The following is a 56,955-nucleotide window of genomic DNA, read 5'->3' as shown; positions in this document are numbered from 1 at the left end:
GACCGGTGGACCTGGACCGAGGACGGCAGTGTGCTCGGCGCGCTGCACCTGGCCCGCGACCCCGAACCCTGGGTGCTCGCGGTCGAGGCGATGAATGAGCCACGCTTCGAGTCGCTGATCGACGCCGTGGGCGCCGCCGATCCCGGGGCGAGACTGCGGGAACAGACCCGGACAGCGGCAGCGGAGCTGATGGCTCAGGCGCAGGACAACGGTGTTCGCCCGGTGCAACCCGTCGACCCCGAGGATCCCGAGATCGCGACAGCGCTCGACGAGCACATCCGCGGATACGAGCAACAGTGGCTCGACGAGGCGATCCCCGCCCTCGGCGGTCACACACCGCGCGAGTGCGCCGCCGACCCCACCCGCCGCGACGAGCTGACCCGGCTGCTCGACTCCTTCCCGCAGCAGGAACGGCCGGGAGCGATGAGTGCGCGGCGGCTGCGGGAAGCATTGGGACTCTAGGCTTCCGGCTGCCGCCCACGCACCGCCCGCGGCGACGGCGATCGGGTCGAATCCGATCGGCGCGGGCGGGACAGAGTTAGACCGTCGATGCGTATCCGATGGTGCGTGCGGCGGTGCGGATGATCGGCCGCACGCGCGGGTGGTCGAGTGGTCGAGTGAACTCGGGGTCGGCGGGGAACGAGTCGGCGGCGGGGTTCCACAGGACGACGTTCGGAAGTCCCGTCATGGTTGACGGTACGTACAGACCGTCGAGATGCGGCCATGTCAGGTGGATGGTGCGCGACCAGGTGCGGCAGACAGTGCGCGGTCCATGCAGCAGTGCATACGAGGCGTGGTGGCGTACCAGCCAGGTTTCGGTGAGGTCGAGCAGATTCAGGGGGCGGCTCGGACGCCACCCTGTCAGGGCAGGCGCCCCGATCGTGGTGTCGATCGTTCGTGTCGCCTGGTACACCTCGGCCAGCGCGGTGGCGACATCGCAGGCGGCGTAGAGGACTCCGATGGTGGTCGCTGCCGCGGCGGGCCCCGGGTGCGGGTCGTAGCGCATGGACGCGATCGGCCCGTAGGTGCGCAGAGTCCGCCAGGAGGCCACGTGCGGACCGGTGGTGCGGTGGATCCGCCACAGCACACCGTCGTAGGCCAGGATGTCATCCGGATTCACTGTGAGCGGGCTCCGCGGTGCCCGCGGAGTCTTCGGGTGCCGACCGCTCACCAGGTGTCGAGGGATTCCAGGAGCGCGACCACCGGTGTCGGGTCCGCCGCGGCGGCCAGATGCTCGAGCGGGGTCCGGTCGCCGAGGTCGGGTTGCGGGGTATGCATGAGCGCGGCGACCGACACGGGGCTCGCCGTTGAGGGGATGGCCGCCACGACCGCGCTGAGCCCCGGCAAGACGTCGTCGCCGACGAACTGCCATCGTGGGATGCGGCGGTGCCCATGCAGATCGAACGCCCACAGCGTGCGCGCGGTGAGCCGCCGGGACACCACCGACCTGTCGATGCCGAGCAGCTCCGCTGCCTCCTTGACCTCCAGCGAATCCGCGAGCACCGTCACGGTGTGACGCGCGATCTCCACCGCGCGAGCGCGAATCTCGGCCACCGACGACCACTGGTCGAGAACTTCGCCGGCGCCTTCGCCGGCGTGGGTGCGGAGGAATTCGAGCTCTCCGGCCGACAACGTGTCCGACGCGGCGGGTACCGCGGTGAGTGCAGCGTCGAGTTCGCGAAGCATCTCGCGGGCGGTGAGGTCGACGTGATGCTTGGCCAGCAGCGCGTCGAGCGAATCCACCCCCTCCACCGACCTCATATGCACATGATAGCTCGCATGTGCACCGTTGTGCAGATCCGTCGTCGGACCCGTCCACTAGCGGCCATAGGAGCCCCAGGTCACCGGGTCGGGGCTCGCACTGGCCAATGGGTGTGGCCACCTGAGTAGGCCCCTTCGTCACGAATCCCGAGGTGGCGGGTGGTCACGGACGGGCGGTGCGGCGTGTCGGCATAGCGGTCCGACGCCGTCCGCCCCCTCGCCGACCCCACCGGCATGTTGGGGGCAGGAGCCCTCGACGTCGACTCGATTAACCGCGTCGGATATCGAGTCGGATCATCGGACGTCGCGACCCCGTTCAGGGCGTAGGCCGGCATGTCCGGCACCGGTTCGGGGGCACGATCCATGATGCCAGGTGTACTTACTTAGCAAAAAGAGTTAGCACTCTGCTGGCGTGAGTGCTAGATTGTCGATGAGGTCCAGGTCACAAGCTGGCGACCTCGACCGAGCCGCGACCATCGTCCCTTGCGCCTCGAGCGCGGAGTCGTATTCAGCAGGCCTCGGCAACGCCGGGCGAATTCGTGAACCGAACAGTCCCGACGACGCCCCCGGCTCTGGTGCAGCGGACCGTGCCCGCCGACCCGACTCGTCACCGCCTGAAGGAGGACCATGACCGCCGCCGTCTCCCGCCTGCGTTCCTCCGTCGACCGCAACGAGAAACGGAAGCAGCAACGCTCGCGGTTGCCCGCCGTGTCGATCGCCTTCGGCACGTTGTCCGTTGCGTCGTTCTGGGTGCTCGGACTCGGCTTCCTCCTTGGAGTAGCCGCGGTGGTCTGCGGCGCCATCGCCACCTCGCGGTCCGCGGTGATCGACGACGAGGCGGCATCGTTGCGGGCCCTACTGGGCGTCGTTGCCGGCGCTGCGGGCATCACCGTCTCCGCGATCGCCCTGTTTCCCATGCTGGCGCACCTGTGAATCACGAACGTGACCGGTATATTTTCGGTCGCCATCCGGCCTGACCGACCACACCACCCCGGCACCACCGTCTCCGCCCCGGAGTGACTGCCATCGCGACCACCACATCTCGGGGTGCTGCACCGCCAACAATCACCTCGGATCCCACAGTGATCACTCGACACTGTTTGAGCTCGTCGAGAACGTCGTCGAGCGCCGCAGTCGGGATGCGGACGGAAGTCTTCACCCTCCGACACGCGCAGACAGTCGCGTACGGAGGCGAGCATGGCGAGTTCACGCTCGAGGTCTGCTGCGGCTCCATCGTCCACCGTTCTCCTCCTAGGAATGGGAGTCGCAATCAGCGCTCGATCAGCACGCTGCCGCGGAACATGGCACAGCATTCTTCGTCGGGGAGCTCCCCTCACTGGGGGTGAGGGAGCTGTTGCTGCGCCTCCGTCGGGTGGCGTCGAGCCAGGAAGTCACTGTCCCGGGCTGACGCTCCGTTCGCTGCGCTACGGCCCGTGATCCGAGGTTCGAAACGAGCGCGGTCCCTCATCGCGTGACGCGTGTGCCCTTGGAGCGTCACGCGATGGCCGGCTCGCCCCAAACAAGGTTCACCACTGAACGCTGCGTTGATCCCAGCTCCGGGAACACTCCGTGAGAAGGTCCACCAGCGTGTCGCGCTGCTGAGTGATCACTTCGTGTGACGCGATGACGCCCACGGCAGCAACGGTTTTCCCGTTGTCCCGTACTGCGATGGAGACACCGTCACCTTGCTCGGAGGCATTGGGGGAAGCGCAGATCCCGGTTTGTTCTATCTCGGGCAATGCCGCAAAGAACTTGTCGACGAGGGGTTGCTCATCCTCGCCGACATTTTTCAGGTACGCCCAGAGATCCCGCTTTTCCATGCCCGCGAGCAATACCCAACCGCCGGAGGTGCGAATGAGGGAACGCCGCACGTAGTTCTCGGCGAGGTAGGCGAACCGGGGATCGGACGAGCAGTAGTCGACGTAGAAGATGTCCGGTCCGACTGCAATGGACAGCACGGTCGTCAGGCCGGCCCGTTCGTGCACCTCTTCGAGGTCGGCATGCGTCACCGTCGAGACGGGCTGCCGCCCTGCCAATCGGTTGAGCAGATACGGCGCACTGCCCAGGGAGTAGCGCCGGTCGTGTTCGCCCAGATATCCGGTGGCGACGAGACCGTTGACCAAGCCCTGAACCGAACTGATCGGGGCCGAAAGCTCTTTTGCTATCTCGCTGAGGGTGATTCCGCCACGAGCCCGCGCAACGCATTCGAGGATCGAGGCGATGCGATCCACGGTGCGATGACGAGCGCGGGCCCGCGCCCCTGTTGCGCCCTCCGGTTGCACCACGACAATTCCTCCTCGGTAGTCGCCCGGCGCGACTGCGACCCACCCTATCAGATACGTATATACGTAATCAACTCCAATATTGCGTAGACATGGCTCGAAGTGTCATAGTCGTTGAAGCCACCCCGAACGAACCCATGTCGGCTTGAACGGAAAGACCACCACCATGACCACCCTCAGACTGGTTCCCCCGGTCTCCGCCGATCCCCACGCCGCGGACGTCCTGCGCGCCGAGGTTCGCGAATTCCTCGCCGGCCAACGCGCCGAGGGCAAGATCGGCCGGGACGTCGACTGCTGGCTCACCGGATGGGACGAGGACTTCTCCCGCGCCCTGGCCGCCCGCGGCTGGCTCGGCATGACTGTGCCCGTCGAGTACGGCGGACGCGGCCGCAGCCACCTCGAGCGGTTCGTCGTCACCGAGGAATTGCTGGCTGCCGGGGCACCCGTCGCAGCGCACTGGATTGCCGATCGGCAGATCGTTCCGTCGCTTCTGAAGTACGGCACCGAATATCAGAAGCAGCAATACCTGCCGGCCATTGCGAGCGGTGAGTGCTATTTCGGTATCGGTATGAGCGAACCGGATTCCGGTTCCGATCTGGCGAGCGTTCGCACCAAGGCCACCCGGGTCGACGGCGGCTGGTCGATCACCGGCACCAAGGTATGGACCTCGGGCGCACACCGTGCTCACGCATTCTTTTGCCTTGCCCGCACCACCGCGGTCGATCCCGCGCACCGGCACGACGGACTGAGCCAGTTCATCGTCGATCTTCATTCCCCGGGTGTCGACATCCGGCCCATCGTGTCGATGAACGGCGAGCACCACTTCAACGAGGTCATACTCGACGACGTCTTCGTCGCCGACGACATGGTGTTCGGCACCATCGGCGACGGCTGGCAACAGGTCACCTCCGAACTGAGCTTCGAACGCAGTGGTCCCGAGCGATTCCTGTCCACGTTCACCTTGCTGGCCGAAACCGCCGAGCAGATGCGCAGCAATGCGATCCCCCGGCATACCGACCTCGGCCGTTATGTCGCTCGCATCGCCGGTCTGCATCAGATGTCGACCGCCGTCGCCGGCGCGCTCGAACGCCGGGAACCGGCCGATACAGCTGCCGCCGTCGTCAAGGTCCTGGGCACATCCACCGAGGGCGACATCGCCGATTTCGCCGACCTGCTCACCGGTGACTACTCGCCCGATCGGGCCGAGTACCACGACATGCTCGACGACGCCGTCGTGCAACGCCCCGGATTCACTCTCCGTGGCGGTACCAACGAAGTTCTGCGCGGCGTGATCGCGCGAGGATTGGGGATGCGCTGATGACTGCACCGTTCACGGTCGACAACGACCTCGTCGAGATGATGTCTGCGGTCTTCGCGAGCCACCGCGAGCAGAACGAGCCGGAGAGCGGCACCGCCCCCTGGGATGCGGGCTTGTGGAGCCGGCTGGACGAGCTGGGTTTGGTCCGGCTCACCGGCCGGGATGAAAACGGGGGCAGCGGCGCGGGCTGGTTCGAGGCCGCCGAGCTGATCCGCGCGTCCGCCTCGAACGGCGTCCGAATCCCGTTGGTCGAACACGACTTGCTGGCCGGGTGGCTTCTCGAGGTCACCGGCTCTCCTGTCGATGCAGCGCGCCGCACGGTATGCGTGCTCGACAACGAAGGAATGGCCTCCGGCGTACCCTGGGCAGCCCAGTCCGACAAGGTCGTTCTCGTCTGGCGGAACGGCGACACCTACCACGTCGCCGACGTCGAAACCTCGACGCTCGACATCGCTCCCGGCACCAACGTTGCCGGCGAACCGCGCGACACCGTCACCGCCGACACCACCGTTCTGTCGGGCACCCCGGTCGCGGATGCCGTCGTCGACCAGTTACTGCTGCGCGGCGCCCTGGCACGCGGACTGCAAACGTGCGCCGCACTCGCACGCATCCTGGACCTCTCGATCACCCACACGACCGAACGCACCCAGTTCGGGCGTCCACTCGCCAAGTTCCAGGCCGTCCAGAACCTGGTCGCCGACATCGCCGCCGAAGTCGCCCTTGCCCGCGCCGCTACCGACGCCGCACTCATCGAAGCTGTCCGCACCGACTGGTCCGGACCCAACCTCGAGTTCCTCGTCGCCGCTGCCCGATCCTGCGCAGGCCACGCCACCTCCGTGGTGGTGCGCAACGCCCACCAGGTGCATGGCGCGATCGGCACCACTCGCGAGCACCGGCTGCACGAATTCACCACACCCGCTCTCGCCTGGCGTTCGGAGTTCGGCTCGGTCCACTACTGGGACGAAAAATTGACCGCGGCCGCCCTCGAAGCAGGGCGCGAGGGCCTCTGGGCCCTCGTCACCGCCTGAACACCTAGCTCCGCCTCGCCGACACCCTGCGCGTCGACGCTCGACTCTGACAAGGAATACAACATGGCTGACCTGGAATACACCGTCACCGACGGCGTCGGCACCATCCTGCTCAATCGCCCACACCGTAAGAACGCCTTCACCTTCGACATGTTGGACGCCTGGGCCGAGGCGCTGCGGTCGGCACGCACCGACCCGGACGTGCGCGTCGTGCTCGTCACGGGTGCCGGAGGATCGTTCTGCGCCGGAGTCGATCTCGACGACTTCTCGGAAATCACCTCCACACTCGGCCGTCAGCAAGTACTGCAGGACCGCGTTCACCGCGTAGCCGCGGCTGCCCTCGACCTCGACAAACCACTGATCGCTGCCGTCGACGGTGTCGCGGTCGGCGCAGGCATGGACATGGCCCTGGCCTGCGACATCCGTCTCGCCTCGACTCGGGCGCGCTTCTCCGAGGCGTATGTGCGGGTCGGGCTGATCCCCGGTGACGGCGGCGCCCACCTGCTGCCCCGCATCGTCGGTCAGGCACGCGCCCTCGAACTGCTGTGGACCGGACGCTTCGTCGAAGCCCAAGAAGCCCTCGATTTGGGCATCGTCCTGTCAGTACACTCCCCGGAGGAACTGCCCGAAGCCGCGCACGATCTGTGCCGACGCCTCGCCGACGGTCCCCCGGTCGCGATCCGCGCCATCAAGCGTCTCGTGCGGAACGGGGAGAACGTCGACTTCAGAACCTCGCTGTCGATGGTGGCCGCCGAGCAAGCCGTCGTGCAGTCGACCCAGGACTCCGCAGAGGCCGTCGCGGCCTTCCGTGAGAAGCGGGCACCCGCCTTCGTCGGCGAGTAACAGAAGTCACCGAACGCATCGGCAGTCACTCACGAGCGCCCAGAGCGGCACCGAGAAGACCACCGATCTGCGCCGAAACTTCGCGAACGAGGTGGGCGCTGTTCGCGACCATGTCCGTGAGGCTCGAAGGACCCTTGGCGATGGAGAACGCCGAAACGACTCCGGCCGAGGCGATTTCGGCAGCAGACAGCTGAACCGTTCCCGCGATCACGACGACCGGGCAACTCGGTGGGGTGACGTCGAGGACGCCGCGGACGACCTTCCCTCGCAGCGACTGAGAGTCGAACGAACCCTCGCCCGTCAGAACCACGTCTGCATGAGCGCAGATGTCGCGCAGGCCGACGACGTCGGTGACCAACCGGGCTCCGGGTGTGAGTTCGGCTCCCACGAGTGGCACCAGGCAGGCCGGCATTCCACCAGCAGCGCCCGCTCCTGGATGCTGGGCGATGTCGATACCGGTCTCGGCTCGGATGATCCGCGCAAGGTGCTCCAACCCGGCGTCGAGGTCGATCACGTTCTGTGGTGTCGCCCCCTTCTGCGGACCGAACACCGCTGCCGCGCCGGATGATCCGCACAAGGGGTTGTCGACGTCTGTGGCGACGCGCCACCGGACGTGACGGGCGCGCGGATGAAGCTGGGAATCATCGACAGACGCGATACCCGCAAGGCCCGCTCCACCGGGTTCCACCTCACGACCGTCGGAATCGAGGAACCGCATCCCGAGTGCGCGGAGAAATCCCGTCCCGCCGTCCGTGCTCGCCGATCCGCCTATGCACAGCACGATTTCGCCGACGCCCTGGTCCAGCAGAGTATGCGCGATGACACCGACGCCGTAGCTGTCTGCGCGCATGGGTTGCAGGGGAATATCGGACACCTGCGGAAGACCGTTCGCTTCGGCGGCTTCGATGATGCCGACCACTCCGTCATTCGAAATTCCGTATCGAGCCGTCCGTGCCCGCCCCACCGCGTCGGTCGTACCGAGAAATCTAGGAACGGCGTGCCAGTTGGCGAGTAGTGCATCCAGGGTGCCCTCGCCGCCGTCGGCGAGGGGGCACTCGATGATGACCGCGTCCGGACCGAGCGCACTTCGCACACCTTCGGTCATCGCTGCGGCGACCTCGGCAGCCGTCAGACTTCCTTTGAAGGAGTCGGGCGCGATGACGACCGTGGGCTGACGACGAAGCATGCGACGGAGCCTAGGTCACTATCGGGCCCTTCGCAGGGGCAGAGGAACCAGATTTCATCCGGCCGGACGAGGCATCGAGGCATCGAGGCATCGAGGCATCGAGGCATCGAGGACAGTAGCTGTCCTGAATGGCTCTTAGCCTGATGCCAACCGAATGAAAGGAGATCCGATGACGCTCGCTCCGCGCAGGTCAGAGCGACCGTGCCACTCGAAATCCGAGATCGTCGATGGAGAACGACGGGTGACTGCGACGACGGCACGTCGCCCCACATCCTCGGGCTTCCTCGGCCCAGCTCCCGCCGCGGAAGGTTCGGTACGAGCCGTACACCTCGGCGTCGTACACATCCCAGCACCACTCCCACACGTTCCCCAACATGTCATAAAGGCCCCACGCGTTGGGCGCTTTTCCGCCCACCCCATGGACGTGTCCGCCCGAATTGGCACTGTACCAAGCGATGTCGTCGAGTTCGCCGTATCGGTATCCGGATGTTCCTGCTTTGCAGGCGTACTGCCACTCCGCTTCGGTGGGCAGGCGGTATCCGTCGGACTCGCGAGTGCACGAAACCTGCCGGCCGCCGTCGGTCACCGAGTAGTACTCCGTCAGCCCCGATTCCCGCGACAGCACATTGCAGAAATCGACGGCGTCGTGCCAGGAGACGTCGACCACCGGCGCGGCGCCATTGGAGGAAAACTTCGTGGAGTCGTTCATGATGCGGGAATACAGCGAAGCGGTGACTGGACTACGCGCGAGGAGGAAGCTCTCGAGTTCCACCGTCCACGCCGTCTTCCTTCGGTCGTCTCTCAACGCAACTTCGCCGGCGGGGATTCGGGCCATCGCGACATCGAGGCCGACCCTCGGATTCGACATCGAACGACCCTTCGCGATCAGCTGGATTACCGTGCAGCCTTCTTCAAGGCATTAGACCCAGCGGGCATCACGCGGTCAAGGCTTTTACGCAGCCGACCTGTCCGTCACCGGTACAGGAAGGCCGCCGTTCGCTTGACCTCGAGTGAACTCGAGGTAATAGCGTCCGCTCATGATCATCAGGTGTTCAGCCGTCCGAAATATACAAGCGACATCGTCCGGGCAACCTGTAAGTTGGTCTGCGATCGACGGGGGACGACGTGATTCGTGACAAGCATCGAAGCGTGCGGGCTTCACCGTGCGCCGCTGCGCTGCGGCACACACATTCAGGCGCACAACACTGTGACGGTTCGCCGTCACTTCAGGCAGGGAGATTTTCATGACATCCGAAGCGGCGATCGAGGCAATAGAGCTGGTCAAACGATTCGGCGACAACGTGGCCGTCGATGGGGTGAGCTTCACGGTTCCGCAGGGATCCGTTCTCGGATTGCTCGGCCCCAACGGCGCAGGCAAGACCACGACAGTGAGGATGATGACCACCCTGAGTATCCCCACCAGCGGAACTGCACGGGTGGCCGGTCACGACGTCGTCACCGACCCCGGGGCGGTGCGGCTCAGCATGGGACTGACCGGCCAGGCCGCGACCATCGACGAACTGCTGACCGGACGTGAGAACATCCGGATGATCGGCGAGCTCTACGGGCTGTCGGGCAAGGCAGCACGCCGTGCCAGCGACGAACTCCTCGAACGGTTCTCCCTCACCGCCGCCGGTGACCGGATCGCTCGAACCTATTCGGGTGGAATGCGCAGGCGTCTCGACCTCGCCGTGAGTCTTGTTGCCACACCACCGGTGCTGTTCCTCGACGAACCCACCACCGGACTCGATCCGGCCAGTCGGATCGAATTGTGGGATGTACTCCGGGAACTGGTCGAGGACGGCACGACACTACTGCTGACGACGCAGTACCTCGAGGAAGCCGACCAACTTGCCGACAAGATCGTCGTCATCGACAAGGGCAAGGTCATCGCCTCGGGCACCCCGGTGCAACTGAAGGACCAGTCCGGCAAGGCCAGTCTCGTTCTGACGGTGTCGCACGTGGCCGATCTCGACGAGGCCGAGCGCATGCTCCGCCAGCACGTCTCGGACGTGCGGGTCGACAGGTCGGCCCGGCAACTGTCGGCGCCGACCGACGGCCTACGCGACATGACGCGTATCGCGAATCTTTTCGACGACAGCACCATCCTTCTCGATGACATCGGTCTCAAACGTCCGAGCCTCGACGATGTCTTCCTGAGCCTGACCGGTCACCGCGCCGAGACGGCCGAAACTGCACGTACCTCAGATGACCTGGAGACAGCCAGATGACCACCACATCCACACTGAACCCCACCGCGATCGGTACCCGGCTGACTCGTCCCGACATCAAGCCTGCGGGACTGGCACGTCAATCGTGGATCGTGGTGCGGCGGAATCTCACCCACATCAAGCGGATGCCGGAGATGCTGCTGGATGTCACCATCCAGCCCGTGATGTTCGTTCTGCTGTTCGCCTACGTCTTCGGTGGGTCGATCATGACGTCGGGCGCGAACTACCGCGAATGGTTGCTCCCCGGCATCATGGCTCAGACCATGGTGTTCTCCTGCTTCGTGGTCGCCGTGGGGTTGAACTCGGACCTCGACAAGGGCATCGTCGATCGCTTCCGGTCACTACCGATCTCGCGGTCGTCGATCCTCATCGGCCGGAGCGTGTCCAGCATCATCCACTCCAGCATCGGCGTCGTCGTCATGTCGCTGACCGGCCTCCTCATCGGCTGGCGCATCCACAACGGCTTCGGTGAGGCAGTACTCGCGTTCGCGCTGCTGTTGCTGTTCGGCTTCGCGATGATTTGGTTCGGCATCCTCGTCGGATCGTTGATGCGCTCGGTCGAGGCGGTCCAGGGGTTCATGTTCACCTCGATGTTCCCCATCACGTTCCTGGCCAACACCTTCGCACCCACCGAACAGATGCCGACCTGGCTGCGGACCATCGCGGAATGGAATCCGATCTCCGCGCTCGTGCAGGCCATGCGCCAGCTGTGGGGCAACGCTCCCGCAGCACCCGCCGGCGCGGCGTGGCCGCTGCATCACGCGGTTCCCGTCACGATCGGCTGGTCACTGCTGCTGATCGCGATCTTCGCGCCCCTCGCGGTGCGAGCCTTCCTGAACCGGACCCGCGACTGACCGATACGGACGGCAGCTAGCTGGACACCTCGTCCACCAGCCCCCACACCCTCGCAGTCTGCGCGTCGAGGGCAACGCCGGTCACGCACAGCCAGAAGGCACGCCAGCGTCCGATCCGCCGCGGCACGCTGACGGTGCCGCCGGCACCGGGGATCAGCCCCATCGCCACCTCGGGAAGCCGGAAAAGGGAGTCCGGGCGGGCGACGATTCGGTCTGCGAACGCGGGAACCTCGATTCCTGCCCCCACGCAGCTACCGTGCACGCGGACCTCGATCCGGTCGGCGAGCTGCGCGACAAGCCGGCCGGCGCCCGCCCGGGTGCGGATCAGATGGGCGGTGGCCAGGTCGGGTGTCGTGCCGAATTCGTCGAGGTCACCCCCCGCGGAGAAGGAGGGTCCGGAGCCGTCGAGCACGATTTTCGTGATGGTGGTGTCCACGAGTGCGAGCCGCAGCGCCTCGACCAGACCGTCACGGACCTCGGCGCCGTAGGCGTTGCGGCGTTCGGGCCGATTCAACGTGACCAGAAGTTCGTCGTCCTCCCGCCGGACCAGCACCGGTTCCTGCGGCGAGGGCGGCGGCAACGGGCGCGGCCCGCGCTGCTCGAGCCATCGACGAAACTCCGGGCCCCCGAGCAAGGTGGAATAGGCGAGCGATTCGACATCGATCGCGGCAGGCACCGTCAGGTGCTCGGAGAGCTTCAGCACCTGGGCCAGTACCAACGTCGAGTGCGGGTTTTCGGCGACCTTGCGGTGCAATTCTCCGACTGCCACATCCGGATCCGGCACGGACACCGCGAGGCGGTTGCCCGGCGCCGACTCCGCGACGATCGTCGTATCGAGGGCGGACGCCACCTTCTGCACATCCGGTGACAACTCATGGCCGCCGTGGTGCAGTCCCACAAGTATCCGGTCACTGACGCGTGCCCTGTCCGCGGCGCGCACGCAGGTGACCGACTCGGCGGCGCCGTCGAGGTTCACCGTGAGCATCGGGCTGTCGATTTCGGCGCCCTCGGACAGCAGCGGGCGGTCCGCAGCACCGTCGGCCAACTGCTCGAGCGTGATCGTTCGGACGTCGTTACCCATGAACACACCCTGCCAGCTCCATATCGGTTGCGTGCAGCCGGGTTTCGTTCACCGCGTAGCATCGACGCCGTGCCTTCCCCCTCGACGACGGATCCCTCGGACCCGGTGCGAGACTGGGCCGACAGTGGCGTCGTCGCACTCACCGGCCGCCACGGCGGTCCCCCGATCGTGCCGCCGGGGCGAGCCGCGACTGTGGCGCAGGAAAGGGCCTCGTGGATCGCCGAGGTCACGGAACTCAGCTCGCATCCCGTGCTTGTCGACGGTCCGCGACTCCTGTCCGAACGGGCCGCCTTCACCGGGCACAGCCGGCGTGGGGACATCTCGGTCGGCGGCAGTTGTCGCCTCCTGCCCACGTCCGACGGGTGGGCGGCGGTGTCCTGTGCGCGACCCGATGATCCCAGCCTGCTGGGGGCGCTGATCAGCAGCGCCGTCGACGAGTCCAATCCGTGGCCCGCTGTCGCCGAGTGGCTGAAGACGCACACCGGAGCGGAGTTGGACGAGCGGGCGGAACTGCTGGGCATCGCGGCGGGATCGCTCCGGTCCACGGACACGATCCCTGTTCCCCTCATGCCTCTGGCACCGCGCCCGGTGCAGGGGTTGCTGGTCGTGGATTTCAGCGCCCTGTGGGCGGGACCGCTGTGTGCTCATCTCCTCGGGTTGGCCGGCGCCCGCGTCGTCAAGGTCGAGACACCGACCCGCGCGGACGGCGCCCGCCGTGGCAACGCCGACTTCTACGCCCTCCTGCATGGCGGCCACGAGGCGGTGGTTCTCGACCCGGATACCGCCGAGGGCAGGCGGTCGTTGGCCCTGTTGGTCGAGGCGGCCGACATCGTCATCGAGGCATCCCGGCCGCGCGCGCTCCGGCGCTTCGGCCTCGACGCCGACGAAGCGGTGGCGCGGGGAACCACGTGGGTGTCGATCACCGCCGCCGGGCGCGGGTCGGATCGGATCGGCTTCGGTGACGACCTCGCCGCGTCCGCCGGCCTGGTCGCGCACGATACGGACGGTTCTCCGTTGTTCGTCGGTGACGCGATCGCCGACCCCCTCACCGGCCTCACCGCCGCCGCACTGGCGATGTCGGCTCCCGCCGACGGATCGGGGTACCTGTGGGACATCTCGATGTCCGCGGTCGTGGCGGCCACCTTGACCGGCGAGCCCGAGGTGCAGTCCGAACAGCGAAGCGGTCATTGGGTCCTCGTGACGGAGTCGGGCGTGGCCGAGGTCGCGCATCCGCACCGCCGGATACCGCGAGGGCGAGTCGCGGATGTCGGAGAGAACACGGTCGACACTCTCCGCAGCCTCGGAATTCCGGTGCCATGAGCGACCTCGTCATCCGCAACGCGGAACTGGGCGGCGTGCCCGGTGTCGACGTGCGCATGTCGGGGGGAACGGTCACCGAGATCGGCCACGGGATCACCCCGGCAGGAGCCGAGGTGATCGACGCCGACGGCGGGGCTGTGCTGCCCGGACTCACCGACCATCACCTGCACCTGCACGCCATGGCCGCCGACGCCGTCTCGGTTCGGTGCGGGCCTCCCCACGTTCGCGATCGCGGGGATCTCACTCGCGCACTCGAACGTGCCCAGGCCGACGACAACGGGTGGGTGCGCGGCGTCGGATACATTGAAACCGTTGCGGGCGAACTGGATTCATCTGCGCTCGACACCCTGCACGGGCAACGGCCGGTGCGGATTCAACATCGGAGCGGGGCGATGTGGGTGCTCAACGGCGCCGCTACGGCGGCCGCGCGCCTCGCACAGGCCGACCACCCAGGAGTCGAGCGCGACCACACCGGGACCCCGACCGGGCGGGTCTGGCGCGCCGACACCTGGCTGCGCGAACGCCTGCCACGCTCACAACCACCCCGGTTGGCAAACATCGGTGCGGCGCTGGCCCGTTTCGGGATCACGACCGTCACCGACGCCACCCCCGACCTTTCCGCCGAGTCGCAGCAGGCCATCGGATCGGCCGTCCGCTCTCGCGAACTTCCCCAGCGGGTGCATCTGCTCGGCGCGCCGCTTCGAGGCGACCCGGACACCGTGGCGGGACGCGTCAGCGTGGGCCCGTACAAGATCGTGCTGGCCGATTCGGGTTTTCCGGACCTCACGGAGTTGGCCCACCTCATCCGCGACGTTCACGCGCTCGGCCGCGCCGTCGCCGTCCACTGCGTGAGCCGGGAAGCGCTGCTCATTCTTCTCAGCGTGTTCGACGAGGTCGGCAGCGTTCCGGGTGACCGTATCGAACACGGCGCACTCATCCCCCGCGAGAGCCTCGACGACGTTCGCCGACGGGGATTGCGGGTGGTGACCCAGCCGGGCTTCCTCGCCCACCGCGGCGACGACTACCTGCGCGACGTCGACCCGCGGGACCTCCCGGATCTCTACCGCTGTCGCTCGCTGATCGACGCCGGCGTCCCCCTCGCGCTGTCGAGTGACGCCCCCTACGGTCCCCTCGACCCATGGCAGGTGATCGCAGCAGCCGTCGACCGCCGCGCACCCACCGGCGACATCGTGGGTCTCGACGAGCGCATCACCGCTGCCGAAGCCCTGGACCGCTACCTCGCACCCGCCGGGGACCCGGGTGGCCGGCCCCGCGGAATCACCGTGGGAGAACCCGCCGACGTGGTGCTGTTGCACGTTCCGCTCGACGAGGCGTTGCGGGTACTCAGCTCTGAGGTCGTTCGGAGCACCGTGCTGGACGGAATCGTCACTTGTGCTGCGTCCGTGGACAATTCCGACTGAGCCCAGGAGTCGATCCGGATTCGCCGCCGATCGAGCATTTCGGCGCTATCGTGTTTTCGATGACGTACACACCCGATCCGCGTGTCGACGCCTACATCGATGCCTTGCCGGAGTGGCAGCAGGCGATCTGCAGGGAAGTCCGGGAGCTCGTACACGAGGCGGATCCGGAGGTCACCGAAACCATCAAGCGCACCGTCCAGCCGTACTTCGTGCTGCAGGGCAACGTGTGCGCACTTCTGGCGGCGAAAGATCATGTCAACGTGTTCCTGTACGACGGCGGTATCGTCGCCGATCCGGACGGAATCATCACCGCCGGCCACGACAACAAGACCGCGCGCACGGTGGCCTTCCGGGAAGGCGAGAAGATCGATGCACCGCCGCTGCTGGCGATGTTTCAGCAGATCATCGCCAATAACCGTGCGGGCGGGTGGCGGAAGTTGAAGCGGGAGATGTAGCTCGGAAAGTGCGCGAGTGGTGCCTTCTGCGGGTTAGGTTGGCTGCATGGCGACCGGCAAGAGCAAGTCTCCCGCTGTCGAGCTGGCGGTCGGTGATCGCACCGTGCGGATTTCTCATCCGGAACGCGTGTATTTTCCGGCCACGGGGGCGACGAAACTCGATCTCGCGAACTATTACCTGAGCGTCGGCGACGGCATCGTGCGTGCGCTCCGGGAGCGGCCCTGTATGACCCATCGCTTTCCGGACGGACTGAGTGGGGAGAAAGTTCATCAGAAACGGTTGCCGCGCGGCGCACCGGATTGGGTCCAGACGGTGCGGGTGACGTTCCCCCGCTATGGGCGTCACGCCGACGAGTTGTGCGTGACGCATCTGGCCGACGTGATCTGGTCGGTGCAGATGTCCGCAGTGGAGTTCCACCCGTGGAACTCCCGCCGAGCGGACGTGGAGAAACCCGACGAGTGGCGGATCGATCTCGATCCCATGCCCGACTGCGGTTTCGACAAGGTGCAGCGCGTCGCCGGTGTCGTGCACGAGGTGCTCGACGAACTGGGGGCGACGGGCTGGCCGAAAACCTCCGGCGGATCCGGCGTGCATGTCTACGTGCGCATTCAGCCCGACTACGGATTCGACGACGTGCGCCGGGCGGCGCTGGCCTTCGCCCGTGAAGTCGAGCGGAGGGCGCCGAAAGATGTGACCACGACGTGGTGGCGTAAGGACCGCGACCCCGAGAAGGTCTTCGTGGACTACAACCAGAACGCCCGCGACCACACCATCGCCAGTGCGTATTCGGTGCGGGGTGTGGCCGAGGCAACGGTTTCGACGCCGGTGTCCTGGGACGAGATCGACGACGTCGACCCGCGCGAATTCACCATCGCCACGGTTCCCGCCCGCTTCGAGAAACTCGGTGACCTGCACGCCGGAATCGACGATGCGGTGTTTTCCCTGGCGCCCCTGCTGGAATGGGCGGAGCGGGACGAAGCCGCCGGCCAACCCGATCCCGGTGGCGCCGAGGACTGATCACCGACGCCACCACCCATCCGGCGCGATGGTCGCGAGCCGCGCTCATATGCCTTGACGCGTATATACCCGAAGGCGCATACTCGGACCATGGTGCTCGATGTGTTTACCGTGGTAGCCGAGCCGCAGCGCCGTCGGATTCTGGAACAGTTGCGCCGCGGCCAGGCGAGCGTCGGAGAGCTGGTCGACGTCCTCGACCTCTCGCAGCCCACGGTGTCGAAGCATCTACGGGTACTGCGCCAGGCGGGGTTCGTCGCGTGCCGCACGGCGGCGCAGCACCGTATCTACAGCTTGCACCGTGACCCGTTCGACGAACTCGAGGCGTGGCTCCGGCCGTACCGCCAACTCTGGGATCGCCACCTCGATGCACTCGGACATCACCTCGATTCGAAGGAGAACAGGACATGACAGAGTCCAATCGCCGCAGCGCGTACCGCCCCGGGCCACTCGGTCGAGTCGAGGCCACATCGGAGGGCGACCGGTGGACACTGACGTTCGTTCGCGAGTTCCCGCACTCCCCGTCAGCGCTGTGGACAGCACTGACCGATCCGGCGGAACTGCCACAATGGGCGCCGTACACGGCGAGCCGCAACCTCGGAACACTTGGCCCCGCCACGCTCGTCATGGTCGACGGGGAAGAGCGAACCGAACTCGACGGCAACGTCACACGCGCGGACGCCCCGCACGTCCTCGAACACGCATGGGGCGACGACGTCCTGCATTGGCAGATCGACGAAACCGAGTCCGGAACGCGACTGACACTGCGCCACACGCTCGACGACAAACGCACCACTGCGATGACGGCAGCCGGCTGGCACATGTGCTTCGACGTGGCCGAAGCACTCTTGGGCGGCAGCCCGATCGGGCCCATTGTCGGCGGTGACGCAATGAACTACGGCTGGCGCGAACTCAACGAGCAGTACTCCGCACTGCTCGGAGTCGAGCCGATCGACCCGACACTCGAGTGAACCGCTGACAGTGTCCGACTGCGCCAGTACGGTCGAAACCATGAGACTGCAATGGGAATCTGTTGTCGTCAACGCGGTGAATCCGGCCGCTCTCGGACAGTGGTGGGCGGCCGCCCTGGGCTGGGGGTTGGTCACCGACATCGAAGGGGATGTGCACATCCGGCCGACCCCGGAGAGCCATCCGGAAATCCTGTTCGTCGCCGTTCCGGAACCCAAGCAGATACAGAACAGGCTGCATCTCGACTTTCGCCCCGACGATCAACAGGCCGAGGTCGAGCGACTCCTCGCCCTGGGCGCCAGACACGCCGACGTCGGTCAGGGACAGGAGAGTTGGGTCGTGCTCGCCGATCCGGAGGGCAACGAATTCTGTGTTCTCCGAAGTCGGTAACGCTCACTCACACAGTCGCCCCGCGCAGATCCCGGAGAGCCTCGTGTTGAACGACGAGTACCCGGCCCACCGGGACGCCGACGACCCCCGCCGTGTCGTGAACGGAAAGTCCGTCGATCACTCTCAGCAGCATGATCTCCCGAGCAACGGGGTGTAGGCGCTGCAGGAGCTGCGATACCTCCCGAGGTGCGTCGACAATGCCGAATTCGGCGTCGGCGCGGGCACGGTTCACCGTCCGGGCCAGCCGTCGATACACCTCGCGCACCGGAAACTCGTGAGAAGCAAGCGAAGATACGTCGCGGGCGACGACGAGCAACGCCTCCTGTGCCACCTCACCGACCCGACGCGATGCCTCACGACCGTTCCCCAACCTGGCACGGCAATACCGCACCACGTACGGCCACAGCAACGTGGTCAACCGTTCGACGCCGGCACGATCCCCTGATGTAGCGGCAGTTGCCGCGGAACGCACGTCGTCACCGAACATACGTCCATCCTCCGACACCTCCGACGAGGACACATCAGGGATTATCCCCATCTCGAGATGCGTAGAAGTCCCTATAATTCGGGCTTGCGTCGCAGGTTCTTCACGTGTCCGCGTTGCTTCTTCGCCTCGAGCCTGCGCCGATGGGAGCCCTTGGTCGCGGTTGTCGGACGCCGCCGACGGGGTTCGGCCAAGAGTGCCGCCCGCAACAGGGCCGACATCCGAGCCCGTGCCGCTCGGCGGTTCCGCAACTGAGACCGGGTGTCGGAGGCAGTCACCGTCACCACCCCGTCGACGAGTCGGTGCCCCAGACCGACCTGCAACCGCTCGTACTGTCCCGCCGTGAGAATCGACAACGCGCGCACGTCGATCGACAGCTCCACCCGCGAATCCGTCGTATTGACGCCCTGCCCACCGGGACCGCCCGAGCGAGAGAACCGCCACTGCAACTCTGCGGCAGGAACGATCAGCGATCGAGTGATCTCGAGGTCGTCGGTGACGTCACTCCCTGGAAGTGCCCGGGGCCCGTCGCTCATGATCACAGTGTGCCCGAGGGGACGACAACGCACACATCCCAGAACCCGCGCACGAGTGCCGGAAGCGGCACGCCGACGTAACAGAGAAGCCCCGAGCCACGATATCCCCCGGACTTCCAATATTTCCGAAGGACCGCATGACTCACGTTCCGCCACCCTTATCCGCCACCCGGCGGAAGTGGCCTTGGATCACCGGCGCGATCGTCGCGGTGATCGCCGCAATCACGTTCCTCAGCCCCACCGAGGACGACCACTCGGCCGGCGCCGCGGCGGTATCCGCCTCCGAAACTTCGGTAGCGTCGCCGACCACGACTGCACCGGCACCGGCCTCCCCGCAGGCGGCGCTGCCATCGGATCCTGGTCTGTCCGCCGTCGAACCCCGAATGGTCGACGGGACACGAGCGAGCGATGCACTTCGCCTGCTCGACACCCTGGCGATCAAGGGCCGCGCCCCGAAAACGGGTTACGACCGTGAACTCTTCGGCCAGTCGTGGACGGACGACGTGACGGTGGAGGGCGGCCACAACGGTTGCGACACACGCAACGACATCCTCCGGCGCGACCTTCGGAACATCGTGTTCAAGCCCGGATCCCGTGACTGTGCGGTGCAGAGCGGGACCTTGCACGACCCGTACACCGGGAACACCCTCTTCTTCGTGCGCGGCGAGACCACCTCGAGCGCCGTGCAGATCGACCACGTCGTCGCGCTGTCCGACGCGTGGCAGAAGGGCGCCCAGCAGCTCGACACCGCCACGCGTCGCAACTTCGCGAACGACCCCCGGAACCTCAGGGCGGTCGACGGCCCCACCAACCAGCAGAAGTCCGATGGTGACGCCGCGACGTGGCTGCCGCCGAACCGAGGTTTCCGCTGCACGTACGTGGCCGACCAGGTGGAAGTCAAAGCGGCCTACGGGCTGTGGGTCACCCAGGCGGAGCGCGACGCGATAGCGCGGGTCCTCCAGGATTGCGGCGGCACCTCACCCGTGGTTGCGCCGACTCCAGCGCCTGTGCCAGCCCCCGCACCCGCCCCTGCCCCTGTGCCGGCTCCAGCGCCTGTCCCCTTCGCCGAACCCGCACCGCCCAGCGCGGTGTATTACAAGAACTGCTCGGCGGCCCGGGCCGCGGGTGCTGCGCCGGTGCGCGCGGGTGACCCCGGCTATGCGTCACACCTCGATCGTGACGGGGACGGCGTCGGTTGCGAGAACTGACCCGAAATACGCCTGCGAGCCGAGCCTGACGAGGCACGCGTCCACGGCACCCGTTATCGTGAAGTGGCCTGCAGGGACGTCGGGTACCTGTAGATCTGTTGTACATGTCAGAAAGATGAGATCGGCATGACCGCTGCCCCCGACGAAGTCGGCACCCCCTCTCCCCCGACGGCCTCCGCCGCGCTCACCAGGCCTGCTCTGTCAGCACGTGAGGTGGAAGTCCTGCGCCACTGGCTGCGCAGCGATTCCAAGCTCGCCGTAGCCGGTGACCTGCACATCGCTCTCGGCACCGTCAACACCCACCTGAGCCGCATCCGCGAGAAGTACGCACTGGTGGGGCGTGACGCGACCACCAAGACGGCGTTGCTGGTCCGGGCGCTTCAGGACGACATCATCACCATCGCCGAACTCTGAGGCCTACGCCCTCCGTAGGGCGTCCCGATTGATCTCACCGATCGAGGTCAGCCCGCTCAGCCCCATCGTGAGGTCGAATTCGGCGATCACGTTCGCGGTGGCGTCGCGGACGCCTTCCCGGCCTGCGAGGGCCAGACCGTAGAGGTGTGGCCGGCCCAGAGTGACCGCGTCCGCCCCCAGCGCCAACGACTTGAAGACGTCGGCCCCCGTACGGATACCGCTGTCGAGGAGCACCGTCATCCTGCCGTCCACGACAGGCGCGATGTCTGCGAGAGCGTCGAGTGCCGAGACGCTGCCGTCCACCTGCCGCCCACCGTGATTGGACACCACGATGCCGTCGACACCCGTGTCGAGAGCGCGCCGGGCGTCGTCCGGATGAAGCACACCCTTGAGGAGGACGGGAAGACTGGTCCGCTCGCGCAGCGTCTCGATGTCGCTCCAGCTCAACGACGGCCGAGAGTAGATGTCGAGGAAGGTCTCGACAGCCGCGCGGGGCTCCGGTGACCGGAGATTGTCGAGGAACCGGCCAGGGAATCGCCGTGTCATCGACACGAGGGATCGGATCGCGCCGAGTGTCACCTCGACGTCGGGCTTGGCCACTGCCGCCGCGATTCGATCGCGCACGATGCGGCGGAATACGGGGTCCGAGGTGTACTGCGCGATGCCCTGCCCCTGCGCGAAGGGAAGCGAACCGAGATTGAGGTCCTCCGGCCGCCAGCCGAGCATCGTCGTGTCCAGGGTGACCACCACAGCATCCGCCCCGATCTTCTCGGCACGGCGCAGAAGACTGTCGACCAGCTCGTCGTCGGTGCTCCAGTACAACTGGAACCAGCGGGGCGCGTCACCCATCACCGCGGCGCTGTCTTCCATGGGCGCGCAGCCCTGATTCGAGAAGATGTACGGGACACCCAGTTCGGCGGCCGCCGCCGCGATCGCGACGTCACCCTCGGGGTGCGCCAGTTCCGCGGCGCCCACCGGTGCCAGCAGGACCGGTGCGGGTAGCCGTCGTCCGAACAGTTCGACGCCGATGTCGCGGCGGGAGACGTCACGCAGCACGCGCGGAACGATCTGCCATGAGTCGAACGCCTCACGGTTGGCCTGCATGGTCCGGCCCAGCCCGGCGCCGCCGTGAACGTACGCCCATGCCTTGGGACTCATCTTCCTGCGGGCACGGCGTTCGAGCGTCGCGAAGTCCGTCGGGACAGTGGGTGTGCGTCCCAGAACACCGTCACGGTAGATCACGTTCTGGCGGGCCCGGCCCGGGTTGTCCTGGTTCTCGCTCACAGCCATGCGCCGAGTCTTGCACAGAGCACAAAGGCGCAGAGTCGATCGGACGCGTATGTTCAGTACCGGCACCACTTCCTGCAGACCTGTCTCACCACAGCACTGCCGCGTCCACCACCACCGACGTTCCAGGAGTCCGAGATGCCCGATCGCCAGTCCCTCACCGGCGCACCCTGTTGGATCGACCTCACCAGTTCCGACCCCGCACAGGTCATTCCGTTCTACACCGACCTGTTCGGGTGGGCCGCCGACACCGATGAAGATCCCGAATATGGTGGTTACACGATCTTCGGTAAGAACGGCTCACCGATAGCCGGCCTGGGTCCGCAGCAGCCCGGCAATCCCTACGGCAACATCTGGACCAACTACATCGCGTCCGAGGACGCCCAGGCCACGGCCGCGAAAGCGGCAGACGCGGGCGGCCGGGTGATGATGCCGCCCATGGTCGTCGGCGACCAGGGCTCCATGGCCATCCTCGCCGATCCCGCCGGCGCGGTCATCGGGGTCTGGCAGGCAGATCAGCACAGCGGCTTCGGACTCGTCGACGAACCGGGAGCCCCCGTCTGGCACGAAACGCTCTCCCGCAACTATGCGGCCGTGCTTCCGTTCTATGCGGACGTGTTCGGCTGGTCCTACGAATCCATGGGCGACTCAGCCGAATTCCGCTATTCCCAGGCGAAGATCGGCGACCGGATGGTGGCGGGCATCATGGATGCCGACGCATTCCTTCCCGAGGGCGTGCCGTCGTTCTGGCAGTTCTACCTCGGTGTCGACGACGCGGACGCCGCGGTGGCCCGGGTGACCGAGCTGGGCGGAAGCGTTCAGCGCGAACCGGAGGACAGCCCGTTCGGCAGGCTGGCGTCGGTGGCCGATCCGCTGGGCGCTTCCTTCCAGATCATGGGAATGCCGTCGTAACCGCTACGGCGCGGACGAGTTCGCGTCGCGCGCGTCCCAGATGTCGAGCAGCGACGTGAGGATCTCCTCGGCCATGCCCAGCCCACCGAGGTGACTCTCGCCGCGCATCGTGTGAAACTCGGCATCCGGCAACATCGACACCATGTGCTCCCCGTGCCGGTGCGGGATGATGTGGTCGCAGTCGCCGTGCCACCAGCGGACCGGAGTCTTCACCTCGTTCACCCGGAACCCCCAGTCCCGCGCGAACAGCACCAGGTCGGCGAAGGGTGCGCTGAGCTGCTTGCGGCCACCGTTGAGCAGGTCGTCGAGGAACATCGCCTTGAACTCCGGGCGGGCCAGGAGGCGCCGGTCCCCCTCGGGCGACAGCCGCCCGTACAGGTCGATGATCGGGGAGGCGAACGGCCTGGCCAAGCGAATGACGGAACTGGCCACCAGCCCGATGGGGATGCCGCCGGCCGCCAATGCCGGCGCTGCCAGCACCGCGAGGTCCATGAGCCCGCTGCGGATGGCGTCGGGCCCCTGCGTGGGCGCGACTCCACCGAGAATGCCGACAGCGACCACGCGGTCGGGCATCGCGTATGCCGCGCCCAGCGTGTAAGGGCCACCGCCCGACAGCCCCACGATGGCCATCTGGTCGATCCCCAGGGTGTCGGCGACGATACCCAGGTCCTCGGAGAAGTCGAGCACCGATTCGTACCGGAAGGACGTCGACGAACCGACACCCGGCCGGTCGATGCCGATCAGCCGCAGATGGTGCTTCTCGGCGAATGCCCGAGCCTCGGTCGGGACCTGACGGCGCGCGCCCGGGGTGCCGTGCAGCCAGATGACCGCACGACCCTGGGCGGCTCCGAACTCGGCGAAACCGATCCGTCGTCCCTCGCGTACGGCTACGGTGCCCTCCAACTGCGGGCGTGCGATATCGACCATGCGCACAGCTTCGCACGTGACCCCGGTCACGATTTCGACCAGGTCCCGGTCAGCGGTGGGCGGTGGACGTGAACTGGTAGGTCGCCGCGTCGACGATCTGTTCCGGCGACACCTCGATCTCGCCGTTCAACCACGCGGTGATCAACTCCGACAGCCCACCGACGAACAGGAGGGCGGTGATCTCGTCCTGCGGCGACGACCACGCGCGGTCCCCGTAGAGCGCCTTGGACTCTTCTGCAACCATCGACGCGAACGCGCGCAGCAATTGACGGCGTCGTGTGCGCAGCGGTTCGGCACCCGCCGATTCGATGATCGACACCCTCCCCTTCCGCGGATCCTCCGTGAGAATCTCCACGAACGTCGCGATCGCCGCTCGCGCGCGCACTTCGGGATCTCCGGTGACGGTCTGCAGGGTGGCGTGCGCCGCCTCCCGCACCTCCTCGGCAATCCCTTCAATGACCTGTACCAGCAGGTCGTCGCGACTGCGGAAGCTCTCGTAGAAATATCGTTCGGTCAGTTTTGCCTCTGCACAGATCGCGGTCATGGTCGCCTTGTCACCGACCGTCCCGAAGACCTGCAACCCCGCTTCCAGCAGTCGTGCCCGGCGATCTAAGGCCCGCTCCTGCGAACTTCTGCCGCGGTACTGCCGCGCCGGCTGAGTCATTCCTCGATGTTGACAGACCGTCCGGTGTGACGCACACTACAGACAACTGACAGAGCGTCCTGTCACATCCTCGACGAGGAGAGCCGATGCCCAAGCTTCTTGCTCCCCCACCTCCCGACAGCACCCTGAGTCCCATCGCCGGTAACGCCGGACTTCCCATCATCGGACTGGGACTCGACTACATCCGCGACCCCATGGGACTGCTCGAAAGCCGCTGGGAGCGGTACGGGCCCGTGTCGTGGCTGAGCATGGCAGGCAAGCGGTGGGTCACCGTCATGGGACCGGACGGCTGCCAGACGGTGTTGCAGAACAAGGACCGCGCGTTCGCCAACGGTGACGGCTGGAGCGTGCTCATCGGCCCGTTCTTCCACCGCGGCCTCATGCTTCTCGACGGCGACGAACACCTCGCTCATCGTCGAATACTGCAGCAGGCGTTCACTCGCGAACGGCTGTCCCGCTACACCGAGGCACTGCACCCCGCCGTCGAGGGTGCGCTGGACGGTTGGCACCCGCGTGCAGGCTTCGCCGCGTACCCGGCGTTGAAGGAACTGACGCTGGATCTGGCCACGAGCATCTTCATGGGCGGCGCCGAGGGGTCGTCGCACCAGGAGATGGTCGAGGTCAACAAGGCCTTCATCGATTGCGTCCAGGCTGCCACCTCCGTGGTTCGCTTCCCGTTGCCGGGCACTCGCTGGAAGCGTGGAATCGACGGGCGAGCCCGCCTCGAGAAGTTCTTCCGCCGATATCTGCCCGCCCGCCGGGCCGGCACGGGCGACGACCTGTTCACCACGCTGTGCCACATCGAATCCGAAGACGGAGAACGGTTCAGCGACGACGACGTCATCAACCACATGATCTTCCTACTGATGGCTGCGCACGACACGTCCACCATCACGCTGTCGACGATGATGCAGTACCTGGGTCAGCATCCCGAATGGCGGGAGCGATGCCGTCGGCAGTCGGCCGCGCTCGGAACCTCGACACCGAGTTACGACCAGCTCGACGAGCTCACCGACCTCGACCTCGTCATGAAGGAGTGCATGCGGCTGGTGCCGCCGGTCCCGGTGGTGTCCCGGCGGGCGGTCAAGGACACCGAGGTGCTGGGTTGCTACATTCCGCGTGGCTCGTACGTGTCGGTGGTCGTGCACTTCACCCACCACATGGCCGAATACTGGCCCGATCCGGAAAAGTTCGATCCCGAACGTTTCGCACCCGAGCGACGGGAAGACAAGATTCACCGATACGCCTGGGAGCCGTTCGGCGGGGGTGTACACAAATGCCTCGGCATGCATTTCGCCGGCGCCGAGATCAAGACGGTCATGCATCACCTGCTCCGGCGCTTCGACTGGCACGTCGATCCCGGATATTGCGCGCCCCTCAACTACACCTCCCTGCCGTACCCCTCCGACGGGCAACCGGTCGACCTTCGTCACCGGTTGTGATCACGACGGGCACCGTCCTTCCCGCATAGTGGACCCATGACCACTACGGCGCCTGCGCTCGACGTGTACTCGCAGCCCACCCTGTCCACCCTGATGCCGTCCGTTCTGGCCTCGCTCGGGGTGGCGGGTGAAGCAAACCCCCTCGAGCTGCCGGACAGCCGGCACACCGTCGTGCTGCTTCTCGACGGGTTGGGCTGGAACGCACTGAATCAGCATCGAGACCACGCGCCGTTTCTGTGCAGCCTCGCGGGCCGGCCGATTCGAGCCGGGTTTCCCACCACGACGGCAACCAGCATCGCTTCCCTCGGCACCGGATTACCGTCGGGCAGTCACGGCATCACCGGGTACCAGTCATACGTCCGTGAGGTTTCCGGCACTCTGAATTGGTTGTCGTGGCGGGCGGGACGCCGAGGCGACGAACTCGCACGCCTCGTCCCCGAGGTCGCCCTGCCGACACCCACTGTGTTCGAACGCGCTGCGGCAGACGGAATTCGGTGCGCCAACGTGCTACCGGCAAAATTCGACGGGTCCGGTCTCACCCGTGCGGTGCTGCGCGGTGGGACCTTCACCGGCATACATGCGTACGGTGATCTGATCGCGCAGGTGATCACCGCCTCCCGTACCGGCGACCGCACCCTCACCTACTGCTATCTCAGCGAAATCGACACCCTCGGACACGTGTACGGTCCGGGATCGGAGTCGTGGACACAGCAAGTGGCCATCGTCGACGCACTCGTCGAAAATCTCGCCCGCGCCCTCGCGACCGTACCCGGAAATCCCACTCTGTACATCACCGCCGATCACGGCATGGTCACCGTGGACGACGTCGACAAGCTGGACTTCGATGCGGATTCGAGGTTGTCGGACGACGTCATCGCACTCGCCGGCGAGCCCCGGTGCCGGCACGTGCACACCCGGACCGGCGCCGCCGGCGACGTGGCCGCCCGGTGGCGGCAAGCACTCGGCCCCCGTATGTGGATCGGCACGAGAGACGAGGCGATCACTGCCGGGCTGTTCGGCCCCGCCGTTCGATCCGACATCGCCGGGCGTATCGGTGACGTCGTGGCGATCGCACTGGACGGTGTCGCGGTGGTGCGGCGGAAGAAGGAGTCGCGGTTGTCCGCCCTTCCCGGTCAACACGGCGCTCTCACGGACGACGAGTTGCTGATTCCCCTGCTGCACACCGCTAATTAGTCCCGGGTCGGCCACCGGCACTGCGGGCCACTCCTGATAGAAATAGCGAACGCTGTTGAATCCAGGAGACATTCATGCCCCGCACTGCGGTACCGAATCATCGCACCATCATCTCGACCGTCAGAAGCAGGTGGCCCTGGATCCTCGCCGCCATCGCCGTCATCGTGCTTGCAGCGATGCTGGCCCCGCAGTCCGACGACACCCTCGCCGCAGGCACCGGCCCGCCCATCCTGCCCGAAGCCACTGACGCGCAGCAGATACAAGCGGCGTTCGCACAGTTGGCAACCCTCGAAGTCAAGGGCCGCGCCCCCAAGACCGGATACGACCGGGAACTCTTCGGCAGCAGCTGGACCGACAACGTCTCCGTCGAACTCGGCCGCAACGGCTGCGACACCCGCAACGACATCCTGCGACGCGACCTCGTCGACATCACCTCCCGGGATCGCACCCGAAACTGCGTGGTGCAGTCCGGGACGCTGCGAGACCTGTACACCGGCAGTGTCATTGCCTTCACCCGTGGCCCGAAGACGTCGGACGCAGTACAGATCGACCACGTGGTCGCGCTGTCCGACGCGTGGCAGAAGGGCGCCCAGCTCCTCGACGCCCAGACACGGGCCGACCTCGCGAACGATCCGCGCAACCTCCAGGCGGTGGACGGTCCCACGAACCAACGCAAGAGCGATGCGGACGCCTCCACCTGGCTGCCGCCATTGAAGAACTACCGATGCACCTATGTGGCCCGGCAGGTGGAAGTGAAAGCGGCATACCGACTCTGGGTCACCCTCGCCGAGCGCGACGCCATGGCCGGTGTGCTCACAGAGTGCGGCGCGCGGTGACTACTGCCCCGGTGCGGTGAGCCGGTTCTCCGAGCCCGAGTCGGACACCGGAGCGGCGGCACCGGTCTCCCAGTCCACCGAGTTGTTCGACCCGGTCAGCTCCAGACTGTCCATCTCCTGTGCGCGCACGAAGTTGTCGTTGCCACTCACCGTTGTCACACCCGAGTCGTCCACGGTGATCGAGTTACCACTGCCGGCGACCGAGATCCGCCCCGCCTGCTTACCCACCACTGTCACACCGTTGCCTTGCACCTCGATGGCCTCCACCGTCTCGATGTTCGCACTGTTGGTGCGCCCGGCGACGGTGAGAGTGCCGGTGCGGCCACCGATCACGTTGGTGTCCTGGCCACGGATCAGCACGGCGTCCGAGCTGCCGATGTCGGCCGACACGCCGTTGGCCTCGATCGTGACCGTGCCGCATTCCCCGTCGAGCACGATGCTCGCCCCATCCCGGTTCACGACGACATCCCGGCCGGCACAGTCACCACCGGCGTTCAGCTCGACAGCCGAATCTCCGGACGACGACGCGGCGCGGTCGTCCGACGCCACGTTTCCGCAACCGGTGAGGCACGCGGCGCCGACCGTCAGGAAGACGGAAGCGATCAGAACCGGCACGCGGATGCCGCCGCCCTGCCGTGTCACGTTCATCGATCATGCCTCCTCGTCCCGGACCCCTGCCTTCTCTTCGCGACAGAGGGTGTCACGCCCGCAGAACAAGCCGGCAGTGACCACGCCCAAAACCTCGGAGCCACGAGTCCGCCGCGGCCCCGAGGTCGGGTACGGGATCAGCTCTTCGGGAGGGCCGGCATCGTCACGACCTGGGCGGCATACGACAGCCCGGCCCCGAACGCGAGAAGCAGGGCAGTGTCGCCCGGCTTCGTGTCGCCGGACTTCAGCATGGCCTCCATGGCCAGGGGCACCGACGCAGCCGACGTGTTGCCGCTCTCGGCGATGTCGTCGGAGACGGGAACACTCTCCGGCAGCTTCATGCTCCGAGCGATGACCTCGGTGATCCGCGAATTGGCCTGGTGCGGGACGAATGCATCGAGGTCGTCCACGGTCATGCCGGCCTTCTCGACCGCACGCAATGCCACCTTGCCCATCTCGAAGGCGGCCCAGCGGAATACCGCGGTTCCGGCCATCTTGATGTACGGGCGGGTGGCGCCCGGCGTCGTGATGTATTCGTACCAATCCAGGTCCTGCACGATGGCGTCGGCCTGCGAGCCGTCCGACCCCCACTCCACCGGTCCGATACCGGCGACGTCACTCTTGCCGACCACGACGGCGCCCGCACCGTCGCCGAAGATGAATCGGGTCGAGCGGTCGGTGGGGTCGGTGGTGATGCTCATCTTCTCGACGCCCACCACGAGGGCGTAGTCGATGGAACCGCCGCGGACCATGTCCGACGCCACGGCCAGGGCGGTACAGAATCCCGCGCAACCGCCCCCGAGGTCGAAAGCGCCCGGGCCGTTGGTCCCCAGCGCGTCGGCGACCACCGCGGCGGCGGGCGGTGTCAGCAGGAGGTACGTCGACGTGGCGACGATGACACACCCGATCTGCTCGGGAGCGATACCGCTCGCCGCGATCGCCTCGCGGCCCGCGGCGATCGACATCGTGACCACGTTCTCGTCCTCCGCGGCGAAGCGGCGATTGCGGATGCCGGAGCGGGACTGGATCCACTCGTCATTCGAGTCGATCAGCTCACAGATCTCGTCATTGGTGACGACCCGTTCCGGCCGGTACACGCCGAGCCCGAGAAGGGCGGACTGCCGACCTCCGGTCAGGGTGGCAATCTGCTTTCCCATCGATCGATCTCCTCATCAGGTCCCGCGTCGTCTCCGCGCGGTGTGGACTTGCTCGTTCCACACGTTACGTCGGCACCGCCCCAGCGGGTAGCACCGGTTACTGTTACTCGTCGGTAACATCGGTCCGTCGTGTCCGGACAGAAACGAACGCGCTACTCGAAGCGACACTTCGGCGGGACCCGACTTGCTAGACTTCCCTCGATTTCCAGCAGTTGATCACCGGTAGGGGGAAGGGTCTTACGGACCCGGGGAAGCCGCCTGCTGCTAGAGATGGAGTACCACTTCGTGAAGCGCACCACAGCCCTTGCCACAGCGTCCATCGCCAGCGTCGCCGCCTCGTTGATCGCCTTCGCCGTACCGGCCGCGGCAAACCCGAACGTCGTCAACCCCATTCCAGGGCTCAACGGCACCAACGGTATCCCGCATCTCACCGGCCGGACCCAAGCCGTCGCCCAGCAGACCGGCCTGCTCAGCCCGAACCGCACCCAGGACGCCAACGTCCTCGGCACCGACCTCGGCATCATGTGGGACAACGGCCAAGGGCAGGTCCTCACCGCGTTCGGTGACTCCGCCGGGCTCGGACTGCCCAACCTGCTGTCGGGCAGCATCTGGGCGTGGCGTAGCAGCACCCTGTTCCGCAGTTCCGACGGCATCCTGTCCGACGGCATGAATTTCGACAGTTCCCCGCGCGACATCTTCGGGCAGTCCAAGGAACTTGTTCCCAGTCCCAAGATCCCGTTCGTCGAGATCAGCCGCATCCCCACCGCCGGTGTCGCCGTGGGCAACACCCAGGTGATGAGCATGATGTCGGTGAAGAACTGGGGTCCCGCGGGAACGTGGGAAACCAACTATTCCGGTCTCGTCTACTCGCACGACAACGGGGAGAACTGGACGGTCGCACCCGAAACCCAGCGCCCGAACGTCGGCGGCAACGCCAACTTCCAGATGAGCTCGTTCGTCAAGGGTGGTGGCTTCGTCTACCAGTACGGAACGCCGGCCGGCCGCGGCGGACTCGTCCACGTCGCTCGCGTCCCCGAGGCCCAGATCATGGACCTCGGCGCCTACGAGTACTTCGACGGCGGCAAGTGGATCAAGGGCAACCCGGACGTCGCCAAGCCGATCGTCGCCGGAGGCGTCGGTGAGTTGTCCGTTGCCTACAACGAATACCTCGGACAGTTCCTCATGCTGACCACCGACCACAACAACTCCGTCGTGATGCGCCGCTCCCCCTCGATCACCGGACCATGGAGTGGACCCGAGACCCTCGTCGACGCCCGTGAACTCCCCAGCGCGTACGGCGCGTACATCCACCCGTGGTCGTCCGGTCCCGACCTCTACTTCCTCACGACGGTGCACAGCAACTACAACGTGCTGTTGATGCGCACCACCTTGAATCCCTGAGTTCCGAGTCGCTCCACGTTTTCCTCCATGGCCCCGGCGCGCACTAGCGTCGGGGCCATGGACGCATCTGACTGGGACGAGCGGTATTCACACAGCGAACTGGTGTGGGGTGCGCCACCCAACGCCGTGGTGGTCGAGCAGGTCACCGCGCTCAACCGGGGTCGGGCGCTCGACCTGGCCTGCGGGGAGGGCCGCAACGCGCTGTGGCTCGCCACCCGCGGATGGAAAGTGACGGGACTCGACTACTCCGCTGTCGCGATCGACAAGGCCCGGCGAGTGGCGGCCGAAGCCCCTCGCTCGGTGCGCGAACGGCTCGACTACCGCGTTGCCGATGTCACCGAATCCGACTTCGGCACCGAGTACGACCTCGTCCTCGTCATCTACCTCCATCTGCCGCCTGCGGAGCGTCGCAAGGTTGTGAACCGCGCCATATCCGCGCTGAAACCTGACGGAATCCTCATGATTCTGGGGCATGACGCCGTTAACTTGTCGCAAGGAGTCGGGGGGCCGCAGGATCCCGAAATACTGTTCACCCCAGAGGATTTGACGACCGAGCTGAATGGGCGCGTCGCCATCGATCTTGCAGAACGACGCTTCCGCGAGACGGATGCAGGAACCGCGATCGACGCGCTCGTCGTGGCACACCGCCCGAGTCTTGGCAGTCGGGATATTGGGGCGTAATATCGGCGATGTTACCGACGAGTAATAACTTGGGCGGTACTTACTGATAGACCGCACCATCTCACTGGGAGAGACAGAAGACATGGGCCATTACAAGAGCAACGTCCGCGACCTGGAGTTCAACCTCTTCGAGGTCCTCGGTCTCGAGCAGCCGCTGAGCGAAGGCGTGTGGGGCGATCTCGACGCCGACACCGTCCGCAACATGCTCAGCGAAGTTGCCCGCCTCGCCGAGGGACCGCTGGGTGAGGCGTTCGCCGACGCCGACCGCAACCCTCCGGTCTTCGATCCCGAAACCCACACCGTCACGCTGCCGGAGTCCTTCAAGAAGTCCTTCCGCGCACTGTGGGACGCCGAGTGGTTCCGCATGGGCATCTCCGAAGAGATCGGCGGCGTTCCCGTCCCCCGCTCCGTGGTCTGGGCCATCGGAGAGCTGATCCTCGGCTCGCAGCCGGCCGCGCACATGTACCAGGCCGGACCCGCGTTCGCGGACGTGCTGTTCCACAACGGCACCGAAGAGCAGAAGAAGTGGGCCGCCACCATCGTCGAGCGCGGCTGGGGCGCCACCATGGTCCTCACCGAGCCCGACGCCGGATCCGACGTGGGCGCGGGCCGCACCAAGGCGATCAAGCAGGACGACGGCTCCTGGCACATCGAAGGCGTCAAGCGGTTCATCACCTCCGCAGACTCCGACGACCTCTTCGAAAACATCTTCCACCTCGTTCTCGCCCGCCCCGAGGGCGCGGGACCGGGCACCAAGGGCCTGTCCCTGTTCTTCGTCCCGAAGACGCATTTCAACTTCGAGACCAACGAGTTCGGTGAGCGCAACGGCGTCTTCGTCACCAACGTCGAACACAAGATGGGCCTCAAGGTGTCCGCCACGTGTGAGGTCACCTTCGGCGGCCACGGCGTCCCGGCCCAGGGCTGGCTCGTCGGCGAGGTCCACAACGGCATCGCGCAGATGTTCGACGTCATCGAGCACGCCCGCATGATGGTGGGCACCAAGGCAATTGCCACCCTTTCGACCGGTTACCTCAACGCGCTCGACTACGCCAAGGAACGCGTCCAGGGCGCCGACCTCACGCAGATGACGGACAAGACCGCCCCCCGCGTCACCATCACGCATCACCCCGACGTCCGGCGCGCCCTCGCCATGCAGAAGGCGTACTCCGAGGGCCTGCGCGCCGTGTACCTCTACACCGCCGCACACCAGGACGAGGCCACCGCCAAGCTCGTATCCGGTGCCGACAAGGACCTCGCGTTCCGCGTCAACGACCTGCTGCTGCCCATCGTCAAGGGTGTCGGCTCCGAGCGGGCGTACCAGTACCTGACCGAAAGCCTGCAGACCTTCGGTGGCTCCGGCTTCCTGCAGGACTACCCCATCGAGCAGTACATACGCGACGCCAAGATCGACTCGCTGTACGAGGGCACCACCGCCATCCAGGCCCAGGACTTCTTCTTCCGGAAGATCGCTCGCGACCGCGGCGTGGCACTCGCCCACGTCTCCGGCGAGATCAAGAAGTTCATCGACAGCGAGGCAGGCAACGGTCGCCTCAAGGCGGAGCGCGCCCTGCTCGCCACCGCGCTCGACGACGTCCAGACCATGGCCGCCACCCTCACCGGCTACCTCATGGGCGCCCAGGAGCAGCCGTCCGAGCTGTACAAGGTCGGACTCGGTTCCGTGCGTTTCCTCCTCGCCGTCGGTGACCTGATGATCGGCTGGCAGCTGCTGCGTCACTCGGAGATCGCGATCAAGGCGCTCGACGAAGGTGCGTCCGACAAGGACAAGGCGTTCTACGAGGGCAAGGTCGCCATCGCGTCCTTCTTTGCCAAGAACGTCCTCCCCGAGCTCACCGCCATCCGCGGCATCATCGCAAACATCGACAACGACATCATGGAGCTCGACGAAGCCGCGTTCTGATCGGCTCGGGCAGGGCCCGGTGGCTGGGAATTCCCCGGCCGCCGGGCCTTTTTCCTGCCTCGCTGCCGGTTCCCGCACTACTTCTCCGTCGACGCACTACTTCTGGGGCCCGACAGGTAGTGCGCGGACCGAGAAGTGGTGCGGGAGTTGTCCACAAGCCTCCGTCCATCCACAGCCGGGCCCTTCGGACCGGATTCTTCAGGCGGCTCCGGCGAGAATCGTTCCCATGGAACACGACCCGGGGGCGATGCTCCGGCGCCGAGAGGCACTTGGCCGCGGCTACAGCGACGACGAGATCCGACGCCTGTACACACGCGGTGAGTGGCAACGCATCGGCCGCGGCGCGTACGTCTCGGCGTCGAAGTATGCGGAACTCGAGGACCGAGAACGTCATCGCCTTCTGATCGATTCGACCGTTTACGCACTGTCGGACGACGCGGTACTGAGCCATCAATCCGCGGCTGTTGTCTACGGACTACCACTGTGGAGAACCGCCCTCGATCGCGTCCACGTCACCAGAAGCCGACGTGGAGGAGGCCGGATCAAACGGCGGGCCACGGTGCACTGCGCCCCCGTCGGAGGGCAGGTCGCGGTGGTGGATGGGCACTCGCTGACGCTCCCGGCCCGGACCGTGGTGGACCTCGCGCGGACTCTGCCCTTCGAGCAGGCCGTCATCGTGGGCGACGCGGCCGTCCGCACATTCGGTATCAGTAGTGAGGACCTGGAGGCCGAACTCGCCCGCGCTGCGCGCCGTCACGGCGTCCACGCGGCGCGGAGGGTCGTCCGATTCGTGAGCGGACACAGCGAAAGTGTCGGTGAATCGCGAAGCCGGGTGATGTTGTCGAGTGCCGGACTCCCCGTCCCGTCCCAGCAAGGCGAAGTCTTCGAACCCGGCGGACGCCGAATTGGACGCGTGGACTTCCACTTCGACGGGGTTGTGCTGGGGGAATTCGACGGGCGCGTCAAGTACGGACGGTTGTTGAGACCCGGGCAGTCACCCGGCGATGCGGTCTTCGCCGAAAAGCAACGAGAGGACGCGCTGCGTGATCTCGGTTTCCAGGTGGTGCGGTGGACCTGGGACGACCTCGGATCACCGGAGCAGGTCGCGCAGCGAATTCGGCGCGCGCTGTTGCGTGCCGAGCCGCCACGAGGCTGGATTACGCAAGCATCGCTGCCGCCCCCGCAGCTGCTCACTGTGCGAGCGCTGTAGTAGCTACTCGCCGTCGTCCGGGTCGGGCTTGGGGGTCGGGGACGGGGTGGGGGTGGACGGAGAGGTCGGGGCCGCCGCGGGGGTGCGATCGTCGGGCTTGGGGGCGGGGACCGGTTCGGGTGCTTCGCACTTCACGATCGGCACGGGGTCGTAGCGCACGGTCCGGGTGTTGCGGGAGATCTCCCGGCCGGTGGCGCGGTCGGTGATCACGCGGGTGTCGCTGGCGGTGAAGCCGGGCGCGCCGCTCGACGGGATGCAGTGATCCCCGGCGGGCAAGGTGACCGTATCGGGAGTCGTGGGTCTGGTGCGATTGCCGGTGATCGAGTCGACGTCGACGGTCTTGGTTCCCCAGAATCTGATCGTCAGTTCGGAACTGCCGCCGATCGCCTGGATCATGACCCCGGTCTTCGCGGTGTTGCGGAACTGGAGATCGATGGCCCCCTCGAAGACCGTGGCCTCCCGGGCCTCCGGATAGCGCGAAATGTAGTAGGAGTGCTCGGTGTGCGCCACGTCTTCCATGCCGGCGAAGTAGGCCGCGTTGTAGAGCGTCGTCGCCACCTGACTGACACCGCCGCCGACGGCCGTATCCGGGCGGCCGTTGTTGATTATCCCCGACTCCACGTAACCCTGAGCGGCTCCACGCGGACCGGTGTGTCCGTTGAGGGAGAACGTGTCGCCGGGCTTGATCAGCGCACCGTTGATTTCGCTGGCCGCCAGCCTGATGTTGGTACCCGAAGCCGCGGAGAAGCCGCCGGTGGTGAATTCGCTGATCACCTCGTTGACGCCGAGGGCTTGCGCCGCCTCGGTGGTCAAGGCCGGCGGGACCGGGCCGTACACGGCCGGGGTGGTGTGCGAACCGGGAGTCGCGAGGAGCTGCGGCAATGTCTCCAACGTCTTGGGCCACTGGATCAGGTCACCGACGACTGCGGGAACGACGCGGGGCGATCCCCCGTCGAGCGTGATCGTGGCGTCCTTGGGCGCGATCTCCGTCGAGACGAGCTGCGGTGCGAGTATTCCGATCGCAGCGTCGACGTTGTACTCGGGCGTCAAGCCGCCGTTCCCGTCCGGGCGGAATCCGAGCACGGCGCCGATCTGCTGCCGCGGCAGGGTGGCGACCGAGCCGTTGCGGCCTGGGACGACCAGGTCAGCGGAGGCGGCCGGCACCGCGATCTCGTCGAGCGCCCTCTGGACGCCCTCTTTGGTCACGGTCACCGGCACCGCGTCGACAGGCAACTCCACCGGGCCACCGAACGCCCAGTTCTCCACGATTGCCGCCTCGGCGCCCTCGCCGTTCAGGTTCTGGCCCGCGGACGGGTCGACGGGGACAGGTGTGGGCCCCTCGAACACCACCGTGCCCTCGCGGGAGGCACGGTCGGTGCGGGACCGCAGGTTGTCGATGGCAGCCGCCAGCGCGGACTCGTCCCGCGTCGACACGACACCGATCTCGTCGGAGGTGAAGAACGACGCCACTCGGGTGAACGGATTGAGTGGCTGGGCATCGGCCCGGTTGAGCGTGGCCTGCCAGTCGACGTCGAGTCCCGCCTGGGCAGGCACGAGCTCGGCGAATACGTCGCCGGCCTTCACCGACACCGGCTGATTCACGAGCGGCCCGACCTGCGCTTGCAGGATGGCTTCGGCGTCGGCGCGGGACGAACCGCCCACGTCGACCCCGGCCACCGTCACTCCGCGCGGCAGTTTCCCGGACGACATCGCGAGGTCGGCGGCGTAGGCGATGGCGATGATCGCGAAGACACCACCGATGACCGCGGCGATCTTTCCCCACCGGGGCCCCTTCGGACCACCCGCGTCGAGGGGCAGGACGGCCGGGGGCGGCGCGGCGGGGGGTGGGACGTCGCCGGTTGGTTCTCCACCCGCTGGAGGCGCCGTTTGCGGTGGTAGCGGAGATGCGGGCGCGAGAACTGTGGGTTCGTCGTCTGCCGGAACTGCCGTGTACGCCTGTGTCGGTCCGCTCGCGGCGTCCGGTGGGATCACCGGGATCACCTGGGTCTCGTCCTCGTTGGGCGCAGGTTCCACCCACAGCGGTTCGGGGCGTGCTGCCAGATCGCCGAGGTCCAGTCGAGTGGTGGGCGCGTCGTCGTCAGCGCCCGGCGGTGTGGGCTGAGGGTCGGGCGACACCGGGCTCTCGGGAGCAGCATCAGGCGTCGACCGTTGGGGTGCTGCGCTCCCTGCTTCGCGGTCTTCGTCGTTCACCGTGGCCCTCTCACCGAGTATCTTCGTTGCCGGCTTCAGCTTGCCGTCGGCGCTCGGTGCATTTCAAGCGGCGTCCGATTTCAGCGATCTCCGGTCCGGACCCCCCACGACAGACTACCGGCCGCCGAAAATGCAGGAGCCCCGCGCTGCTGCCAGGTCGGGGGTCAGGCAGCAACACGGGGCTGATGGGAGTATCGCCAGCTAATCTCCAGCGTTACACCTGCGGAGAAATTTTTCGGGGATTCGACCACCCCTCGTCGCCGGATCCCTTCGCCGGACGCGCGCGAACTGGCCTTTCCGATCTGACAGCTACCGGAAAGGCCAGTCGAATCACGCCTCTATGATTGCCGTCACACCCTGCCCGCCGGCGGCGCAGATCGAGATCAATCCGCGGGCCGAACCGTTGGTGCCGGCCTTCTCGCGAAGCATCTTGGCCAGCGACGCCACGATGCGCCCGCCCGTCGCCGCGAACGGGTGACCGGCCGCCAGCGACGACCCGTTGACGTTCAGCTTGCTGCGGTCGATCGAGCCGAGGGCGCCGTCGAGCCCCAGACGCTCCTTGCAGTACTCATCCGACTCGAACGCCTGCAGCGTCGCGAGAACGACGGACGCGAAGGCTTCGTGGATCTCGTAGTAGTCGAAGTCCTGCAGGGTGAGGCCGTTGCGGGCCAGCAGCCGCGGGATGGCATAGGTGGGGGCCATGAGCAGGCCGTCCTTGCCGTGGATGTAGTCGACGGACGCGGTTTCGGAGTCGACGAGGTGGGCCAGGACCGGCAACTTGCGCTCGGCCGCCCACTCCTCGCTCGACAGCAGGACCGCGGACGCTCCGTCGGTGAGCGGCGTGGAGTTTCCGGCGGTCATTGTCGCATCGCCCGCCTTCACCCCGAACACCGGCTTCAGCGTGGACAGCTTCTCGACGGTGGACCCCGGACGCAGGTTGTCGTCGCGGGTGAGGCCCAGGAACGGGGTCACCAGATCGTCGAAGAATCCGCGGTCGTAGGCGGCGGCCATGTTTTTGTGGCTCGCGGCGGCCAGCTCGTCCTGGTCCTCGCGTCGAACGCCGAACTCCTTGGCGGTGATCGCCGCATGCTCGCCCATGGACAGGCCGGTGCGGGGTTCACCGTTGCGGGGGATCTCGATACCCAGCATCGACGGCCGCACGTTGGCGAGCAGCTTGATGCGATCGCCCGTGCTCTTTGCCCGGTTCAGCGACAGCAGGAACTCGCGAAGGTCGTCGTTGACGCCGATCGGTGCGTCGGACGTCGTGTCGACGCCGCCACCGATACCGGCGTCGATGCGACCCGCCGCGATTGCGTCACCGACGGCGACGATCGACTGGAGGCCGGTACCGCACGCCTGCTGCAGGTCGAAGGCGGGCGTGTACGGGCTGAGCGCGCTGCCGAGCACACATTCCCGCATCAGGTTGAAGTCGCGGCTGTGCTTGAGAACGGCGCCACCCGCGACGAGTCCGAGCTTCTCGCCCTGCAGATGGAAACGACTTACCAAGCCGTCGAGGGTCGCGGTGAACATGTCCTGGTTGGACGCCTGTGCGTACGCCTTGTCCGAGCGTGCGAACGGGATGCGATTGCCGCCGACGATGGCGACGGGACGCTGCTGCTTCCCGCCTGGCTTCGGCGTCGCGTCGGAGTTCGAATTGGTGCGAGCTTTGCTGGTCACTGACGTCTCCAAGGATCTGGTGCGATTACCTGTTGGCTACTATTCTTACTCAGGAGTAAGTTACTTGTCGACACCGCACTTCTTTCGGTGCTCGGTGACTGACCGCCAAACGACGAGAAGAAGGTAGGACCGTGGCAGCCAGCAAGGGAGCTCCCGACATCTATTCCCAGTTTCTGTCCTCCGCGCCAGGGGCGTTCATCGCCGCGAAGGCGGGCCTGCCCCGGCCCGAGAACCTTCGGCGTTACAAGCACGGCGAGCCGCCCCTCGCCGGCCCGGTGCTGATCGGGGGCAAGGGCCGCCTGGTCGAGCCGCTTCGCGCGCTGCTCTCCGATTACCCGGCCGCCTCCGCCGCCGACGACAACTTCGGCGCCCTGGTGTTCGACGCCACCGGCATCGGCCAGGTCACCGAACTCGAGCAGCTGTTCGAGTTCTTTCAGCCGGTCATCCGTAACCTCGCGCCGTCCGCTCGCGTCGTCGTCCTCGGGACCACTCCGGAAGAGACGACCGACGTCGACGAGCACGTTGCCCAGCGCGCCCTCGAAGGCTTCACCCGCAGCGTCGGCAAAGAGGTGAAGCGTGGCGCCACCGCACAACTCGTCTACGTCTCCCCGAAGGCGTCACCCGGTCTCTCCGGCGTGGAGTCGACGCTCCGATTCCTGCTCTCCGCCAAGTCCGCGTTCGTCAGCGGGCAGGTCATCCGCGTCGGCGCCGAGGATTCCACCGCCCCCGCAGACTGGGACAAGCCGCTCGAGGGCAAGGTCGCCATCGTCACCGGTGCGGCGCGCGGCATCGGTGCCACCATCGCCGAGGTCCTGTCCCGCGACGGCGCGCATGTCGTCTGCGCCGACATCCCGGCAGCCGGCGACGCGCTGTCCGAGACGGCCAACAAGGTCGGTGGCACGTCCCTCGCCCTGGATGTGACTGCCCCCGACGCAGCCGACAAGCTCGCCGAGCACGTCCTCGAACGCCACGGCGGCGCAGACATCATCGTCCACAACGCCGGTATCACCCGGGACAAGACGCTCGCCAACATGGACGAGGGCCGGTGGAACATGGTGATGGGCGTCAATCTCCTTGCACCGCAGAAGATCACCGAGTCGCTGGTCGCCAAGGGTGCACTGAAGGAAGGCGGCCGGGTGATCGACGTGTCCTCCATCGCCGGCATCGCCGGTAACCGTGGCCAGACCAACTACGGGACGTCCAAGGCCGGCGTCATCGGGCTCGTCGAAGCATCGGCACCCGTTCTGGCGGAGAAGAACATCACCATCAACGCCGTCGCACCGGGCTTCATCGAAACCGCCATGACCGCGGCCATCCCCTTCGCCACCCGCGAGGCCGGACGCCGCATGAGCTCGCTGCTGCAGGGCGGTCAGACCGTCGACGTCGCCGAGACGGTCGCGTACTTCGCCAATCCCGCGTCCAACGCCGTCACCGGACAGGTCGTCCGTGTCTGCGGCCAGAGCTTGCTGGGCGCCTGATGGCGGGCAAAGTGGTCGAACTTCCCGCAATGCCGGGCACTCTCGACATCTACGCCCGCGCCGTGCGCAGCGCGCTTCCGGTCGTCGGGGCAAGCGGTGACAGTGCCCCGGACACCACACTGGCGCTCAGCGGCGTCAAGGTGGACCCCGACAACCTCGCGGCGTACGACAGGGTCACCGGCCTGCGCTTCGGCGACACCCTGCCGTTGACCTACCCGTTCACGCTGGTGTTCCCGATCGTGATGAAGCTGATGGTTTCGGACGGATTCCCGTTCCCCGCCATCGGTTCCGTCCACGCCGAGAACGTGATCGAACAGTTTCGTCCCATCTCGGTGAGTGAGCCGCTGGACGTGTCGGTGCACGCCGAGAATCTCCGCGAGCATCGCAAGGGTCTGCTGATCGACGTGGTCAGCGACATCCGGGTGGGACGCGAACTGGTGTGGCGGCAGACGTCGAGTTTCCTGCGGCAGCAGAAGACGTCGCTGTCCGGTCAGCCGGGGCCCGAACCGAAACCCGAAGAAGTGCCGCCGCCGCCCCTTCGCACGTTGCGGGTCGACCAGAAGACGATCAGCAAGTACGCCGGGGTGTCGGGCGATCGCAACCCGATTCACGTGTCGACGTTGGGCGCCAAGGCCTTCGGCTTCCCGAAGACCATCGCGCACGGCATGTGGAGTGCCGCCGCCGTGCTCGGTTCCGTGGAGGGCCGGATTCCCGAGGCCGTCACCTACAGCGTGCGCTTCGGCAAGCCCATCCTGTTGCCGGCCACACTGAATGTCTACGCCCACCATACGGGTGAAGGCTGGGAGTTGTCGCTCAAGCACCCGAAGAAGGGGTATCCACACCTCTCGGCGACGCTGCGCTGACGAGTACGAACGGGACGTCGGTTCGATCTGATCGAACCGGCGTCCCGTTCGTTCAGTCGGACTTCTTCTTGCCGGCGAGACCCCGCCACGCCAGCGACTCCAGCAGGTCGGCCGCCGCGTGCACCTCGACCTCGCCGCCGGCCACCCGGTCGGCGACTGCTTCACCGGCACCGACCAGGGCGATGGCGATGAGTTCGAAGTCCTGGCCCGGATCCGGGTCCTTGGTGCTGGACTGCAGCAGGTGCGCGGTCAATTCGATCAACCGGTCGCGGCTCGACTGCACCGATCCCACGAACGCTTGCTGACCCATCGCCTGCCGGTACAGCACCATCCACGACTTGCGGTGCGCTCCGACGAAGCCGAGAAAGCCCTCGAGCGCCCGGCGCAGCTGCTCACGCGGACTGAGTCCGGGATCGGCGGCCGGCGCGAGCGCCTCGACGAAACGCAGACCCTCACGCTGGATGCATGCGGCGAACAACTCGTCCTTGGAGCCGTAATACAGGTAGAGCATCGGCTTGGAGATTGCCGCCTTGGCCGCGATCGCGTCCATCGAGGTCTCGTGAAAGCCCCTGTCGGAGAAGACGTCGACGGCCGCATCCAGCATCTGCTGCTCGCGCACTGCGCGAGGCAATCGCTTGGTGCCGCCGGCCATTCGTCCTCCAATATTCGTCGAACCCGCTATCTTACTCTACGGTAAGAAAACGGGCCCCACCTGGCGAACGAACTTCTACGCAGCCACGGATCAGGGCACACTGTACTGGCCGCTCACCCGGGGCACTCCGGGAGGGCCCGGTTCGAGCCGACCTTCGCAGGCCGACCCGAAGCCTGTGGGCGCCCACTAGCAGGGCAAGGCACCCTTCGCGCGCGCCACGGTCAGCACCGCGTCGTCGACCCGTTGCTGCGGCAACTTGCCCGAGGCCACAGCGCTTTCGAGGTGGTCGAGCACACGCGGGACGTCGTCGGTGGTGAGCCAGAGCGCGATGTCGACGCCGGACGCCAGTGACGTCTCGACCGCCTCGGTGATGTCGTAGCGGTCGGTGATCGCCTGCATACCGCTGAGGTCGTCGGTGAAAATCGGACCCGTGAACGGAGGGGCGCCGTAGCCGGTTCCCCCGCGCAGCAGGGCCACGGCATCGGGACTGATGCTGGCCGGAATGCCGGGGGCGGTCAGCCCGGGCACCTCGAGGTGGCCCAGCATGACACCGACGCCCGTGGTGACGAGGTCCCGATACGGAACCAGATCGTAGGTCTGCAGCTGCTCGAGCGGCGGAGTGGTGACTGCTCCGGTGTGCGAGTCGCCCGAGGCCGACCCGTGACCGGGGAAGTGCTTGATCACCGGCAGAATTCCGGCGTCGCGCATGCCGCGGGCGTACGCGTCGGCGTACCGGGTGACGACGGCCGGATCGTCGGAATAGGAGCGGTCACCGATCACACTGTCGTCGGGCTGGGAGCTCACATCGACGTCGGGCGCGAAGTTGACGGTCACTCCGAGATCCTTCAGCCCGCGCCCCCGCTCCAGAGCCATCCGATAGGTCTCTTCCTCGGTCATGGAGGCTGCCGTCTGCCGCGCGGAGGGGTCCGGCCCGAGCAGGTCCTCGACGCGCGACACGCGGCCGCCCTCCTCGTCGATGGTCACCATCAGTGGCAGCGCGGAAGCCGACGCCACCTGCGGAACCTCCCGGCCGGCAAGCATCGCCTCATCGGTCCAGCTGCCGATGAAGATGCCACCCACCTGCTCGTTCCGCACCACCTGAGCGGCGTCGGCGGTCCCCGTCACGCCGACGTTCAGCAACTGAGCGAGCTTGCGCCGCAACGGCAGAGACTGCAGGAAGTTCGTTTCGCACGACACCGGCGCGGCAGTGGGCACATCGGTATGCGAGGCCGGCTCCGCCGTGGTCGGGGACGACGGTGTCGAGGACGGTGCCGTGGAGGAGGACGGCGCGGCAGTGTCGCCGCCCGAGGAGCACCCGGCGACCAGGCCGGTACAGGCGACGAGCGCGAGGGCATACTTGATCCGCATGCCCCCGACGGTAGCCCAGTGACCGGAATCGTCGTCCCGGCCAGTCCGAATCTCCTGTCAAGATCGGCACTCTTGGTAATCTGGTGAGCGAAAGGTCCCTTTCCCAGGAGGTCGTCGTGCCTGCAGGTCTGATGTTGATCGCTTACGACGGATCCGACAACGCCAAACGCGCCGTGCAGTGCGCGGGCCGCTTTCTCGCGTCCAATCGCGCTGTGCTGGTGACGGTATGGGAACCGATGGTCCGTCAGGCCGCACGCATGTCGGGACTGTCCGGGGTGATGCAGCCCGAGTGGGTTCCCGACGAGGAGACCGAGGACGTCGCCTTCTCGGACGCCAAGGTCACCAACGCCGAAGGTATCGAACTCGCCGAGGCCGCCGGACTGACCACGCAAGGCCGAACCATCGAATGCACCACCACGATCTGGACGGCAATCGTCGAGACCGCCGACGAACTCGGAGTGGACATCATCGTCACAGGGACCCGGGGTACGACGGGACTGCGGTCCCTGCTGCAGAGCAGCGTCGCCGATCACGTGCTGCGGCACAGTCACCGTCCCGTGCTGATCGTGCCGCCCTGCGGCAAGTGATCGGATGAGGGCTGCGCCGGCCGACTACTGTCGGCAGCACCATGGACGGCTTCCTCCTCTCCCGCGCCGACCGGACGTTACGCACGGTCGGCGCCCGCAGTAGATACGACTCCGCGTCGGCGGCGATCACCGCGCTCGCCGACGGTGACACCGAACTCGTCGTGGGCGCACTGCCCTTCGATCCCGCCCGTCCGGCTGCGCTGACCGCTCCCGCCTCGTCGGAAGTCACGAGTGGCCCGTGGCGGCCTCCTCGCGTGGAGCGCCTCCCGGCCGTCCGCGTGGCTCGGCAGGTACCCGAGCCGGCTGAACACGTAGCCCGGGTCGGTGCTCTCGTCGACCGCCTGCGGAGCGGCGCGCTGGGAAAGGTGGTGGCCGCGCGCAGCGTCGTCCTGGCGTCGGACACACCGGTCGATCCGGAGGCGTTGGCGGCGAGGCTGATTCAGTCGAATCCCCTGGCCAACGGGTTCGCCGTCGACCTCACGTCGGCCGGCGACGGTTTTCGCGGCCACAGCCTGGTCGGTGCGAGCCCCGAAATGTTGATCAGCCGTCGCGGCCGCTCGATCACCTGCCGTCCCCTCGCCGGGACCGCGCCGCGGCGCACCGATCCCGCCGCCGATGAACACGAAGGTCGCGGGCTCCTGGACTCGACGAAGAACCTGGCCGAGCACGCATTCGTCACCGCCTGGATCGAGGACGTCCTCGCCCCGCTGTGCACAGAACTGACCGTCCCCGACGCGCCTGTCCTGACCAGCACTCGTGAGGTGTGGCATCTCGCGACACCGATCCGGGGGCTGTTGCGCGACCCGGCGACCGACGCACTCACCCTGGCGACACTGCTGCATCCCACTCCCGCCGTGTGCGGCACCCCTTCCGACCTGGCGCTGGCCGCCATTCGCGAGGTGGAAGAGGAACGGCGGTTCTACGGCGGCGCCGTCGGATGGTGCGACGCGCAGGGAGACGGCGACTGGGTGGTAGCCATCCGCTGCGCCGAGATCACCGCCGACGGCCTCGAGGTGCTCGCGACCGCGGGCGGCGGGATCGTCGCCGGATCGGACCCTCGATCCGAGCTGGACGAGACGACTGCCAAGCTCCGCACCCTCCTCGGAGCGCTCGGCGTGGTCTCCGAAGACTGACGCCGCCACTCGCACTCGCCGGACCTGCGGGAAAGGCACCAATGACCAGCCAGACGGGCCGCGAGTGATACCTTGGCCCGAGCAATTCGTACGCGGCGGTAAGTCGCGCGCGTCGATGGCACGACGGTGGGAGATGTGAGATGGCGAAGTTCCTGGTGCCCGGTGTGATCAGCGCTGTGGCCGGTGTTGCTCTCGGCGCTGTGGCGACTTTCGGCATCACGGCAGCGGCACAGGACAACACCCGCCCCGAGATCGACCGGAGCGGCAACGCAGACTCCTCACTGCTGAACCAGGTTGAGTACGGCAGCCGCTGAGAGCGCCGGCTTCGCGAGTTCCCGCACTACCTCCGAGCCGGTGGCCATGTCGTCCATGGCCCCCTCGGTGGAGCCTCTGTCCCGACGGTGGTTGTTCGGCGCCTCTGTCGTAGCGTTCTTTCTCTCGTTTCTACAAACTCCCGGCCGGCTCGCGGCCGACACCAAATATGACCTCACCCAGAATCCGATCGGATTCCTCGAACGGGCTGCACATCAGTGGAGCAGCCAGGCGCCGATGGGCCAGGTCCAGAACCAGGCCTACGGGTACTTCTTTCCGCACGGTGCCTTCTTCGCGCTCGGCGACGTCCTCAGCATTCCTCCCTGGATAACCCAACGCGTGTGGTGGGCCCTGCTACTCGTGGCCGGGTTCTGGGGCATCGTCCGTCTCGCGGAGGCCCTCGGCGTCGGGAGTCGGTCATCGCGCGTCATCGCCGGAATCGCCTTCGCACTTTCCCCGCGCGTCCTCACCACCCTCGGCTCGATCTCCTCGGAAACTCTGCCGATGATGCTGGCCCCGTGGGTTCTGCTGCCGCTCGTCGTCGCGTTCGGCAATCCGAGTCCCGCAGTCCGCTCCCCGCTGCTGTCGCGTTCACCTGCGCGGCTGGCGGCACAGTCGGCGCTGGCGGTGGCGCTGATGGGTGCGGTGAATGCCGTCGCGACCGCCGCAGCATGCCTGGTGGCGGGCCTCTGGTGGATATCGCACCGGCCCAACCGACGCTGGTGGACGTTCACCGTGTGGTGGTTTCCGTTTCTCGCACTCGCCACCCTGTGGTGGATCGTTCCGCTCCTGCTCCTCGGGACGGTGAGCCCGCCGTTCCTCGACTACATCGAATCGTCCGGGGTGACCACACAGTGGACCTCGCTCGCCGAGATCCTCCGCGGCACCGACAGCTGGACGCCGTTCGTCTCCCCCGAGCGCATCGCCGGTGCCGTCCTCGTCACCCAGCCCGCCGCGGTTGCCGCCACCGGAGTCATCGCGGCGGCCGGGCTGGCGGGACTGTGCATGCGCGCGATGCCTGCGCGCGGACGCCTCGTGCTCATCCTGTTCGTCGGCGTCACCGGACTGGCCGCCGGCTACATCGGTGAACTCGGATCTCCCGTCGCGGAACAGGTGCGTCTGTTCCTCGACTCCACCGGCGCTCCGCTGCGCAACGTGCACAAGCTCGAGCCGCTGGTGCGGCTACCACTGGTCCTCGGACTCGCTCATCTGCTCGCCCAGGTGCCCTTGCCGGGTTCGGTCCCGGCGGTACGGTGGCGCCGCGCCCTCGCTCATCCCGAACGCGAACCGATGGTCGCGGTCACCAGCCTGGTCCTCGTCGCCCTGACGCTCGCCACCTCCCTGGCCTGGACGGGGAAACTCGCACCGCGCGGGACCTATCCGGAAGTGCCCGACTACTGGCAGCAGGCCGCGACCTGGCTCGAGCACAACGCCGGCGGAACGAGCCCGGACGGGTCCGACGCCGAGCGAGCACTCGTCGTACCGGGTGCGCCTTTCGGTAGTCAGGTGTGGGGGCTGACCCGCGACGAACCGATCCAGGCGCTGGCAACCACACCGTGGGCGTCCCGCGACGCGGTCCCACTCACCCCGCCCGGCACGATCCGCGCGATGGACTCGGTCCAGCGCCTCATCACCGACGGCCGCCCGTCGGACGGTCTGGCACCGACGTTGCTCGGCCAGGGCATCCACTACCTGGTACTCCGCAACGATCTCGATCCCGACACGTCGCGGTCGACGCGACCGATCATGGCCCACCAAGCGGTCACGGGCTCACCCGGTCTGACCCGGGTTGCCGAATTCGGCGAGGACATCGGGCCCGGCGAGGTGGACGGCCTCGTGATCGACAGCGATCTCCGGCCCCGGTATCCGGCCATCGAGATCTTCGCGGTGTCGATGCCCGACGGCTCCCCGGCGACGAGCGGCCCGTACACCGCCGAACTCGACGACGTCCCGCTCGTGCAGGGTGGCCCGGAGTCGCTGCAGCGCTCGAGGGAGAACGGGACCCTTCCCGGGGCGGGGCCGGTGCTCCTCGCGGCCGATGCCCAGCGGGCGGGGTTGCCGGTGCACGACGTCACCGTCACCGACACTCCCCGGAACCGCGAGACCGATTACGGTCAGGTCGACAACCACAGCTCGGCGCTGCGGTCCCCGGAGGACGCGCGCCGCACCCACAACCTCGTACCCGACTATCCGGTCGCCGATACACCGCTGGTCGAGGGCAAGTGGGAAGGTGCCCGGCTCAGCGTGTCCAGTGCCGCGTCCGACGCCACACAGCTGGGCGGAACCTCACCTGCCAGCAGTGCCGCCGCGACCGTGGACGGTGACCCCGCGACGGGCTGGTTCAGCAACGGCATCGAGCGGGCGCTCGGCCAGTGGCTTCAGATCGACTTCGACACTCCTCCGACGAGCTCCCTGCTGCAGATCACGACGAGCCCGGCGGCCATCGGCGCCCCCGTCCGCTGGATGGAGGTGTCCACGCCCAACGGCAGCACCGCCGTCAAGGTGGATGCACCCGGGAAACCGATCACGGTGTCCGTCCCGGGCGGCGACACTCCGTGGGTGCGGATCACCGCTACTCGCACCGAAAACGGTTCCCCCGGAACTCAATTCGGGATCAGCGAGGTGTCGGTGCAGGATTTTTCCCGCCGCGACGCCCCACCCGTGACCGTCCCCATCCGATACCGCACGGTGCTGCCTCCCACCCCCGACGGCGCGTCGGTGTCCGGGTGGAACCTCACCCAGGAGTTGCCCGGCCGCAATGCCTGCGCCGAGGCCCCCGACCGTGTCCGCTGCAGCAACGCCTTCGCGCTGCCACCGGAAGAGGCCGGCACTTTCCAGCGCACCTTGTCGGTGCCCGCCCCCACCGCCGTCACACCGCAACTCACAGTGCGGGCACGCCACGGCGCCGCGCTCGAAGAGCTTCTGACCCGCCCGGACCGACCGACTGCGGACGGCACGAGCAACATCGGCGATCTCCGCGGATCCGCCTTTGCCGCCACCGACGGTGACCCGCGGACCAGCTGGTCTGCCATGCAGGACACCACCAGCGGCAAGGGGGCGAAACCCACACTCACCCTTCGCCTTCCGGAGCCCACACTCGTCACAGGCCTCGAGCTGACCCCCAGCGCAGGAGCCATACCCGCCGCTCCGACGACGGTCGCCGTCGACCTCGGCGACGGTCCTCAGGTCCGAGACGTCGGCGACGATCTCACCGTCACCGTGGAACCCCGCGTGACGGATCGGATCGTGCTCAGCCTGGTGTCGTGGCAGGACGTACTGGATCAGAACGCCCTCGGCTTCGCGCAGCTGCAACCCGCGGGGCTCGCCGAGGTCGGGGTGCTGGGTGCGGACGGCGCCCTGCTGCCGGGGTCGGGCCCCAGCGACGATTCCGGTGACCACCCCGTCTCGGTGCCCTGCGAGGAGGGCCCGGTGATCTCGGTCGCCGGACGCCTCGTGCGCACGAGCATCTCCACCACCGCGGAACTGTTGCTGTCGGGTGACCCCGTGCCGGCCACGCTGTGCGATTCCCCCGCCGCCGTTCCGCTCGCCGCCGGCGCGCAGGACGTCGTCGTGCAACCCGGGTCGGCCTTCTTCGTCGACGATCTCCGCCTCGACGCGGGCGCGGGCACGGACGCGCGTGCGGTGCCCACCGAACAGATGTCGACCACCGCCTGGACGGAGAATCATCGCGAACTTGCCGTTTCCCGGTCGGAGTCCGATCGCCTGGTCGTCGTCCCCGAGAGCACCAATGTCGGCTGGATCGCCACCGCACCGGATGGAAGCGAACTTGCCCCCGTCGTCGTCGACGGGTGGCAGCAGGGATGGATCCTGCCGGCCGGAACAGAGGGCACCGTCACCCTCGACTTCCCCACCGACCGCTGGTACCGCCTGGGCATCTTCGGCGGGCTGCTGCTCCTCGTACCGCTGATCGCAGCGGCATGCCTGCGTCGGCGCGCACGGGAAGCTGTCCGGAACCCCGGCGCCGCGCCGAGGACATGGGGCAGCGCGACAGGCGGATGGCTGGGACTTCTCGTGGCGTCGACGGTGATCGCCGGGCCGGTCGGCGGCGCGACGACCATCCTGCTGACCGCGCTCGCCGCCGGCCTGATCCGGCTACGCGGATCTGCCACCACCGCAAGGGTTCTCGTCGGTGTGGCAGGTGCCTCCACGATGCTCGGGGTGGCGATGCTCTCCACAGGACCGTGGCGTGCGCCCGGTGGATACGTGGGGCACTCGTTCCTCGTTCAGTTCCCGGTGCTGGTGGCGTTGATCGCCGCCGGACTCGCCGTGCTGCCCGTCGGTGGCTCCGCGGCCGCGCGGCGAGTATTCCACCGGATGACCGCGCGCCGTGCAGGTTCCTCCACCAGCGCGTAGCTGGCCGAGGCCACCGCAATACTGAGCACCGCGGTGAGGATCAGTACGTAGACGAAGTGCCCGGCGAACGGCACGAGACCGAACACCGGAAAGACGATCGAGAGCACCGCCAGGTGCCAGATGAAGATTCCGTACGACCAACGGCCGACGGCCAGAGCAACGGGACTGGCCAGGAATCGGTGCCGCGACGTGTCGGACAACACCAGCGGCGCCATCAGCGCGAAGCTCATCACGGCACCGAGAGCCATCTTGATGGCGTATTGCCACGGTTCCGGTCGTACCAGTCCCTCCGGCCCGGCGAGCTCGGTGGTGGTCAGACCGAAGGCCACCGCCGCGACCAGAAACATCGCGACCCGGTGCCGTGCCCAGCGGTGCATCCGCCCGGGTGGGCACACCGACAACTCGGCCAGCACCATCCCCGCGCCGAACCACGGCAGGTATCCGGGCAACCAATTGTCATGATGGATGCCCTCCGGCGCCGGGATCGGCAGGAAGGCCCACGTCAGGCTCACCGCGATGAGGGCCGTGATCGCGGGGATCCGCAGTCGGGCGGCCGAGCCCCGCAGTCGGACCAACGCGAAGGCCAGAAGAGGAAGCACCAGATAGAACGCCACCTCCACCGACAAGCTCCACATCTGGGTGAGCCCGTCCGTGAGGGTCAGCGGCACGAACACCTGCACGAGACCGAGATTCGCCCACCAGGTGCGGAAACTCGCGTGCGCGGTGGGGAGGAAAGTAAGGACGACCGCCACCGCGACCCAATAAGCGGGCAGGATGCGCGTGGCCCGCGACAACCAGTACCGCACCATTCCCTGCGCGGGTCCCAAGCCCCGTGCGGCCCCGGCGTGCCCGCGCCACAACAGAAACCCCGACAGCGCGAAGAACACAGCCACCGCCAGATCGAACCGTCCCCAGATCCGACCCCAAACCGCGGTGTGCGTCGCTCCAGTCTGGAAGGCGACATGCGTCACCAGCACACCGAGAGCGGCGAGCCCACGCATTCCCTCGAGAGCGGGAATGAACCCTCGAGGTGTGTCGCGGGTCTCGGCGGGCACCGGCGCCTCCGAGGTCGGAACTGAACTGGTCATCAACAACAGTGTGCCTGGTCCCGGCCTCGAGACGGAAAACTGCGCCCGTGTCACTTCGCTGGAGAAGCGCCGGTGCGTTTACTATCCGATGGGGCAAATGGGCCTTCGGGACTGTTAGTGTTTTGCCTCACGTGGTGTCGATGTGGGCTCCATGCGATCCGTGCAGCCATGCTGCCGGTGGGGGAATCTCAATCGACAGAATTGGGTTAGGAGAGACAGCATGGCGGAGCGCTCAGGGCCGAGCCGGATACTTGCTTGCATTCTGGTGGGCCTCGGTGCCTTCCTCTTGGCCGTCGCCATACTCATTCCCACCTACACGGTGGGCAAGTTGGAGAAGACGCCGTTGGACCTCGAAGTGACGACGATTGCCGAAGGCTCCGGCAGCGTACTCAATTCGCAGGCTCTCCTCGCAGGCAAGGCCGAAGTAAACACGAACGTTCCACTGGTGTCACAGCGCTACGTCACCACCGAAGACCCCGCGAACGCGGATGTTGTCACTCTCCAGGCGGGGCAGACACTGCGGCGCACCGACAAGCAGGGCGACACCGGCCTGCTGTCCGCGATCGTCGACCGCAACACCGTCGACCGCCAGACGTCGATGCCGACGAACGACCCGGTCGGCACCATTCAGACGCAGCCCAACCAGCCTGCCGAGGAAGTTCCGCGCGACGGACTGCAGTACAAGTTCCCGTTCAACGCGGAGCAGAAGAGCTACCCCTACTTCGACCTCAGCGCTCGCGCCACGCAGGACATCAACTTCGTCGAGGAGACGGAGATCAACGGCCTGAAGGTGTACCACTACAACCAGACCATCGAGCCGGTCGATCTGTCGAAGGTGGTCAACTCGCCCACCAACAAGCTGACCCTGCCCGCCGAAGCCTGGGGGGTCCCCGGCGGCACGCTGCCCGTCACCATGACGCGTTGGTACACCAACGTCCGCGACCTATGGGTCGAGCCCGAAACCGGTGTCGTGGTCAAGGGCCAGGAGCAGCTGCACCAGTACTACGCCCGCAACAAGGCCCGGCCCGAAATCGATGTCCTCAAGGTCGAACTGCCCTTCAACGAGGAGACCATCGAGTACCAGGTCCAGCAGGCCCGTGACGGAATGGACAAGATCAGCACCTTCGGGCGCACCGTCCCGATCATCGCGGGCATCCTCGGCCTCATCGCACTCATCGCGGGCATCATCCTCGGACTCCGCGGCGGCAAGGGCCCGCAGCCGGCCCGGACCACCGGCGGTGGCGTACCCCCCGCGGAAGGTGGACGCCACTATGAAGGTTCGGACGCGCCGACGGAACAGCACGACTGGACCACGGACAAGACCGAAGAAATTCCGGTCGCCGATCCGCGCAGGTACGACCAGCGGTAGAGCAGTCCACCCGGACACCACGTAGACACGACGAAGGGGACCTCGGAAATAACCGGGGTCCCCTTCGTCGTGTCCGCGGCCGGTGGGCTGGGTGCCGCACGAAGCGACCCGAGCGAGTGACCTAGACCGCTACCGCGTGCCGGGCGCTCCGGACCGCGAGAACGCTTGCGACCACCGCGGTGCTCGCCGCAACGGTGACGGCCACACCGATGAACTGACCGACGGTGGAGGCGAGGGTGAGCATGCCGGCCATCTCGACGGCGAATCCGATCCAGGCAATGACTGCCAGGTACGTTCGCTCCCCGGCGATGGCGGACAGCAAGGCACCTTGGAGCACCGCCAGGCAGGCACCTTGGAGGGCGAACAGCCACAGCAGTGACTGCACCGGCTGGTACGCCTCGCCGACGAGGAGTGGGACCAGCGGGGCGCTCACTGCGACGACCGCGACCAAAACGGCGCCGAGGCCGACCAGGACGGCGATCGCCGATCGGACGGCCTGCACGGAGTGTGCTGGGTTGGCCATCCGGGGATACAGCACCACACCGACCGCCTGCGGAAGCCAGAACGCGGCTTTGGTCGCGACCGCGCCGAGGGCGTAGAGACCGGCGTCGTCGTTGCTGAGGACTATGCGGGCGAGGACGAGGTCCATCGACGACAACGCGATCAGCGCCAACTGCACCTGCGACGCCTTCAGGACGGCCGCGACTCCGATGGGTGTGCTCGTCGCCCCGGCCGGGTCCGGGTCGGCGAACACTCGCGCGGCCAGAGCGACGACGCCCGTTCCGACTGCACTGGCGGCGAGCGCGAATCCCGGTCCTCCGCCCACGGCGAGGACCACGACGGCGGGGACGACCTTCGCTATCCCGGCGCCGGCGAGGACGATGCTGAGGGGACCGAAACGCGCGGCGCCCTGCAGGAGTCCCTGTTCGGTGGCAAGCAGGACCAGCACCGGCGCGGTGATCAACGCGGAGACGGTGGCGAGCATGCCCGTCTCCAGTGCCCATGCCACTCCAGGTGCGAGGAGAAGCGCCGCGATTCCGACGATGACGGCGCATCGATAGCCGAGTTGACGCACCGCATGCGCACCCCGGCCCCGGACCACTTCGCGCGCAACGACGGTCTGCAGCGCGAGCGCAGGCACGGCCAGAACCAGCTGGGCGGCCAGCAGGCTCGCGAACTCGCCGTAACCGGCCGGCCCGAGCCAGCGGCTGGCCGGAAGATGCAGCAGGTAGGACGCGACGTTCGCGACCATCGACCCGGCCGTCACCATCGTCACCCCGGCGACTGCCGAGGTGGTGAGGCTCTGGCGGGTCATGCGCCCCATGATGCACTACGCGGCGGACGAGCCGAGCTGATGTACCACGTATCGTGGCCGCTCATGACCGCCCGGAGCCGAACACTGTCCGTTCCGGCGGGCTACAGCCTGGTCTTGGCCGCAGTGATTCTCGGCCCTCTTTTCGGACCCGGATATCTGCTGCTGCGTGATGCGGTGAGCACACCCCGCTCGTACCCGACGGATTCGGCGTTGGGTCTGACGGACGCCGCGGCGCGCGCGGTACCGCAGGACGCGCTGATCGCGGCGCTGAGCACGATCGTCGACGGTGGCCTGGTGGTGAAAGCGGTCCTGTTTCTCTCCCTCTGGGCCGCCGGTTGGGGCGCGGCCCGGATGGTGCGCGCCGTGCTGCCCACGGCGGGGCTCGGCTCCCAGCTGGTGGGTGCGACGGTGATGCTGTGGAACCCGTACGTAGCCGAGCGACTACTCCAAGGTCATTGGAGCCTGCTGGCCGGGTATGCGGCGCTGCCGTGGACGGTGTGTGCCGCGCTCGTCATTCGCCGGGGTCGACGGGAGGGCTGGTTCGCGCTCGCCGCCTGCTTCGCGGCAGCAGGCCTCACCCCGACCGGTGTGATGCTCGCGGCAGTGACGGCGCTGGCGGTCCTGGTGGTTCCGGGTGGGCGGTCGTCTGCACTGTGGAGGTCGGCCGGTGTGTTGGTGCTGTTCGGTCTCGCGAGCGCGCCCTGGCTGGCGGCCACCGCGCTCTCGACGGGAGGTGCCGACAGCTCCGACCCCGCCGGGGTCGCGGCGTTCGCGGCGCGCGCCGAGCCGGGACTCGCGACAGTGGGCAGCCTGCTCGGACTCGGCGGGGTGTGGAACGACGCTGCCGTTCCGAACAGTCGCATGACGCTGTTCGCCCTGGTGGGAACGGTGATGTTGCTCGCCGCGGTCCTCTGTGGTGTACCGGCGTTGTGGCGGCGACGTCGCCATCCCGTGGTGAAGGCCCTCGCGGTCCTCGCCGTGGCAGCGGTAGTGATGCCGACGATCGGCGCCACGCCCTGGGGTCTCGACCTCGGCCGGTGGGCGGTGCAGAACGTGCCCGGCGCCGGCCTGTTCCGGGACGGTCAGAAGTGGGTGGCCGCGGCGGCACCGCTCTACGTTCTGGCCGCGGCCGCGGCGGTGCTGCGACGCCCCGCCCTCTGGTCGGTGTCCGCCGTCCTGATCGTGGTGCTGGCCCTGCCCGACCTCGTGTGGGGTGTGGGCGGCGCGCTCCGGCCGGTTCGGTACCCACAATCGTGGGAGCAGGTGACGTCCCGGCTCGAGGCCGAACCGGACAGCGGCGACGTCGCGGTCCTGCCCACCGGCATGTTCCGTCGATTCCCGTACAGCGGGGAGGCGGCCGTCCTCGACCCGGCGCCCCGAATGCTGCCCGTGGACGTCCTGCAGTCGGGTGAACTGGTGGTGGACGGGCGGGCCGTCGCAGGCGAGGGTTCCCGCGCGCAGAAGGTGGAACTGGTACTCCAGGGCGGGGGTTCGCCCTCGGATCTGGCGTCGCTCGGGGTGCGCTGGGTGCTCGTCGAGCGCGACACGCCCGGGCCGCACGGGCAATCCGCGACCACGCTGGCGGCGCTGCAACCGTTGTTCTCGGACGAGCATCTCGCGTTGTATCGAGTGGACGGCGACGTGACGGCCCGGGAGGCGACCGCGCAGATGCGGGCGACCGTGATCGCAGCACACGCGCTGTGGGCAGCGCTGCTGATCGGCGGACTACTCGGCGCCGGCGTGTTCGAGGCCCTGAAGCGCACTGAGTGTGCGGTCCCGCGCCTCCGGACGCGGCAGCACCGGCGACACCAGTCCTGAGGTCCGCAGACCTGCGGCGGTACCGGCGAGCACCTCGTGTACACCGTTGCCGGTCTGCTCCCAGGAGAATTCTCCCGCACGCACGCGTGCCTTCTCACCGAGAACCATGCGAGTGTCCGCGTCGAGGAGCAACGCGCTGACGGCCGCCGTGAGGTCTCCGACATCGGCGGTGGCGGCATCGATGCCGCCGACGAGGACCCCGGTCACGCCGTCGACGATCGAATCCGTCAGGCCCTTGGAGCTGCGGTAACCGACGGTCGGAACACCGTGCTGCGCAGCCTCGATCACCGCGAGACCCCATCCCTCCTTGCGGGAAGGCATCACGTGCACCCACGACTGTGACAGCAGTTCGTGTTTGCGCGACTCGTCCACGTGGCCGTGGAAGGTGACTGCGTGACCGATGCCGAGTTCGTGGGCACGGTCTCGGAGGTTCTGTTCCCACCAGCCGCCGCCGATGACGTCCAGGTGCAAGTCGGCGATCGTAGGCCGCAGGGCCGCAACAGCTTCCAGGGCGTCCTCGATCTGCTTGTGCGGGACGAGACGCGAGAGGACACACACGCTCGGGTGGCCGGTCCGGGTCTGCGTGGAGCCGACAGCGACGCCGAGGGGAAGGTCGTCGGCACCGTTGCGCACGACGGCGATCCGTTCGCGCTCGACACCGAGTTCGACCAATTCATCGGCCGAGGGCAGCGACACGGTGAGGTACTGGTTGTCGCGGTGAGTACGCGGGGACAGTCGCGATTCCACCCACCAGCCGATCTTGCCGACCAGCCTTCCTGCGACCGGCCACTGCTCGCGGTGGCAGTGATGCACCAGCAGCGTCACCGGTGCACCCGCGACGGTGCGGGAGAAGAAGGGGATGCCGTTCTGGGTATCTATGACAGCGTCCGGCCGGATGCCCTTGAGGGGTCCGAACCCGAGCCGTCCTGCCGCAATGGCCGCCAGCGCGCGCGGGTAGACGCTGAACCGACCGCCCGCGCGACTGATCTCGATACCGTCGACCGTCTCTTTCTTGGGCGCGCCCCGGTAACCGGCGGTCCGCAGAGTCACCTTGATTCCCCGCGCGGCGAGCTGCGCCCCGACCTGCTCGAGATACCGCTCACTGCCGCCCCCCTGCGGGTGCCCGGTGTCTCGCCAGCAGAGCAGCAGAACCTCGTGCACGTTCATGAACTCCTGTGGTCGGTGCGGCTCTTTCTCGGTCCGAGGCGGGGTCGCCGCTCGATAGTCCTCGAACACCCTATCGGTCGTACTGGGTCGAGCGTTGCAGCGTCGCGCAGGATTGCCGTCCGTCGGGCCCCAGTCGCTAAGGTTCTTATCCGTGACGACGCCACCCGTGACCCGACGATTCGGTCGACGGGCAACCTTGAAGCGGTCGTTCGGGCTGCTGAGCGACTTCCGGCACGAGCAGACCGCGCCCGACCTGTTCTACGGGGCACTGGCCCGCGATTCGGTCGAGCTCATCGGCGACCTGTACTGCGGACTCACCGACGACGACCTCACCGGAACCACGGTGCTCGACGTGGGCGGCGGACCGGGCTACTTCGCCGATGTCTTCCTGGAGGCCGGTGCCCGGTACCTCCCGGTCGAACCCGACCCGTCGGAGATGCACGCAGCCGGTCTGACCGTGGGTGGGGCCA

General features: G+C 67.2%; 52 protein-coding genes and 1 pseudogene (2 of these 53 cut by a window edge). 33 read left to right on the top strand and 20 right to left on the bottom strand.

The window, feature by feature from the left end; translation table 11 throughout:
- Positions 1–462: the 3' end of an SEC-C metal-binding domain-containing protein gene (locus L1080_RS32270; RefSeq protein ID WP_459032166.1), read on the top strand. The gene continues 2,016 nt to the left of window position 1, outside the view; 462 of the gene's 2,478 nt are visible here — the last part of the coding sequence; its start codon lies off the left edge, out of view; it ends in the stop codon at positions 460–462.
- 76 nt (positions 463–538) lie between these two features.
- On the opposite strand, the gene L1080_RS32265 is transcribed toward L1080_RS32270, so the two are convergent.
- Both L1080_RS32265 and L1080_RS32260 read right to left on the bottom strand, forming a co-directional pair.
- Complete coding sequence (locus tag L1080_RS32265; RefSeq protein WP_250776601.1) at positions 539–1,120, bottom strand: RES family NAD+ phosphorylase; 582 nt, start codon at positions 1,118–1,120, stop codon at positions 539–541.
- Between the two features lie 47 nt (positions 1,121–1,167).
- Entirely contained in the window at positions 1,168–1,761 is a 594-nt protein-coding gene (locus L1080_RS32260) for a helix-turn-helix domain-containing protein (protein WP_250776600.1), read from the bottom strand.
- A 627-nt stretch (positions 1,762–2,388) separates the two neighbouring features.
- Between L1080_RS32260 and L1080_RS32255 the strand changes: the two genes are divergently transcribed.
- Positions 2,389–2,694 carry a hypothetical protein gene (locus L1080_RS32255; protein ID WP_250776599.1) on the top strand — a complete coding sequence of 102 codons (306 nt, stop codon included), beginning with the start codon at positions 2,389–2,391 and terminating at the stop codon, positions 2,692–2,694.
- Positions 2,695–3,287: 593 nt separating this feature from the next.
- On the opposite strand, the gene L1080_RS32250 is transcribed toward L1080_RS32255, so the two are convergent.
- On the bottom strand, positions 3,288–4,046 hold the full coding sequence (locus L1080_RS32250; protein ID WP_250776598.1) for an IclR family transcriptional regulator: 759 nt from the start codon (positions 4,044–4,046) through the stop codon (positions 3,288–3,290).
- Positions 4,047–4,209: 163 nt separating this feature from the next.
- Between L1080_RS32250 and L1080_RS32245 the strand changes: the two genes are divergently transcribed.
- The 3 genes from L1080_RS32245 to L1080_RS32235 all read left to right on the top strand — a co-directional run bounded on the left by L1080_RS32245 (position 4,210) and on the right by L1080_RS32235 (position 7,232).
- A complete protein-coding gene (locus L1080_RS32245) occupies positions 4,210–5,361 on the top strand; it encodes an acyl-CoA dehydrogenase family protein (protein WP_250776597.1) in 1,152 nt (383 codons plus the stop codon).
- Entirely contained in the window at positions 5,361–6,389 is a 1,029-nt protein-coding gene (locus L1080_RS32240; RefSeq protein WP_250776596.1) for an acyl-CoA dehydrogenase family protein, read from the top strand. The genes L1080_RS32245 and L1080_RS32240 overlap by 1 nt, the downstream gene beginning before the upstream one ends.
- 63 nt (positions 6,390–6,452) lie before the next feature.
- Positions 6,453–7,232, top strand: a complete 780-nt coding sequence (locus L1080_RS32235; protein ID WP_159924193.1) for an enoyl-CoA hydratase/isomerase family protein — start codon at positions 6,453–6,455, stop codon at positions 7,230–7,232.
- Between the two features lie 25 nt (positions 7,233–7,257).
- Here L1080_RS32235 and L1080_RS32230 read toward each other — a convergent pair whose 3' ends face one another.
- Together L1080_RS32230 and L1080_RS32225 are read right to left on the bottom strand one after the other, a co-directional pair.
- On the bottom strand, positions 7,258–8,418 hold the full coding sequence (locus L1080_RS32230; protein ID WP_250776595.1) for a glycerate kinase: 1,161 nt from the start codon (positions 8,416–8,418) through the stop codon (positions 7,258–7,260).
- Between the two features lie 190 nt (positions 8,419–8,608).
- Positions 8,609–9,286, bottom strand: a complete 678-nt coding sequence (locus L1080_RS32225) for a formylglycine-generating enzyme family protein (protein WP_250776594.1) — start codon at positions 9,284–9,286, stop codon at positions 8,609–8,611.
- A 376-nt stretch (positions 9,287–9,662) separates the two neighbouring features.
- On the opposite strand from L1080_RS32225, the gene L1080_RS32220 reads away from it, so the two are divergent.
- Together L1080_RS32220 and L1080_RS32215 are read left to right on the top strand one after the other, a co-directional pair.
- Positions 9,663–10,649: an ATP-binding cassette domain-containing protein gene (locus L1080_RS32220; protein WP_250776593.1), complete on the top strand. Its 987-nt coding sequence runs from the start codon at positions 9,663–9,665 to the stop codon at positions 10,647–10,649.
- Complete coding sequence (locus tag L1080_RS32215) at positions 10,646–11,503, top strand: ABC transporter permease (protein WP_109333217.1); 858 nt, start codon at positions 10,646–10,648, stop codon at positions 11,501–11,503. The genes L1080_RS32220 and L1080_RS32215 overlap by 4 nt, the downstream gene beginning before the upstream one ends.
- Before the next feature lie 16 nt (positions 11,504–11,519).
- Here the strand turns inward: L1080_RS32215 and L1080_RS32210 are convergent, their stop codons facing one another.
- Complete coding sequence (locus tag L1080_RS32210) at positions 11,520–12,584, bottom strand: enoyl-CoA hydratase/isomerase family protein (RefSeq protein WP_250776592.1); 1,065 nt, start codon at positions 12,582–12,584, stop codon at positions 11,520–11,522.
- 69 nt (positions 12,585–12,653) lie between these two features.
- Here L1080_RS32210 and L1080_RS32205 point away from each other — a divergent pair, with 69 nt between their 5' ends.
- From L1080_RS32205 to L1080_RS32175, 7 genes are all read left to right on the top strand, one after another.
- Positions 12,654–13,904 carry a CoA transferase gene (locus L1080_RS32205; protein ID WP_250776591.1) on the top strand — a complete coding sequence of 417 codons (1,251 nt, stop codon included), beginning with the start codon at positions 12,654–12,656 and terminating at the stop codon, positions 13,902–13,904.
- On the top strand, positions 13,901–15,325 hold the full coding sequence (locus L1080_RS32200) for an amidohydrolase family protein (protein ID WP_250776590.1): 1,425 nt from the start codon (positions 13,901–13,903) through the stop codon (positions 15,323–15,325). The genes L1080_RS32205 and L1080_RS32200 overlap by 4 nt, the downstream gene beginning before the upstream one ends.
- A gap of 59 nt (positions 15,326–15,384) precedes the next feature.
- Positions 15,385–15,780, top strand: a complete 396-nt coding sequence (locus tag L1080_RS32195) for a DUF1801 domain-containing protein (protein ID WP_159924181.1) — start codon at positions 15,385–15,387, stop codon at positions 15,778–15,780.
- A 46-nt stretch (positions 15,781–15,826) separates the two neighbouring features.
- On the top strand, positions 15,827–16,798 hold the full coding sequence (ligD, locus tag L1080_RS32190; RefSeq protein WP_250776589.1) for a non-homologous end-joining DNA ligase: 972 nt from the start codon (positions 15,827–15,829) through the stop codon (positions 16,796–16,798).
- A gap of 90 nt (positions 16,799–16,888) precedes the next feature.
- Positions 16,889–17,206, top strand: a complete 318-nt coding sequence (locus L1080_RS32185) for an ArsR/SmtB family transcription factor (protein ID WP_250776588.1) — start codon at positions 16,889–16,891, stop codon at positions 17,204–17,206.
- Positions 17,203–17,766, top strand: coding sequence for an SRPBCC family protein (locus L1080_RS32180; RefSeq protein WP_159924177.1), 564 nt, complete (start codon positions 17,203–17,205; stop codon positions 17,764–17,766). The genes L1080_RS32185 and L1080_RS32180 overlap by 4 nt, the downstream gene beginning before the upstream one ends.
- Positions 17,767–17,806: 40 nt before the next feature.
- Positions 17,807–18,154, top strand: a complete 348-nt coding sequence (locus L1080_RS32175; RefSeq protein ID WP_109335346.1) for a VOC family protein — start codon at positions 17,807–17,809, stop codon at positions 18,152–18,154.
- Positions 18,155–18,161: 7 nt separating this feature from the next.
- Here L1080_RS32175 and L1080_RS32170 read toward each other — a convergent pair whose 3' ends face one another.
- On the bottom strand, positions 18,162–18,641 hold the full coding sequence (locus tag L1080_RS32170; RefSeq protein ID WP_250776587.1) for a sigma factor-like helix-turn-helix DNA-binding protein: 480 nt from the start codon (positions 18,639–18,641) through the stop codon (positions 18,162–18,164).
- A gap of 71 nt (positions 18,642–18,712) precedes the next feature.
- Positions 18,713–19,174: an alternative ribosome rescue aminoacyl-tRNA hydrolase ArfB gene (gene arfB / locus L1080_RS32165; protein WP_159924175.1), complete on the bottom strand. Its 462-nt coding sequence runs from the start codon at positions 19,172–19,174 to the stop codon at positions 18,713–18,715.
- Between the two features lie 137 nt (positions 19,175–19,311).
- On the opposite strand from arfB, the gene L1080_RS32160 reads away from it, so the two are divergent.
- Together L1080_RS32160 and L1080_RS32155 are read left to right on the top strand one after the other, a co-directional pair.
- Positions 19,312–20,382 carry a GmrSD restriction endonuclease domain-containing protein gene (locus L1080_RS32160; RefSeq protein ID WP_250776586.1) on the top strand — a complete coding sequence of 357 codons (1,071 nt, stop codon included), beginning with the start codon at positions 19,312–19,314 and terminating at the stop codon, positions 20,380–20,382.
- A 126-nt stretch (positions 20,383–20,508) separates the two neighbouring features.
- A complete protein-coding gene (locus L1080_RS32155) occupies positions 20,509–20,796 on the top strand; it encodes a LuxR C-terminal-related transcriptional regulator (protein WP_250776585.1) in 288 nt (95 codons plus the stop codon).
- 3 nt (positions 20,797–20,799) lie between these two features.
- Here L1080_RS32155 and L1080_RS32150 read toward each other — a convergent pair whose 3' ends face one another.
- Positions 20,800–22,086 carry a lactate 2-monooxygenase gene (locus L1080_RS32150; RefSeq protein ID WP_159924173.1) on the bottom strand — a complete coding sequence of 429 codons (1,287 nt, stop codon included), beginning with the start codon at positions 22,084–22,086 and terminating at the stop codon, positions 20,800–20,802.
- Positions 22,087–22,221: 135 nt separating this feature from the next.
- Between L1080_RS32150 and L1080_RS32145 the strand changes: the two genes are divergently transcribed.
- On the top strand, positions 22,222–22,995 hold the full coding sequence (locus L1080_RS32145; RefSeq protein WP_250776584.1) for a VOC family protein: 774 nt from the start codon (positions 22,222–22,224) through the stop codon (positions 22,993–22,995).
- A gap of 3 nt (positions 22,996–22,998) precedes the next feature.
- Here the strand turns inward: L1080_RS32145 and L1080_RS32140 are convergent, their stop codons facing one another.
- Entirely contained in the window at positions 22,999–23,922 is a 924-nt protein-coding gene (locus L1080_RS32140) for an alpha/beta fold hydrolase (RefSeq protein WP_159924171.1), read from the bottom strand.
- 49 nt (positions 23,923–23,971) lie between these two features.
- Complete coding sequence (locus tag L1080_RS32135) at positions 23,972–24,586, bottom strand: TetR/AcrR family transcriptional regulator (protein ID WP_250776583.1); 615 nt, start codon at positions 24,584–24,586, stop codon at positions 23,972–23,974.
- A gap of 86 nt (positions 24,587–24,672) precedes the next feature.
- Between L1080_RS32135 and L1080_RS32130 the strand changes: the two genes are divergently transcribed.
- From L1080_RS32130 to L1080_RS32120, 3 genes are all read left to right on the top strand, one after another.
- Complete coding sequence (locus L1080_RS32130; RefSeq protein ID WP_250776582.1) at positions 24,673–26,028, top strand: cytochrome P450; 1,356 nt, start codon at positions 24,673–24,675, stop codon at positions 26,026–26,028.
- 36 nt (positions 26,029–26,064) lie between these two features.
- Positions 26,065–27,222 (top strand): alkaline phosphatase family protein, encoded by a 1,158-nt coding sequence (locus L1080_RS32125; RefSeq protein WP_250776581.1) that lies wholly within the window; start codon positions 26,065–26,067, stop codon positions 27,220–27,222.
- A 74-nt stretch (positions 27,223–27,296) separates the two neighbouring features.
- A complete protein-coding gene (locus L1080_RS32120; protein ID WP_250776580.1) occupies positions 27,297–28,058 on the top strand; it encodes an HNH endonuclease family protein in 762 nt (253 codons plus the stop codon).
- Here the strand turns inward: L1080_RS32120 and L1080_RS32115 are convergent, their stop codons facing one another.
- Complete coding sequence (locus tag L1080_RS32115; protein WP_250776579.1) at positions 28,059–28,706, bottom strand: DUF3060 domain-containing protein; 648 nt, start codon at positions 28,704–28,706, stop codon at positions 28,059–28,061.
- Positions 28,707–28,843: 137 nt separating this feature from the next.
- Positions 28,844–29,863, bottom strand: a complete 1,020-nt coding sequence (locus tag L1080_RS32110) for a beta-ketoacyl-ACP synthase III (RefSeq protein ID WP_109333248.1) — start codon at positions 29,861–29,863, stop codon at positions 28,844–28,846.
- A 285-nt stretch (positions 29,864–30,148) separates the two neighbouring features.
- Between L1080_RS32110 and L1080_RS32105 the strand changes: the two genes are divergently transcribed.
- From L1080_RS32105 to L1080_RS32090, 4 genes are all read left to right on the top strand, one after another.
- Positions 30,149–31,264, top strand: a complete 1,116-nt coding sequence (locus L1080_RS32105) for a DUF4185 domain-containing protein (RefSeq protein ID WP_250776578.1) — start codon at positions 30,149–30,151, stop codon at positions 31,262–31,264.
- A 57-nt stretch (positions 31,265–31,321) separates the two neighbouring features.
- Positions 31,322–31,945 carry a class I SAM-dependent methyltransferase gene (locus L1080_RS32100; RefSeq protein ID WP_250776577.1) on the top strand — a complete coding sequence of 208 codons (624 nt, stop codon included), beginning with the start codon at positions 31,322–31,324 and terminating at the stop codon, positions 31,943–31,945.
- An 82-nt stretch (positions 31,946–32,027) separates the two neighbouring features.
- On the top strand, positions 32,028–33,863 hold the full coding sequence (locus L1080_RS32095) for an acyl-CoA dehydrogenase (RefSeq protein WP_159924157.1): 1,836 nt from the start codon (positions 32,028–32,030) through the stop codon (positions 33,861–33,863).
- Positions 33,864–34,089: 226 nt separating this feature from the next.
- On the top strand, positions 34,090–35,073 hold the full coding sequence (locus L1080_RS32090; RefSeq protein ID WP_250776576.1) for a hypothetical protein: 984 nt from the start codon (positions 34,090–34,092) through the stop codon (positions 35,071–35,073).
- A 3-nt stretch (positions 35,074–35,076) separates the two neighbouring features.
- On the opposite strand, the gene L1080_RS32085 is transcribed toward L1080_RS32090, so the two are convergent.
- Together L1080_RS32085 and L1080_RS32080 are read right to left on the bottom strand one after the other, a co-directional pair.
- Positions 35,077–37,284 (bottom strand): VanW family protein, encoded by a 2,208-nt coding sequence (locus L1080_RS32085; protein ID WP_250776575.1) that lies wholly within the window; start codon positions 37,282–37,284, stop codon positions 35,077–35,079.
- 330 nt (positions 37,285–37,614) lie between these two features.
- Positions 37,615–38,961: an acetyl-CoA C-acetyltransferase gene (locus L1080_RS32080; protein ID WP_109333256.1), complete on the bottom strand. Its 1,347-nt coding sequence runs from the start codon at positions 38,959–38,961 to the stop codon at positions 37,615–37,617.
- Positions 38,962–39,092: 131 nt separating this feature from the next.
- Between L1080_RS32080 and L1080_RS32075 the strand changes: the two genes are divergently transcribed.
- Positions 39,093–40,439, top strand: a complete 1,347-nt coding sequence (locus tag L1080_RS32075) for a 3-oxoacyl-ACP reductase (protein ID WP_250776574.1) — start codon at positions 39,093–39,095, stop codon at positions 40,437–40,439.
- A complete protein-coding gene (locus L1080_RS32070) occupies positions 40,439–41,302 on the top strand; it encodes a MaoC/PaaZ C-terminal domain-containing protein (protein WP_250776573.1) in 864 nt (287 codons plus the stop codon). The genes L1080_RS32075 and L1080_RS32070 overlap by 1 nt, the downstream gene beginning before the upstream one ends.
- Positions 41,303–41,354: 52 nt before the next feature.
- On the opposite strand, the gene L1080_RS32065 is transcribed toward L1080_RS32070, so the two are convergent.
- A complete protein-coding gene (locus L1080_RS32065; protein ID WP_159924147.1) occupies positions 41,355–41,954 on the bottom strand; it encodes a TetR/AcrR family transcriptional regulator in 600 nt (199 codons plus the stop codon).
- 186 nt (positions 41,955–42,140) lie between these two features.
- On the bottom strand, positions 42,141–43,322 hold the full coding sequence (locus L1080_RS32060; RefSeq protein ID WP_250776572.1) for a glycoside hydrolase family 3 N-terminal domain-containing protein: 1,182 nt from the start codon (positions 43,320–43,322) through the stop codon (positions 42,141–42,143).
- A 116-nt stretch (positions 43,323–43,438) separates the two neighbouring features.
- On the opposite strand from L1080_RS32060, the gene L1080_RS32055 reads away from it, so the two are divergent.
- The 4 genes from L1080_RS32055 (at position 43,439) to L1080_RS32040 (ending at position 49,728) form a co-directional block, all read left to right on the top strand.
- Positions 43,439–43,909, top strand: a complete 471-nt coding sequence (locus tag L1080_RS32055) for a universal stress protein (RefSeq protein WP_109333266.1) — start codon at positions 43,439–43,441, stop codon at positions 43,907–43,909.
- A gap of 41 nt (positions 43,910–43,950) precedes the next feature.
- A complete protein-coding gene (locus L1080_RS32050; RefSeq protein WP_250776571.1) occupies positions 43,951–45,042 on the top strand; it encodes an isochorismate synthase in 1,092 nt (363 codons plus the stop codon).
- A 140-nt stretch (positions 45,043–45,182) separates the two neighbouring features.
- Positions 45,183–45,356 (top strand): DUF2613 domain-containing protein, encoded by a 174-nt coding sequence (locus tag L1080_RS32045; protein WP_159924141.1) that lies wholly within the window; start codon positions 45,183–45,185, stop codon positions 45,354–45,356.
- A gap of 46 nt (positions 45,357–45,402) precedes the next feature.
- On the top strand, positions 45,403–49,728 hold the full coding sequence (locus L1080_RS32040; RefSeq protein ID WP_250776608.1) for an alpha-(1->3)-arabinofuranosyltransferase: 4,326 nt from the start codon (positions 45,403–45,405) through the stop codon (positions 49,726–49,728).
- A 23-nt stretch (positions 49,729–49,751) separates the two neighbouring features.
- Here the strand turns inward: L1080_RS32040 and L1080_RS32035 are convergent.
- Positions 49,752–50,816, bottom strand: a pseudogene (locus L1080_RS32035) (acyltransferase family protein); the annotation flags it as partial.
- Between the two features lie 220 nt (positions 50,817–51,036).
- On the opposite strand from L1080_RS32035, the gene L1080_RS32030 reads away from it, so the two are divergent.
- Positions 51,037–52,185 carry a PorA family protein gene (locus L1080_RS32030; RefSeq protein WP_109333274.1) on the top strand — a complete coding sequence of 383 codons (1,149 nt, stop codon included), beginning with the start codon at positions 51,037–51,039 and terminating at the stop codon, positions 52,183–52,185.
- 121 nt (positions 52,186–52,306) lie between these two features.
- Here the strand turns inward: L1080_RS32030 and L1080_RS32025 are convergent, their stop codons facing one another.
- Positions 52,307–53,509, bottom strand: a complete 1,203-nt coding sequence (locus L1080_RS32025; RefSeq protein WP_159924139.1) for a polysaccharide biosynthesis protein — start codon at positions 53,507–53,509, stop codon at positions 52,307–52,309.
- Between the two features lie 54 nt (positions 53,510–53,563).
- On the opposite strand from L1080_RS32025, the gene L1080_RS32020 reads away from it, so the two are divergent.
- A complete protein-coding gene (locus tag L1080_RS32020) occupies positions 53,564–55,318 on the top strand; it encodes a hypothetical protein (RefSeq protein WP_250776570.1) in 1,755 nt (584 codons plus the stop codon).
- Here L1080_RS32020 and L1080_RS32015 read toward each other — a convergent pair.
- Positions 55,226–56,479, bottom strand: coding sequence for a glycosyltransferase family 4 protein (locus L1080_RS32015; RefSeq protein ID WP_250776607.1), 1,254 nt, complete (start codon positions 56,477–56,479; stop codon positions 55,226–55,228). The genes L1080_RS32020 and L1080_RS32015 overlap by 93 nt on opposite strands.
- A 172-nt stretch (positions 56,480–56,651) precedes the next feature.
- Between L1080_RS32015 and L1080_RS32010 the strand changes: the two genes are divergently transcribed.
- A protein-coding gene (locus L1080_RS32010) for a class I SAM-dependent methyltransferase (protein ID WP_250776606.1) crosses the window boundary here: on the top strand, positions 56,652–56,955 show its beginning. It continues 452 nt past the right edge of the window; the window shows 304 of its 756 coding nt (coding positions 1–304); it begins with the start codon at positions 56,652–56,654; its stop codon lies beyond the right edge, outside the window.

The organism is Rhodococcus sp. MSC1_016 (genome assembly GCF_023667485.2).
In the GTDB taxonomy this organism is placed as follows: domain Bacteria; phylum Actinomycetota; class Actinomycetes; order Mycobacteriales; family Mycobacteriaceae; genus Rhodococcus_F; species Rhodococcus_F oxybenzonivorans.
The sequence above is the reverse complement of the archived record's forward strand: the minus strand, read 5'-3'. Positions and strand labels throughout refer to the sequence as shown.

Excerpts from the sequence above, each read along its gene's own strand:
- L1080_RS32260 (WP_250776600.1), bottom strand. The coding sequence starts at position 1,761 with ATGAGGTCGGTGGAGGGGGTGGATTCGCTCGACGCGCTGCTGGCCAAG.
- L1080_RS32255 (WP_250776599.1), top strand. The coding sequence starts at position 2,389 with ATGACCGCCGCCGTCTCCCGCCTGCGTTCCTCCGTCGACCGCAACGAG.
- L1080_RS32245 (WP_250776597.1), top strand. The coding sequence starts at position 4,210 with ATGACCACCCTCAGACTGGTTCCCCCGGTCTCCGCCGATCCCCACGCC.
- L1080_RS32240 (WP_250776596.1), top strand. The coding sequence starts at position 5,361 with ATGACTGCACCGTTCACGGTCGACAACGACCTCGTCGAGATGATGTCT.
- L1080_RS32235 (WP_159924193.1), top strand. The coding sequence starts at position 6,453 with ATGGCTGACCTGGAATACACCGTCACCGACGGCGTCGGCACCATCCTG.
- L1080_RS32230 (WP_250776595.1), bottom strand. The coding sequence starts at position 8,418 with ATGCTTCGTCGTCAGCCCACGGTCGTCATCGCGCCCGACTCCTTCAAA.
- L1080_RS32225 (WP_250776594.1), bottom strand. The coding sequence starts at position 9,286 with ATGTCGAATCCGAGGGTCGGCCTCGATGTCGCGATGGCCCGAATCCCC.
- L1080_RS32220 (WP_250776593.1), top strand. The coding sequence starts at position 9,663 with ATGACATCCGAAGCGGCGATCGAGGCAATAGAGCTGGTCAAACGATTC.
- L1080_RS32215 (WP_109333217.1), top strand. The coding sequence starts at position 10,646 with ATGACCACCACATCCACACTGAACCCCACCGCGATCGGTACCCGGCTG.
- L1080_RS32210 (WP_250776592.1), bottom strand. The coding sequence starts at position 12,584 with ATGGGTAACGACGTCCGAACGATCACGCTCGAGCAGTTGGCCGACGGT.
- L1080_RS32200 (WP_250776590.1), top strand. The coding sequence starts at position 13,901 with ATGAGCGACCTCGTCATCCGCAACGCGGAACTGGGCGGCGTGCCCGGT.
- L1080_RS32195 (WP_159924181.1), top strand. The coding sequence starts at position 15,385 with ATGACGTACACACCCGATCCGCGTGTCGACGCCTACATCGATGCCTTG.
- ligD (WP_250776589.1), top strand. The coding sequence starts at position 15,827 with ATGGCGACCGGCAAGAGCAAGTCTCCCGCTGTCGAGCTGGCGGTCGGT.
- L1080_RS32185 (WP_250776588.1), top strand. The coding sequence starts at position 16,889 with ATGGTGCTCGATGTGTTTACCGTGGTAGCCGAGCCGCAGCGCCGTCGG.
- L1080_RS32180 (WP_159924177.1), top strand. The coding sequence starts at position 17,203 with ATGACAGAGTCCAATCGCCGCAGCGCGTACCGCCCCGGGCCACTCGGT.
- L1080_RS32175 (WP_109335346.1), top strand. The coding sequence starts at position 17,807 with ATGAGACTGCAATGGGAATCTGTTGTCGTCAACGCGGTGAATCCGGCC.
- L1080_RS32170 (WP_250776587.1), bottom strand. The coding sequence starts at position 18,641 with ATGTTCGGTGACGACGTGCGTTCCGCGGCAACTGCCGCTACATCAGGG.
- arfB (WP_159924175.1), bottom strand. The coding sequence starts at position 19,174 with ATGAGCGACGGGCCCCGGGCACTTCCAGGGAGTGACGTCACCGACGAC.
- L1080_RS32160 (WP_250776586.1), top strand. The coding sequence starts at position 19,312 with ATGACTCACGTTCCGCCACCCTTATCCGCCACCCGGCGGAAGTGGCCT.
- L1080_RS32155 (WP_250776585.1), top strand. The coding sequence starts at position 20,509 with ATGACCGCTGCCCCCGACGAAGTCGGCACCCCCTCTCCCCCGACGGCC.
- L1080_RS32150 (WP_159924173.1), bottom strand. The coding sequence starts at position 22,086 with ATGGCTGTGAGCGAGAACCAGGACAACCCGGGCCGGGCCCGCCAGAAC.
- L1080_RS32145 (WP_250776584.1), top strand. The coding sequence starts at position 22,222 with ATGCCCGATCGCCAGTCCCTCACCGGCGCACCCTGTTGGATCGACCTC.
- L1080_RS32140 (WP_159924171.1), bottom strand. The coding sequence starts at position 23,922 with ATGGTCGATATCGCACGCCCGCAGTTGGAGGGCACCGTAGCCGTACGC.
- L1080_RS32135 (WP_250776583.1), bottom strand. The coding sequence starts at position 24,586 with ATGACTCAGCCGGCGCGGCAGTACCGCGGCAGAAGTTCGCAGGAGCGG.
- L1080_RS32130 (WP_250776582.1), top strand. The coding sequence starts at position 24,673 with ATGCCCAAGCTTCTTGCTCCCCCACCTCCCGACAGCACCCTGAGTCCC.
- L1080_RS32125 (WP_250776581.1), top strand. The coding sequence starts at position 26,065 with ATGACCACTACGGCGCCTGCGCTCGACGTGTACTCGCAGCCCACCCTG.
- L1080_RS32120 (WP_250776580.1), top strand. The coding sequence starts at position 27,297 with ATGCCCCGCACTGCGGTACCGAATCATCGCACCATCATCTCGACCGTC.
- L1080_RS32115 (WP_250776579.1), bottom strand. The coding sequence starts at position 28,706 with ATGAACGTGACACGGCAGGGCGGCGGCATCCGCGTGCCGGTTCTGATC.
- L1080_RS32110 (WP_109333248.1), bottom strand. The coding sequence starts at position 29,863 with ATGGGAAAGCAGATTGCCACCCTGACCGGAGGTCGGCAGTCCGCCCTT.
- L1080_RS32100 (WP_250776577.1), top strand. The coding sequence starts at position 31,322 with ATGGACGCATCTGACTGGGACGAGCGGTATTCACACAGCGAACTGGTG.
- L1080_RS32095 (WP_159924157.1), top strand. The coding sequence starts at position 32,028 with ATGGGCCATTACAAGAGCAACGTCCGCGACCTGGAGTTCAACCTCTTC.
- L1080_RS32090 (WP_250776576.1), top strand. The coding sequence starts at position 34,090 with ATGGAACACGACCCGGGGGCGATGCTCCGGCGCCGAGAGGCACTTGGC.
- L1080_RS32070 (WP_250776573.1), top strand. The coding sequence starts at position 40,439 with ATGGCGGGCAAAGTGGTCGAACTTCCCGCAATGCCGGGCACTCTCGAC.
- L1080_RS32065 (WP_159924147.1), bottom strand. The coding sequence starts at position 41,954 with ATGGCCGGCGGCACCAAGCGATTGCCTCGCGCAGTGCGCGAGCAGCAG.
- L1080_RS32060 (WP_250776572.1), bottom strand. The coding sequence starts at position 43,322 with ATGCGGATCAAGTATGCCCTCGCGCTCGTCGCCTGTACCGGCCTGGTC.
- L1080_RS32050 (WP_250776571.1), top strand. The coding sequence starts at position 43,951 with ATGGACGGCTTCCTCCTCTCCCGCGCCGACCGGACGTTACGCACGGTC.
- L1080_RS32045 (WP_159924141.1), top strand. The coding sequence starts at position 45,183 with ATGGCGAAGTTCCTGGTGCCCGGTGTGATCAGCGCTGTGGCCGGTGTT.
- L1080_RS32040 (WP_250776608.1), top strand. The coding sequence starts at position 45,403 with ATGTCGTCCATGGCCCCCTCGGTGGAGCCTCTGTCCCGACGGTGGTTG.
- L1080_RS32030 (WP_109333274.1), top strand. The coding sequence starts at position 51,037 with ATGGCGGAGCGCTCAGGGCCGAGCCGGATACTTGCTTGCATTCTGGTG.
- L1080_RS32025 (WP_159924139.1), bottom strand. The coding sequence starts at position 53,509 with ATGGGGCGCATGACCCGCCAGAGCCTCACCACCTCGGCAGTCGCCGGG.
- L1080_RS32020 (WP_250776570.1), top strand. The coding sequence starts at position 53,564 with ATGACCGCCCGGAGCCGAACACTGTCCGTTCCGGCGGGCTACAGCCTG.